The organism is Micromonospora sp. URMC 103 (assembly GCF_051386435.1).
Lineage (GTDB): Bacteria > Actinomycetota > Actinomycetes > Mycobacteriales > Micromonosporaceae > Micromonospora.
Genome location: NZ_JBPQTR010000006.1, coordinates 60,731 through 114,364 on the forward strand (window position 1 = coordinate 60,731; position 53,634 = coordinate 114,364).

Annotated in this window: 58 protein-coding genes, 1 tRNA gene and 3 pseudogenes (1 of these 62 running past the window's edge); 29 read left to right on the forward strand and 33 right to left on the reverse strand. The window is 73.6% G+C overall.

The window, feature by feature from the left end; translation table 11 throughout:
- Window positions 1-2: 2 nt before the first annotated feature.
- From ACSNOA_RS26510 to ACSNOA_RS26525, 4 genes and pseudogenes are all read right to left on the reverse strand, one after another.
- Window positions 3-1,586 (reverse strand): ATP-dependent DNA ligase, encoded by a 1,584-nt coding sequence (locus tag ACSNOA_RS26510; protein WP_436662515.1) that lies wholly within the window; start codon window positions 1,584-1,586, stop codon window positions 3-5.
- A gap of 155 nt (window positions 1,587-1,741) precedes the next feature.
- A complete protein-coding gene (locus tag ACSNOA_RS26515) occupies window positions 1,742-1,948 on the reverse strand; it encodes a hypothetical protein (protein WP_436662516.1) in 207 nt (68 codons plus the stop codon).
- Window positions 1,949-2,025: 77 nt separating this feature from the next.
- Complete coding sequence (locus ACSNOA_RS26520) at window positions 2,026-3,378, reverse strand: dipeptidase (protein WP_436663385.1); 1,353 nt, start codon at window positions 3,376-3,378, stop codon at window positions 2,026-2,028.
- Window positions 3,371-4,365 (reverse strand): annotated as a pseudogene (locus ACSNOA_RS26525) (uridine kinase family protein); the annotation flags it as partial. The pseudogene ACSNOA_RS26525 and the gene ACSNOA_RS26520, both read right to left, overlap by 8 nt.
- Between ACSNOA_RS26525 and ACSNOA_RS26530 the strand changes: the two are divergent.
- Window positions 4,300-4,701 (forward strand): rhodanese-like domain-containing protein, encoded by a 402-nt coding sequence (locus ACSNOA_RS26530; protein ID WP_436663386.1) that lies wholly within the window; start codon window positions 4,300-4,302, stop codon window positions 4,699-4,701. The pseudogene ACSNOA_RS26525 and the gene ACSNOA_RS26530 sit on opposite strands and share 66 nt — an antisense overlap.
- A gap of 11 nt (window positions 4,702-4,712) precedes the next feature.
- Here the strand turns inward: ACSNOA_RS26530 and ACSNOA_RS26535 are convergent, their stop codons facing one another.
- From ACSNOA_RS26535 to ACSNOA_RS26545, 3 genes are all read right to left on the reverse strand, one after another.
- Window positions 4,713-6,254 (reverse strand): cobyric acid synthase, encoded by a 1,542-nt coding sequence (locus ACSNOA_RS26535; RefSeq protein ID WP_436662517.1) that lies wholly within the window; start codon window positions 6,252-6,254, stop codon window positions 4,713-4,715.
- The gene (locus tag ACSNOA_RS26540; RefSeq protein ID WP_436662518.1) at window positions 6,251-7,258 is read right to left on the reverse strand and encodes a cobalamin biosynthesis protein; all 1,008 of its coding nucleotides are present in this window, start codon (window positions 7,256-7,258) and stop codon (window positions 6,251-6,253) included. Before ACSNOA_RS26540 ends, ACSNOA_RS26535 begins: the two co-directional genes overlap by 4 nt.
- Window positions 7,259-7,593: 335 nt before the next feature.
- Entirely contained in the window at window positions 7,594-8,451 is an 858-nt protein-coding gene (locus tag ACSNOA_RS26545) for a single-stranded DNA-binding protein (protein ID WP_436662519.1), read from the reverse strand.
- Window positions 8,452-8,748: 297 nt separating this feature from the next.
- On the opposite strand from ACSNOA_RS26545, the gene ACSNOA_RS26550 reads away from it, so the two are divergent.
- Window positions 8,749-9,162 (forward strand): HPF/RaiA family ribosome-associated protein, encoded by a 414-nt coding sequence (locus tag ACSNOA_RS26550; protein WP_436662520.1) that lies wholly within the window; start codon window positions 8,749-8,751, stop codon window positions 9,160-9,162.
- 104 nt (window positions 9,163-9,266) lie between these two features.
- Window positions 9,267-10,298, forward strand: a pseudogene (locus tag ACSNOA_RS26555) (alpha/beta hydrolase); the annotation flags it as partial.
- A gap of 88 nt (window positions 10,299-10,386) precedes the next feature.
- Here the strand turns inward: ACSNOA_RS26555 and ACSNOA_RS26560 are convergent.
- Window positions 10,387-11,079 carry a hypothetical protein gene (locus ACSNOA_RS26560; protein WP_436662521.1) on the reverse strand — a complete coding sequence of 231 codons (693 nt, stop codon included), beginning with the start codon at window positions 11,077-11,079 and terminating at the stop codon, window positions 10,387-10,389.
- Between the two features lie 197 nt (window positions 11,080-11,276).
- Here ACSNOA_RS26560 and ACSNOA_RS26565 point away from each other — a divergent pair.
- From ACSNOA_RS26565 to ACSNOA_RS26575, 3 genes are all read left to right on the forward strand, one after another.
- Window positions 11,277-11,349, forward strand: a tRNA-Arg gene (locus tag ACSNOA_RS26565).
- A 196-nt stretch (window positions 11,350-11,545) separates the two neighbouring features.
- Window positions 11,546-12,157, forward strand: a complete 612-nt coding sequence (locus ACSNOA_RS26570; protein ID WP_436662522.1) for a hypothetical protein — start codon at window positions 11,546-11,548, stop codon at window positions 12,155-12,157.
- A gap of 110 nt (window positions 12,158-12,267) precedes the next feature.
- Window positions 12,268-12,792 (forward strand): NUDIX hydrolase, encoded by a 525-nt coding sequence (locus tag ACSNOA_RS26575; protein ID WP_436662523.1) that lies wholly within the window; start codon window positions 12,268-12,270, stop codon window positions 12,790-12,792.
- A gap of 121 nt (window positions 12,793-12,913) precedes the next feature.
- Here the strand turns inward: ACSNOA_RS26575 and ACSNOA_RS26580 are convergent, their stop codons facing one another.
- The 3 genes from ACSNOA_RS26580 to ACSNOA_RS26590 form a co-directional block, all read right to left on the reverse strand.
- Window positions 12,914-13,642, reverse strand: a complete 729-nt coding sequence (locus ACSNOA_RS26580) for an LPXTG cell wall anchor domain-containing protein (protein ID WP_436662524.1) — start codon at window positions 13,640-13,642, stop codon at window positions 12,914-12,916.
- Between the two features lie 300 nt (window positions 13,643-13,942).
- Window positions 13,943-14,359, reverse strand: coding sequence for a GNAT family N-acetyltransferase (locus ACSNOA_RS26585; RefSeq protein WP_436662525.1), 417 nt, complete (start codon window positions 14,357-14,359; stop codon window positions 13,943-13,945).
- A gap of 52 nt (window positions 14,360-14,411) precedes the next feature.
- Window positions 14,412-15,155 carry a class I SAM-dependent methyltransferase gene (locus ACSNOA_RS26590; RefSeq protein ID WP_436662526.1) on the reverse strand — a complete coding sequence of 248 codons (744 nt, stop codon included), beginning with the start codon at window positions 15,153-15,155 and terminating at the stop codon, window positions 14,412-14,414.
- Window positions 15,156-15,340: 185 nt separating this feature from the next.
- On the opposite strand from ACSNOA_RS26590, the gene ACSNOA_RS26595 reads away from it, so the two are divergent.
- Entirely contained in the window at window positions 15,341-15,886 is a 546-nt protein-coding gene (locus ACSNOA_RS26595) for a carboxymuconolactone decarboxylase family protein (RefSeq protein WP_436662527.1), read from the forward strand.
- A gap of 63 nt (window positions 15,887-15,949) precedes the next feature.
- On the opposite strand, the gene ACSNOA_RS26600 is transcribed toward ACSNOA_RS26595, so the two are convergent.
- Window positions 15,950-16,951, reverse strand: a complete 1,002-nt coding sequence (locus tag ACSNOA_RS26600) for a hypothetical protein (RefSeq protein WP_436662528.1) — start codon at window positions 16,949-16,951, stop codon at window positions 15,950-15,952.
- Window positions 16,952-17,255: 304 nt separating this feature from the next.
- Here ACSNOA_RS26600 and ACSNOA_RS26605 point away from each other — a divergent pair, with 304 nt between their 5' ends.
- The 4 genes from ACSNOA_RS26605 (at window position 17,256) to ACSNOA_RS26620 (ending at window position 21,154) form a co-directional block, all read left to right on the forward strand.
- Window positions 17,256-18,434: a sensor histidine kinase gene (locus ACSNOA_RS26605; RefSeq protein ID WP_436662529.1), complete on the forward strand. Its 1,179-nt coding sequence runs from the start codon at window positions 17,256-17,258 to the stop codon at window positions 18,432-18,434.
- Window positions 18,435-18,543: 109 nt separating this feature from the next.
- Window positions 18,544-19,668 (forward strand): hypothetical protein, encoded by a 1,125-nt coding sequence (locus ACSNOA_RS26610; RefSeq protein ID WP_436663387.1) that lies wholly within the window; start codon window positions 18,544-18,546, stop codon window positions 19,666-19,668.
- Complete coding sequence (locus ACSNOA_RS26615) at window positions 19,641-20,354, forward strand: response regulator transcription factor (protein ID WP_436662530.1); 714 nt, start codon at window positions 19,641-19,643, stop codon at window positions 20,352-20,354. Before ACSNOA_RS26610 ends, ACSNOA_RS26615 begins: the two co-directional genes overlap by 28 nt.
- 74 nt (window positions 20,355-20,428) lie before the next feature.
- Window positions 20,429-21,154 carry a hypothetical protein gene (locus ACSNOA_RS26620; protein ID WP_436662531.1) on the forward strand — a complete coding sequence of 242 codons (726 nt, stop codon included), beginning with the start codon at window positions 20,429-20,431 and terminating at the stop codon, window positions 21,152-21,154.
- 31 nt (window positions 21,155-21,185) lie between these two features.
- Here ACSNOA_RS26620 and ACSNOA_RS26625 read toward each other — a convergent pair.
- The 3 genes and pseudogenes from ACSNOA_RS26625 to ACSNOA_RS26635 form a co-directional block, all read right to left on the reverse strand.
- Window positions 21,186-22,016: pseudogene (locus ACSNOA_RS26625) on the reverse strand (GlxA family transcriptional regulator); the annotation flags it as partial.
- Window positions 22,017-22,019: 3 nt separating this feature from the next.
- Window positions 22,020-22,628: a cysteine hydrolase family protein gene (locus ACSNOA_RS26630; protein WP_436662532.1), complete on the reverse strand. Its 609-nt coding sequence runs from the start codon at window positions 22,626-22,628 to the stop codon at window positions 22,020-22,022.
- A 179-nt stretch (window positions 22,629-22,807) separates the two neighbouring features.
- On the reverse strand, window positions 22,808-23,536 hold the full coding sequence (locus ACSNOA_RS26635; RefSeq protein WP_436662533.1) for a lysophospholipid acyltransferase family protein: 729 nt from the start codon (window positions 23,534-23,536) through the stop codon (window positions 22,808-22,810).
- 102 nt (window positions 23,537-23,638) lie between these two features.
- On the opposite strand from ACSNOA_RS26635, the gene ACSNOA_RS26640 reads away from it, so the two are divergent.
- Window positions 23,639-24,286 carry an alpha/beta hydrolase gene (locus tag ACSNOA_RS26640; RefSeq protein ID WP_436662534.1) on the forward strand — a complete coding sequence of 216 codons (648 nt, stop codon included), beginning with the start codon at window positions 23,639-23,641 and terminating at the stop codon, window positions 24,284-24,286.
- 106 nt (window positions 24,287-24,392) lie between these two features.
- Here ACSNOA_RS26640 and ACSNOA_RS26645 read toward each other — a convergent pair whose 3' ends face one another.
- The 4 genes from ACSNOA_RS26645 to ACSNOA_RS26660 all read right to left on the reverse strand — a co-directional run bounded on the left by ACSNOA_RS26645 (window position 24,393) and on the right by ACSNOA_RS26660 (window position 28,311).
- A complete protein-coding gene (locus ACSNOA_RS26645) occupies window positions 24,393-26,453 on the reverse strand; it encodes an amylo-alpha-1,6-glucosidase (RefSeq protein ID WP_436662535.1) in 2,061 nt (686 codons plus the stop codon).
- Complete coding sequence (locus ACSNOA_RS26650) at window positions 26,453-26,824, reverse strand: SCP2 sterol-binding domain-containing protein (RefSeq protein WP_436662536.1); 372 nt, start codon at window positions 26,822-26,824, stop codon at window positions 26,453-26,455. Before ACSNOA_RS26650 ends, ACSNOA_RS26645 begins: the two co-directional genes overlap by 1 nt.
- Window positions 26,825-27,058: 234 nt before the next feature.
- The gene (locus ACSNOA_RS26655) at window positions 27,059-27,475 is read right to left on the reverse strand and encodes a CBS domain-containing protein (protein WP_436662537.1); all 417 of its coding nucleotides are present in this window, start codon (window positions 27,473-27,475) and stop codon (window positions 27,059-27,061) included.
- A gap of 89 nt (window positions 27,476-27,564) precedes the next feature.
- The gene (locus tag ACSNOA_RS26660; protein WP_436662538.1) at window positions 27,565-28,311 is read right to left on the reverse strand and encodes a TMEM175 family protein; all 747 of its coding nucleotides are present in this window, start codon (window positions 28,309-28,311) and stop codon (window positions 27,565-27,567) included.
- Between the two features lie 79 nt (window positions 28,312-28,390).
- Here ACSNOA_RS26660 and ACSNOA_RS26665 point away from each other — a divergent pair, with 79 nt between their 5' ends.
- On the forward strand, window positions 28,391-28,972 hold the full coding sequence (locus ACSNOA_RS26665) for a nucleotidyltransferase family protein (protein ID WP_436662539.1): 582 nt from the start codon (window positions 28,391-28,393) through the stop codon (window positions 28,970-28,972).
- A gap of 88 nt (window positions 28,973-29,060) precedes the next feature.
- Here ACSNOA_RS26665 and ACSNOA_RS26670 read toward each other — a convergent pair whose 3' ends face one another.
- From ACSNOA_RS26670 to ACSNOA_RS26685, 4 genes are all read right to left on the reverse strand, one after another.
- Window positions 29,061-29,471, reverse strand: a complete 411-nt coding sequence (locus ACSNOA_RS26670) for a PPOX class F420-dependent oxidoreductase (protein WP_436663388.1) — start codon at window positions 29,469-29,471, stop codon at window positions 29,061-29,063.
- A 110-nt stretch (window positions 29,472-29,581) separates the two neighbouring features.
- Window positions 29,582-30,607, reverse strand: a complete 1,026-nt coding sequence (locus tag ACSNOA_RS26675; protein WP_436662540.1) for an aspartate-semialdehyde dehydrogenase — start codon at window positions 30,605-30,607, stop codon at window positions 29,582-29,584.
- A gap of 265 nt (window positions 30,608-30,872) precedes the next feature.
- On the reverse strand, window positions 30,873-32,219 hold the full coding sequence (locus tag ACSNOA_RS26680) for a M16 family metallopeptidase (protein WP_436662541.1): 1,347 nt from the start codon (window positions 32,217-32,219) through the stop codon (window positions 30,873-30,875).
- Window positions 32,216-33,508, reverse strand: a complete 1,293-nt coding sequence (locus tag ACSNOA_RS26685) for a M16 family metallopeptidase (protein ID WP_436662542.1) — start codon at window positions 33,506-33,508, stop codon at window positions 32,216-32,218. The genes ACSNOA_RS26680 and ACSNOA_RS26685 overlap by 4 nt, the downstream gene beginning before the upstream one ends.
- A gap of 115 nt (window positions 33,509-33,623) precedes the next feature.
- Between ACSNOA_RS26685 and ACSNOA_RS26690 the strand changes: the two genes are divergently transcribed.
- On the forward strand, window positions 33,624-34,379 hold the full coding sequence (locus tag ACSNOA_RS26690) for a phosphodiesterase (RefSeq protein ID WP_436662543.1): 756 nt from the start codon (window positions 33,624-33,626) through the stop codon (window positions 34,377-34,379).
- Here ACSNOA_RS26690 and ACSNOA_RS26695 read toward each other — a convergent pair.
- A complete protein-coding gene (locus ACSNOA_RS26695; protein WP_436662544.1) occupies window positions 34,346-34,558 on the reverse strand; it encodes a hypothetical protein in 213 nt (70 codons plus the stop codon). The genes ACSNOA_RS26690 and ACSNOA_RS26695 overlap by 34 nt on opposite strands.
- Window positions 34,559-34,846: 288 nt before the next feature.
- On the opposite strand from ACSNOA_RS26695, the gene ACSNOA_RS26700 reads away from it, so the two are divergent.
- The 3 genes from ACSNOA_RS26700 to ACSNOA_RS26710 all read left to right on the forward strand — a co-directional run bounded on the left by ACSNOA_RS26700 (window position 34,847) and on the right by ACSNOA_RS26710 (window position 36,489).
- The gene (locus ACSNOA_RS26700) at window positions 34,847-35,932 is read left to right on the forward strand and encodes a 3-deoxy-7-phosphoheptulonate synthase (RefSeq protein ID WP_436662545.1); all 1,086 of its coding nucleotides are present in this window, start codon (window positions 34,847-34,849) and stop codon (window positions 35,930-35,932) included.
- 76 nt (window positions 35,933-36,008) lie between these two features.
- Window positions 36,009-36,242: a hypothetical protein gene (locus ACSNOA_RS26705; protein WP_436663389.1), complete on the forward strand. Its 234-nt coding sequence runs from the start codon at window positions 36,009-36,011 to the stop codon at window positions 36,240-36,242.
- A gap of 37 nt (window positions 36,243-36,279) precedes the next feature.
- On the forward strand, window positions 36,280-36,489 hold the full coding sequence (locus ACSNOA_RS26710; protein ID WP_436662546.1) for a hypothetical protein: 210 nt from the start codon (window positions 36,280-36,282) through the stop codon (window positions 36,487-36,489).
- A 72-nt stretch (window positions 36,490-36,561) separates the two neighbouring features.
- Here ACSNOA_RS26710 and ACSNOA_RS26715 read toward each other — a convergent pair whose 3' ends face one another.
- The 3 genes from ACSNOA_RS26715 to ACSNOA_RS26725 all read right to left on the reverse strand — a co-directional run bounded on the left by ACSNOA_RS26715 (window position 36,562) and on the right by ACSNOA_RS26725 (window position 37,966).
- Window positions 36,562-37,104, reverse strand: coding sequence for a DUF1360 domain-containing protein (locus ACSNOA_RS26715; protein ID WP_436662547.1), 543 nt, complete (start codon window positions 37,102-37,104; stop codon window positions 36,562-36,564).
- 164 nt (window positions 37,105-37,268) lie between these two features.
- On the reverse strand, window positions 37,269-37,604 hold the full coding sequence (locus tag ACSNOA_RS26720; protein WP_436662548.1) for a hypothetical protein: 336 nt from the start codon (window positions 37,602-37,604) through the stop codon (window positions 37,269-37,271).
- The gene (locus ACSNOA_RS26725) at window positions 37,604-37,966 is read right to left on the reverse strand and encodes a DUF6158 family protein (protein ID WP_436662549.1); all 363 of its coding nucleotides are present in this window, start codon (window positions 37,964-37,966) and stop codon (window positions 37,604-37,606) included. Before ACSNOA_RS26725 ends, ACSNOA_RS26720 begins: the two co-directional genes overlap by 1 nt.
- Window positions 37,967-38,096: 130 nt before the next feature.
- Here ACSNOA_RS26725 and ACSNOA_RS26730 point away from each other — a divergent pair, with 130 nt between their 5' ends.
- Complete coding sequence (locus ACSNOA_RS26730; protein WP_436662550.1) at window positions 38,097-38,522, forward strand: hypothetical protein; 426 nt, start codon at window positions 38,097-38,099, stop codon at window positions 38,520-38,522.
- A gap of 24 nt (window positions 38,523-38,546) precedes the next feature.
- Entirely contained in the window at window positions 38,547-38,873 is a 327-nt protein-coding gene (locus tag ACSNOA_RS26735; protein WP_436662551.1) for a DUF3817 domain-containing protein, read from the forward strand.
- Between the two features lie 40 nt (window positions 38,874-38,913).
- On the opposite strand, the gene ACSNOA_RS26740 is transcribed toward ACSNOA_RS26735, so the two are convergent.
- Entirely contained in the window at window positions 38,914-39,396 is a 483-nt protein-coding gene (locus tag ACSNOA_RS26740) for a DUF6232 family protein (RefSeq protein WP_436662552.1), read from the reverse strand.
- A gap of 546 nt (window positions 39,397-39,942) precedes the next feature.
- Between ACSNOA_RS26740 and ACSNOA_RS26745 the strand changes: the two genes are divergently transcribed.
- Complete coding sequence (locus tag ACSNOA_RS26745) at window positions 39,943-40,917, forward strand: NlpC/P60 family protein (protein WP_436662553.1); 975 nt, start codon at window positions 39,943-39,945, stop codon at window positions 40,915-40,917.
- A gap of 67 nt (window positions 40,918-40,984) precedes the next feature.
- Here the strand turns inward: ACSNOA_RS26745 and ACSNOA_RS26750 are convergent, their stop codons facing one another.
- The 3 genes from ACSNOA_RS26750 to ACSNOA_RS26760 all read right to left on the reverse strand — a co-directional run bounded on the left by ACSNOA_RS26750 (window position 40,985) and on the right by ACSNOA_RS26760 (window position 44,350).
- Window positions 40,985-41,974, reverse strand: a complete 990-nt coding sequence (locus ACSNOA_RS26750; RefSeq protein ID WP_436662554.1) for a sigma-70 family RNA polymerase sigma factor — start codon at window positions 41,972-41,974, stop codon at window positions 40,985-40,987.
- A gap of 505 nt (window positions 41,975-42,479) precedes the next feature.
- On the reverse strand, window positions 42,480-43,439 hold the full coding sequence (locus ACSNOA_RS26755) for an N-acetylmuramic acid 6-phosphate etherase (protein WP_436662555.1): 960 nt from the start codon (window positions 43,437-43,439) through the stop codon (window positions 42,480-42,482).
- Window positions 43,436-44,350, reverse strand: coding sequence for a MurR/RpiR family transcriptional regulator (locus ACSNOA_RS26760; RefSeq protein ID WP_120780524.1), 915 nt, complete (start codon window positions 44,348-44,350; stop codon window positions 43,436-43,438). The genes ACSNOA_RS26755 and ACSNOA_RS26760 overlap by 4 nt, the downstream gene beginning before the upstream one ends.
- A 299-nt stretch (window positions 44,351-44,649) precedes the next feature.
- Here ACSNOA_RS26760 and ACSNOA_RS26765 point away from each other — a divergent pair, with 299 nt between their 5' ends.
- On the forward strand, window positions 44,650-45,342 hold the full coding sequence (locus tag ACSNOA_RS26765; protein WP_436662556.1) for an SDR family NAD(P)-dependent oxidoreductase: 693 nt from the start codon (window positions 44,650-44,652) through the stop codon (window positions 45,340-45,342).
- On the opposite strand, the gene ACSNOA_RS26770 is transcribed toward ACSNOA_RS26765, so the two are convergent.
- Window positions 45,327-46,046 carry a dTMP kinase gene (locus tag ACSNOA_RS26770; protein WP_436662557.1) on the reverse strand — a complete coding sequence of 240 codons (720 nt, stop codon included), beginning with the start codon at window positions 46,044-46,046 and terminating at the stop codon, window positions 45,327-45,329. The genes ACSNOA_RS26765 and ACSNOA_RS26770 overlap by 16 nt on opposite strands.
- A gap of 117 nt (window positions 46,047-46,163) precedes the next feature.
- Between ACSNOA_RS26770 and ACSNOA_RS26775 the strand changes: the two genes are divergently transcribed.
- Genes ACSNOA_RS26775 through ACSNOA_RS26790 form a run of 4 tightly spaced genes read left to right on the forward strand, consistent with a single transcriptional unit; the run spans window position 46,164 to window position 47,981 of the window.
- Window positions 46,164-46,787: a nucleotidyltransferase gene (locus ACSNOA_RS26775; protein ID WP_436662558.1), complete on the forward strand. Its 624-nt coding sequence runs from the start codon at window positions 46,164-46,166 to the stop codon at window positions 46,785-46,787.
- Window positions 46,784-47,059, forward strand: coding sequence for a hypothetical protein (locus ACSNOA_RS26780; RefSeq protein ID WP_436662559.1), 276 nt, complete (start codon window positions 46,784-46,786; stop codon window positions 47,057-47,059). The genes ACSNOA_RS26775 and ACSNOA_RS26780 overlap by 4 nt, the downstream gene beginning before the upstream one ends.
- 10 nt (window positions 47,060-47,069) lie before the next feature.
- Window positions 47,070-47,831: a metallophosphoesterase family protein gene (locus tag ACSNOA_RS26785; RefSeq protein WP_436662560.1), complete on the forward strand. Its 762-nt coding sequence runs from the start codon at window positions 47,070-47,072 to the stop codon at window positions 47,829-47,831.
- Between the two features lie 6 nt (window positions 47,832-47,837).
- Window positions 47,838-47,981: a GPGG-motif small membrane protein gene (locus tag ACSNOA_RS26790; protein WP_436662561.1), complete on the forward strand. Its 144-nt coding sequence runs from the start codon at window positions 47,838-47,840 to the stop codon at window positions 47,979-47,981.
- Window positions 47,982-48,191: 210 nt separating this feature from the next.
- On the opposite strand, the gene ACSNOA_RS26795 is transcribed toward ACSNOA_RS26790, so the two are convergent.
- On the reverse strand, window positions 48,192-48,965 hold the full coding sequence (locus tag ACSNOA_RS26795) for a peptidoglycan DD-metalloendopeptidase family protein (RefSeq protein ID WP_436662562.1): 774 nt from the start codon (window positions 48,963-48,965) through the stop codon (window positions 48,192-48,194).
- 243 nt (window positions 48,966-49,208) lie between these two features.
- On the opposite strand from ACSNOA_RS26795, the gene ACSNOA_RS26800 reads away from it, so the two are divergent.
- The 4 genes from ACSNOA_RS26800 to ACSNOA_RS26815 form a co-directional block, all read left to right on the forward strand.
- Window positions 49,209-50,549 (forward strand): ABC transporter substrate-binding protein, encoded by a 1,341-nt coding sequence (locus ACSNOA_RS26800; RefSeq protein ID WP_436662563.1) that lies wholly within the window; start codon window positions 49,209-49,211, stop codon window positions 50,547-50,549.
- A gap of 68 nt (window positions 50,550-50,617) precedes the next feature.
- On the forward strand, window positions 50,618-51,664 hold the full coding sequence (locus ACSNOA_RS26805; RefSeq protein WP_436662564.1) for a carbohydrate ABC transporter permease: 1,047 nt from the start codon (window positions 50,618-50,620) through the stop codon (window positions 51,662-51,664).
- Between the two features lies 1 nt (window position 51,665).
- Window positions 51,666-52,631, forward strand: coding sequence for a carbohydrate ABC transporter permease (locus ACSNOA_RS26810; RefSeq protein WP_436662565.1), 966 nt, complete (start codon window positions 51,666-51,668; stop codon window positions 52,629-52,631).
- A 62-nt stretch (window positions 52,632-52,693) separates the two neighbouring features.
- Window positions 52,694-53,634 carry the 5' portion of a LacI family DNA-binding transcriptional regulator gene (locus ACSNOA_RS26815; protein WP_436662566.1) on the forward strand. Its footprint extends 133 nt past the window's final position, so the window shows 941 of its 1,074 coding nt (coding positions 1-941); the start codon lies at window positions 52,694-52,696; its stop codon lies off the right edge, out of view.

Below are 53,634 nucleotides of genomic sequence, written 5' to 3' on the forward strand. Positions count from 1 at the left end.
GCTCAGCCGGTCGCGCGGCCGGCGTGGATCGCCCGCACGGCGTCGATCGTGTCGGCCTCGGCGGCGCTCTTGTCGGGCCGGTAGCGCAGCACCCGGGCGAACCGCAGCGCCATCCCGCCCGGGTAGCGCGAGCTGGTCTGCACCCCGTCGAACGCGATCTCCACGACCTGCTCCGGGCGCACCCGGACGACCCAGTCGCCCTTCTCGACGGCCAGCTTCAGGAAGCGCTCGGTCTGCCAGCGCAGCAGCTCGTCGGTGAGCCCCTTGAACGTCTTGCCGAGCATGACGAACCCGCCGGTGCGCGGGTCGCGGGCGCCGAGGTGGAGGTTGGACAACCAGCCCCTGCGCCGCCCGCTGCCCCACTCGACCGCGAGCACCACCAGATCGAGGGTGTGCCGCGGCTTGACCTTGACCCAGGCCGCGCCGCGGCGGCCGGCGTCGTAGGGGGCGTCCGGCGCCTTCACGACGACGCCCTCCTGCCCGGCCTCGACAGCCGCCGCGAACGCCGCGCCGGCCGGCTCCGGACCGTCGACCTCCACGCGGCCGACCAGCAACGACTCGTCGACCGCGCCGGCCAACGCCGCCCACCGGTCGCGACCGGGCAAGTCGATCAGATCCTCGCCGTCGAGGTGCAGCAGATCGAAGAAGTACGGCGTGAGCACTTTCTCCCCGGTGCTCTCGGCGGCGGCGAGCACGGCCGGCGCCACCGGCGAGCGCCCCCTCGTGCTGGGCGTCGTGCGCCGGGCGGCGCGGCTCGACGTCTCCTGGAACGGCAGCGGGCGGCCCGTCGCGTCGAGCCCGATCGCCTCGCCGTCGAGCACCAGCTCGCGGCCGGGCAGGGCGCGGACCGCGGCCACCACCTCGGGCACCCGGGAGGTGATCTCGTCGAGGCTGCGGGTGAAGACCGCGATGTCCGGCCCCGAGCGGTGCACCTGGATCCGGATGCCGTCGAGCTTCACGTCGACCACCGCGGGCGTGCCGGTGGCGGCGAGGGCCTCGTCGACCGAGGGCGCGCTCTGCGCCAGCATCGGGGCCAGCGGACGCCCCACCCGGAGGCCGAACCCGGCCAACGCGGCGGCTCCGCCGTCCAGGGCGGCCACCGCGACCGCGCGCAGGTCGCCCGCGAGCAGCAGCGCCCGGCGTACGGCCGCCACCGGCACCTCGGCGGCCCGGGCGATCGCGTCGGCGAGCAGCCCGGCCTGGGCGCCCTGGCGCAGCTCGCCGCTGAACAGACCGGTGAGCAGCCGCTGCTCCTCCGCCGTGGCGGCCGCGTAGAGCGCGCCGAGCAGCGCCCGGCGTCGGGCCTGCGAGCCGGCGCCGTGCACGGCGGCGATCTCGTCGATCGCCGCGTCGACGGCGGCCACCGTCAGCGTCGGCTCGACGGCCGGGGGCGGCAGGTCACGCAGGCTCGCGTAGCCGACACCCGTCTGGCGCTGGCGCAGCTCGCCCGCGAGCCACCCGGCGCCTGCCGGCACCTCGGCCGGGTCGAGCGCGCGCAGCGCACCGGCCAGCAGCTCCACCTTGGCGCGCCGGCCGCTGGTGGCGGCCACGGCGGCGGAGGTGGCTGCCAGATCGAGGAACCGCACGGAACCATCCTGCCAGCCGCCCCCGACACCACCCGGGCATTGCCGTGCCGGGGTGGCGGGGGCCGGTCGGCGATGTGGCGGGCGCCCGGCGTCACGGAACCCGCCACATCGCCGATCCGGTGTCGATCGCTGCCGGCCGGCGCGGCACGCGGCGGTCAGGCCGAGACCGGCTCCTCGATCCGCAGGCCGCGGCCACGGACCTCGTCGGCGACCCGGGTGAGCAGCGAATCGAGCGAGACCAGGGCGGCGGAAAGCTCACCGAGCTGTTCCTTGAGCGTGTCCTCGGGCCACGCGGAGACGTCGACGTCCCCCAGAGCGCTGACGGCGGCCCGCAGCCGGGCCATCACCTCGTTCGTACTCATGTTCGAAAGGCTATAACAGCCCGCCGGCCGACACACCGCAAACTCCCAGATGGACCGGGACGTTACGGTTTCGACATCTACCTCCGGGCCCGGGCCGCCTCGGCCACGTTGGCGAGCAGCAGCGCCTCCGCGACGCAGACCCGGGCGAACTCGCCGAGGTGCAGGCTCTCGTTCGGCCCGTGCGCCCGGGCGTGCGGGTCCTCCACCCCGGTCACCAGGATCGCGGCCTGCGGGAACATCTCCTGGAACGTGGCGATGAACGGGATGGACCCGCCGACGCCGATGTCCACGGGGTCGGTGCCGTCCCAGGCGCTGCGGAACGCCGACCGGGCCGCGTCGAACATGGGGCCCGACGCGTCGATCACGCAGGGGTCGCCGTCGTGTTCGAAGGTGACCGTCACCCGGGCGCCCCACGGGGCGTGCTTCTCCAGGTGGGTGCGGAGCGCCTCGTACGCCCGCTTCGGGTCGTCGCCGGGCGCGAGCCGGACGCTGAGCTTGGCCTTCGCGGCCGGGACCAGGGCGTTCGGCGCCTCGCCGGTGGCCGGCGCGTCGATGCCGAGCACGGACAGGGCCGGCTTCGTCCAGAGCCGGTCGGTGAGTCGCCCGGTGCCGATGAACTCGACGCCCTCGGCGAGCCCCGCCTCGACGCGGATCCGCTCCTCCGGGTAGTCGACGCTCGCGCCCTCCCGGCCCACGAGGCCCTCGACCGCGACGTCCCCGGCGTCGGTGTGCAGGGTGGCGAGCAGCCGGACGAGCGTGGTGAGCGCGTCCGGCACGGCGCCGCCGAACATGCCGCTGTGCACGGCGTGGTCCAGGGTGCGGACCTCCACGAAGCAGTTGACGATGCCGCGCAGCGACGTGGTCAGGGCCGGCACCCCGATGTCCCAGTTGCCGGAGTCGGCGATCACGATGACGTCCGAGGCGATCTCGTCGCGGTGCTCGGCGAGCAGCCGCTCCAGCGAGTCGGAGCCGTACTCCTCCTCACCCTCGATGAACAGGACCACGCCGACCGGGAGGCGGTCACCGTACGCCCGCAGCGCCGCCACGTGGGCCATGATGCCGGCCTTGTCGTCGGCCGCGCCCCGGCCGTAGAGCCGGCCGTCCCGCTCGACCGGCTCGAACGGGTCGGACTCCCACAGCGACCGGTCGCCGACCGGCTGCACGTCGTGGTGGGCGTACAGGAGCACCGTGGGCGCGCCGGGCGGGGCCGCCTTCCGTCCGATCACGGCCGGCTGGCCGCCGGAGCGCACGATGTCGACGTCCAGGCCGCAGCCGCGCAGAAGCTCGGCGACCGCCTCGGCGGAGCGCTCCACGTGCGAGTGGTCGAAGCCGTCGAACGCGATGCCGGGGATGCGGACGAGGCGTTCCAGGTCGGCACGGACTCCGGGCATCTCCCGCTCGACGGCGGCCCGTACCTCGGACTCGGACATGATCGGTGTGGTCATGACCGGCATCGTATGCCGGCCTTACCGATCCTGGTCGGCCGGTCAGCGGACGCGCACGTAGTACCGGCCGCGGTCGTGCGGCAGCCCCGGCGCGCCGTCGACCACGAGGTCGGCGTGCTCCGCCGTGTGGTCGGCCGCGAAGTGCGCCGACTCGCCCGCGTGCCAGCGGCGCAACTCGGGCAGGATTCCCGGGCCGTCCCGGGCGACCGCGCGGGCCAGCCGCAGCGGCGCCGGGGCGGTGACGAAGACGGCCAGGGTCAGCTCGGCGCGCACGGCGGCGCGGGCCGCGCTCACCCCCTCGACCAGGAGCACCGGGCCGACCGGCACCGGCACCGCGTCGGGCAGGAAACGCCGCCGCACCCAGCTGTACCGGCGGTATGCCCCGGGCCGGCCGCCGCGCAACGGGGCCAGCACCTGCTCCTCCAGCCGCGGCCAGAAGGTGAGCTGGTCGTCCCAGCCGTCGAGCAGGTCGTCGGTGTGCACGACGGGTGGCCGGGCCCCGCCGGGCAGCGCCGCGAGGGCGTCCGCGAGGTGCGCCGCGAACCGGCTCTTGCCCGCGCCGCTCGGGCCGTCGACGGCCACGATCCGCATACGCCCCAACCGCGCCGGCCCGGCCAGCACGCGCCGCGCCAGGTCGGCGTACGGCTCGACGACCGCTACCGGGGCGATGCTGAGCACCGCGCCAGTATGCCGGGGCAGGGTCGCGCTGCCGGCCCGGTGGTCCACTGTTCGTGGCTCGCTGTTCGTGGTCCACTGTTCGTGGTCGGCCGCCGTTCGCCGCCCCTGTCCGGGGCAGGCGGGCCGATCACGTCCGGGGGAATCCGTTCACCCGCCGGCGTCCGCGCCGCCGATCGGCTACCGGGACGCCGGACGGCTCGGCATGATCGGAACGTGCTCCGTGACGTGATGAGCCCCGGCGTCGAGGCCCTGCTGGAACAGGCCCGCGCCGGGCTGCAGCGGTTGACCCCGCAGGAAACCGTCGAGGCGGTACGCGGCGGCGCGCTGCTGATCGACACCCGTACCGACCGGCAACGCCAGGAACAGGGGAACCTGCCCGGCGCCATCGTCATCGACCGGACGGTGCTGGAGTGGCGGCTCGATCCCGCGAGTCCCTGGCGCATCCCGGAGGCCACCGGCTACGACCGGGAGATCGTGGTGGTGTGCCGGCACGGCTACAGCTCCAGCCTGGCGGCGGCGAGCCTCCAGGCGCTGGGGCTGCGTCGGGCCACCGACATGATCGGCGGTGTGCAGGCCTGGATCGAGGCCGACATGCCCCTCTCCGACCGCCCCGCCGACATCCGCCCCTGACCGTCGGCGGGCTACCGGGACGGCGCGCCGGGTGGGATGAACGGGAGGCCGGGTGGTGGGCCGGTCTCGACGAGCCGCCACAGCGCGTCCGTGTCCAGGTGTTCCTCGACCAGGTCGCCGAGCAGGTCGAGGGTGCGTTCCCGGACCGCGGCGAACGCGGTGTCCGGCGCGACCCGGAAACGGTGGCGTCCCGCGAGCCGGGCCGCCTCGGTGAGGTAGCGCCGCCGGAACTCGTCGGACTCGAAGGCGCCGTGCCAGTGCGTGGCGTGCACCGCGCCGAGCGCCGCGCCCTCGCCGGTGCCGTCGGCGGCGGTGATGAGCGGGGCGAGTGACGGTTCGGCCGACGAGACGTACCCGTGGTGGATCTCGTAGCCGCGGACCGGCGCGCCCCCGAGGGCGGTGCCCGCGGACTGCCGGACGGTCTTGCGCGGGTCGAAGGTCACCTCGACGGGGAGCAGGCCGAGACCGGGGACGCTGCCGCGCCGGCTCTCCACCGGGTCGTGGATCGCGCGGCCCAGCATCTGGAAGCCACCGCAGATGCCGAGCAGCGGCTTTCCGGCCGCGGCGTGGGCGAGGACCGCGTCGGCGAGGCCGGTCTCCCGCAGCCACGCGAGGTCGGCGACCGTCGACTTGGAGCCGGGCAGGACCACGAGGTCGGCCGCGGCGATCTCGGCCGGCTCGACGGTGAGGCGTACGCGGACGCCCGGCTCGGTGGCGAACGCCTCCGCGTCGGTGGCGTTGCTGATGCGCGGCAGCCGTACGACGGCCACGTCGAGCCAGTCGGCGCCGTGCGGAGCGGCCGGCCGGCCGAGCACCCGGCCGTAGGCGAGCGAGTCCTCGGCGTCGAGCCAGAGGTCCAGCGCCCAGGGCACCACCCCGTACGTCGGACGGCCGGTGACCTCACGCAGCATGTCGAGCCCGGGGCGGAGCAGGCCGAGGTCCCCCCGGAACTTGTTGATCACGAAACCGGCGACCAGCGCCTGGTCGGCCGGGTCGAGCAGCGCCACCGTGCCGAACATGGACGCGAACACGCCGCCCCGGTCGATGTCACCCACCACGACGACGGGCAGGCCCGCGTGCCGGGCCAGCCCCATGTTCACGTAGTCGCCGTCCCGCAGGTTGATCTCGGCCGGGCTGCCGGCGCCCTCGCAGATCACCACGTCGTACGCCGCCCGCAGCTCGGCGAGCGCCGCGTACGCCGTCTCCGCGAGACGGGGCCGCAGCTCCCGGAAGGTGCCCGCGGTGACCGTGTCGACGGCCTCACCGAGCAGCACCACCTGGCTGGCCAGGTCGCTGCCCGGCTTCAGCAGCACGGGATTGAAGCGCAGGTCCGGGGCGAGGCCGCAGGCGGCGGCCTGCATGGCCTGGGCCCGGCCGATCTCGCCGCCGCGCCCGTCCGGTCCCACCACGACGGCGGAGTTGTTCGACATGTTCTGTGCCTTGAACGGCGCCACCTTCACACCCTGCCGGTGCAACCACCGGCAGATGCCCGCGGTGAGCACGCTCTTGCCCGCGTCCGAGGTCGTACCCGCGACCAGCAGACCCCCGCTCACCGTCGCCACCCCCGGCTGCCGGCCGCCCTCCGCGCACGACGGCCCGCGGCGGAGACCAGCCGGCCGGCGGTCACCGGGTAGGCGGCCGCGACCGCGAGGGCCGCCAGACCGACGGCGCCCGAGATCCGGGCGGCACGACGCAGGTGCCGCGCCTCGGGGCGCGGGCCGTCGCCGAGGTACGGCCGCACCTCGGATCGACCGAAGTAGACGTTCCGCCCCCCGAGCCGGACGCCCAGCGCCCCGGCCATCGCCGCCTCGCACTGGCCGGCGTTGGGGCTCGGGTGGTCGTTGCGGTCGCGCCGCCAAACCCGCCACGCGCGTTCCCGGTCCCCGTGCGCGACCGGGGCCACCGCCACGGTGAGCAGCCCGGTCAACCGTGCGGGCGCCAGGTTGAGCAGGTCGTCCAGCCGCGCGGCGGGGGTGCCGAACCGGGCGTACCGCGGTGAGCGGTGCCCGACCATGGCGTCCAGGGTGTTCGCCGCGCGGTAGCCCAGCAGGCCGGGCAGGCCCGCCACCGCGCCCCAGAACAGCGGGGCCACCACGGCGTCGGAGGTGTTCTCGGCCACCGACTCGACGGTGGCGCGGGCCAGCTCCGGCTCGTCGAGGGTCGACGGGTCACGCCCGCAGAGGTGCCCGAGCCGCCCTCGGGCGGCCGGCAGGTCGCCGTCGCGCAGCGCCCGACCCATCACCTCGGCCTCGTGCCGCAGGGTGCGACCGCCGAGCACCGTCCACGTGGCGGCCGCCACGAGCGCGGCCCGGGCCAGCGGCCGGTGCCGGGTGGCCACCGTGGCGGCGGCACCGAGCGCCACCGGCGCTCCGACGGCCAGCGCGGTGAACACGGCGCCCGCGCGCCGGTCCGGCCGGTAGACCCGCCGCTCCAACGCGCCGGCGGCCCGACCGAACCCGGCCACCGGGTGCCACCGGCGCGGGTCACCGAGCAGCCTGTCGAGGGCGTACCCGGCGACCAGTCCCACCGCGTTCGCCACCGGCGCCGTCCGCCGCACGCGCACCACCTCCGGCCGGCCAGCCTAGACGAGCACGCCACCGCAGCCATCCGACCGCTCCCCCGCCCACGCCCCACCGACCCGGCCCGATCTCCCCCCGGCCAACGCCGCGCGGGGACCGGGGCGGGGGCGCGAGGGCCGCACACGCCGGACGCCGCGCGGGCTCGCGCGTCCGACCGGCGCGCGGGGTGGCGCGTATGCTGCCGCCACCCCGCCCCCGTCGCGTCGGACGCCCGATGGCGCCCTCGGCGCCTGGTCTCAACGAGCGTGATGCCTCAGAGGCATATTTATGACTCAGAGGCATCACGCCCACAGCGATATCGCCACTCGCACGGTCACGCCGGCTGCGGAACCCGCCCCCGGCGGCGGCGGGAACGACCGGCCGGCGGAGCCGGCGACGACGGCTCATCCGGTACCGGGTCGAGGTCCGCGTCGCCGTCCTCGGGTCCGCCGTCCTCAAGCTCGCCGTCCTCGAGCTCGCCGTCCTCGAGTCCGCCGTCTTCGGGCTCACCCGGGGCACGGCCCTCGGCGGGGTCGTCGTGGCTCGCCGTCGGGCCGAACGCCTCCTCGACACCCGCTCCTCCGGCGAACGGTTCCGCGTCGCCGATCCCGGCGAACCGGTCGACCGCGCCGGCGAGCGCCCGCGCGGGTCCGCCGCCGAGCGGCCCGTCGAGGCCCGCACCGCCGCGGCCGGGCAGCTCGAAGTCCTCATCGAGGGGCCGGTCGTCGGGCAGGACCGGGGCCTGCCCGGCCGGCACCGGCTCGGTGGGCTCGCCGTGCACGCGGCTCTCGGCCGCCGCGTGCTCGACGGTGCTGGTCGTCATGCTCGGGCGGTTACGCAGGAAGCGGGCGCGGCCCCGGGACAGGTCGTGGCCCACGGCCACCGCCTCCAACTCGTAGAGGGTGCGGTGGTTGCCGGCGTCGTCGGTCCAGTCCCGCGTGTAGAGCCGGCCGCACGCCACCACGGGGTCGCCGACCATCACCGACGCGGCCACGCCCTCGGCGAGCTTGCGCCAGCAGTTCACGCGGACGCGCAGGCTGTTGCCGTCGACCCAGCGACCGCTGTCCCGGTCGAGCCGCCGGGCCGTCGAGGCGACCTTGAAGTTGGCCACCAGGGTGTTGCTCTGGGTGGTACGCCGCCACTCCGGCGCCGTCAGCACGTTGCCGACGATCGTGACGTAGGTGTCGAACATCGTCCCTCCAGGGGATCCGGGGCTGCCATCGCGAGTCGACTCGTGCCGAGCCTGCGCCGTACGACGGCCCGCCGCGACCGCCCCCGGACGGCCTGTGGACGGCCGGGCCGCCTGTGGACAACCGCCTGATCAAGCTCACATCTGCTAGACGGCCGATTCCGGGCCGGCTGACCTGGGTAGGGACTGGATCAACCGCGACACCAGCGGTTGAGCAACCGGCAGCGTCCCCGACGGAAGGACAGCGACCATGAGGACGACCAGCACCCGCACCGCCTCCGACACCGCGGAGGTGCGGTGATGAGCGCTGTCACGAACCCCGCGACCGTGGCGGAGTGCCTGCGGGTCGGCGCCGGCTTCTCGCAGGGCGACCGGAACTGGATCGTGGAGCAGTTCGCGACCCTCGACGCCCGGTTGGCCGCGTTCCACGCCGACGCCACCGAACTGGAGGTCTCGGTCAAGGACCGGAACGCCCGCGGGCAGAAGGTGACGCTGGAGTGCTGGATCGCCGGCCGCCAGAAGATCGTCACCACCTCCACCGAGGAGGACCTTCGGGCCGCGCTCAACGACGCCCGCGACGACCTGCGCCGGCGGCTGAACGACGCGAAGACCCGGCAGGAGCCGCGCCACAACAAGCACGTACGCGAGATCGGCCAGCCGGACGCCGACGCCGCGCCGGCCGACCTGGAACGCGTCGACGCGGAGACCGTCTGAGGCGTACGCCGTGGCCCCCGCCGCCGGTGCGGACCGCGCGGGGGCCACGGCGCCGCGGCCGGTCGGGGCTACCGCCCGGTAGCCTGCCGGCGTACCGTCGGCTCGTGGAACCGGACGTGCTGGGGCCGCCCTACGAGCGGCAGACGATCGACCTGGGCGCCGACGACGAGGGACCGGTGGTCGCCACCCTGGTCCGCCGACGCGCCGACCGGCCCACCCGGCGGGCCGTGCTCTACGTGCACGGCTTCGTGGACTACTTCTTCCAGACCCACCTGGCCGACTTCTTCGCCGAGCGGGGCTGGGACTTCTACGCGCTCGACCTGCGCAAGTACGGCCGGAGCCTGCTCACCCACCAGACCCCGAACTTCTGCCGCGACCTCGCCGACTACCACCCGGAGCTGGACGCGGCCGCGCGGATCATCCGCTCCGACGACGGCCACGACACCCTGCTCGCCATGGGTCACTCCACGGGCGGTCTCATCCTCTCGCTGTGGGCGCACGACCGGCGCGACGCCGGGGTCGTCGACGGGCTCTTCCTCAACAGCCCGTTCTTCGACATCAACGCGCCCTGGGTGGTGCGCAGGCCCGTCGCGGCCGCCGTCACCCGCCTGGGCCGCCGGGCGCCACACCGCATCCTTCCCTTCGGCCTCGGCACGGTGTACGGCGAGAGCATCCACTCCGACCACCGCGGCGAGTGGAGCTACGACCTCACCTGGAAGCCGCTCGCGGGGTTCCCCGTCCGGGCCGGCTGGCTGGGCGCGATCCGCACGGCGCAGCGGCAGCTCCGCGCCGGGCTGGACATCCCCGTCCCGGTGCTCGTCGCCTGCTCGACCCGGACGTTCCGGGGCCGGCGGTGGCACGAGTCGGCCGGTCTGGCCGACGCGGTCCTCGACGTCGAGCACATCGTCCGGTACGCCCCCCGCCTCGGCCGGCACGTGACCCTGGCCCGGTTCGACGGAGGTCTGCACGACCTCACGCTCTCCGGCCCCGCCGTGCGGGACCGGGTCTTCACCGAGGTGGGCCGCTGGGCCGACGCGTTCCTCGGCGCTGGCCCGACCGCCCCCGCCGACACCGTCGACGCGACCGATCCCGCCGACGCGACCGCCCCCGCCGACGCCGTCGACGCGACCGCCCCGGCCGGCGTGGACCCCGCTCCCGCCCCCGCGCCCGCGAGCCGGCGTCCCGCCGATCCCGCGGCCGCGCCCGGCGGCTGAGCGACCGCCCTCAGTCCTCGCCCGTTCCGGGAAGCGCCGCGCGGATCCGGTCGAACGTCGCGACCGGATGCCCACCGGTGCCCGGCAGCACCAGGCCCAGGCAGTGCAGGGCCACGCCGCCCTCGGCGGCCGCCTCGACGCCGAAGACCGGCGCGCCGACGTACCCCGGCGGCAGCTCGGCGACGATCCGCAGTCCCTCGCCCGCGCGGACCACCCGCTCGACCGCCACCTCCAGGGGCCGCTCGCCCTCATCCCGTACGCCCAGCGCCAGCACGAATGCCGAGCCCGGCTCGGCGCCGATCCGGGCGACCACGGCGGCGTCGGCCGCCAGGACGTCCACCACCGGCTGGGCCCGCCACGCCCAGCCACCCTCACCCGCCTGTCGGTGCAGGCCGGCGACCGGCAGGACCGCGACGCCCAGCTCAGGGCGACGGACCCACCCGTCGACCGGCAGCGCGTCCGGGCCCGCGTCGGCCGGCTCGGTGACGCTCGCCCGGAGGCCCAGCTCACCCGCGCCGCCGGTCACCGCGTCGGCGGTGAGGAGATACTCGTCGCCACCCTCCCGGTAGAAGAAGGCGGTGCCGTAGCCGCCGGCGCCGTCGCGGTCGGCGTCGTCGGTGCGGTGGTACGGCAGGATCGCGCGGCCGAGGAGCTGGCACAGCTCGTAGGCGACGTCGTCCTCGGCGTCGGGGTCAAGGAGCACGTCGCCGAGGGTACGGGGTGCGGTCCCGGCCCCCGGTGAACGCCGGTGATCGTGTCGCGTCGGCCGTCCGGCCCCGCCCGACGGCCCGGAAAACCGGTGCCCGGCGCCGCCGCCCCGTGCGACCCTTGCGGCCCAGGACGGTTACGTCGATCGGCCCGCGGCCGGGCGGTACCCTCTTGGCGCGACACCACGATCACGCGCCCGTAGCTCAGCGGATAGAGCAGGGGACTTCTAATCCCAAGGCCGCAGGTTCGAATCCTGCCGGGCGCACCCTCCCCGCCGCTGGTCAACGGCTTCCCGCTCCCGGTCGACACGATCACCACGGCCTCCGTGCAGCCAGCCGTACAGCCAAGTCAGGCCGAAGACGTGCCTCGCCGCCGGCCGGGGCCGGCCGGCCACGCTGACGGACGAAGGTACGGGCAATCTCGATGGGATGGCCTGTCTGGTTTCGTGTTAGATGCGGGTCATGTCGCTGACCATCGGGCCCGAGTTCACGATTCCCGGCTACAAAGTCATGGCCCCGCCTGACTACACCACCGAGTGCGACGCGACCGTGTATGCGGCAGATGGCGTGGTGGGACACGCCGCCTTCTGGTGGCACTTCCTGTCGGGACCCCTGGGTGCCTACCCGGAGTCGGAAGCCGCCTTCGAGGTGCGGGCCGCTGATTACCACGCGATGGGCGCCGTCCTGGACGACCCCGAGCGCTGGCCGGTCATTTCGGTGCGGCTCGACGGAGAAGCGTGGCTACGGATCGTGTACCGCAACATCGAGGATGCGGCAGGACTCGACTTCGTGGAGCAGCGGCCGGGCCGTCCGGCAGAGGTGGTCACCTCGGTCGAGGGCCACGGGTTCACGTCCGCGATGACCTGGGCGGAGCTGCTTGCCACAGCGGCGCTACCGGATGAGCGGCTGGCCTGGGCGCAGCGGCTCATCCTGATGCTGCCCATGCTGGGCCCACAGGAACTGTCCGAGGACGCCGAGGAGATTTTGCACAGGGCTCTGGAGGGGATCGGTGCAAGAAACCGGTCGGCCCTGGCAGCGGCCTTGCTCGACGCCTTGGACTGGCGTACTCACTAGCTGGAACCTCAAGGACCTCGGGGCTCCGCCCGCGACGATGCCGTTGTGCGGGCGGTCGCCATGACAGGCGAGGAACCGTCGGTGTCACAGCCTCGCCGTAGGTTCGACTGATGAGCGAAGAGCTACTGCTGCGATCCTGCGCGGCTGCGGAAGTGGACGCGCGCCGGGCCGTTCGGGAGTTTGACAACGCATGCCAGTGGCTGGACCGGGCCAAAGACGCGCTCGTGTCCCCGTTCGGGGCCGAGGTGTGGGTCTTCGACGAGGATCTGGGTCAGGTGCTGCTCGTGAACCATCCCTGGCGCGCCTGGGTCCCACCCGGCGGAAAGGTGGAGCCCGGCGAGACGCCTCGGGAAGCAGCCACCCGTGAGCTGTTCGAAGAGACGGGACTCCGCGCGGAGTTGCTGTCCACGCCCGCAGCCGTTGCCGTGCGCTCTTACAGCCGAGACTGGTCCCCGACCCTCGGGTTGTCGTATGTCGCGATCGTTGACGCCTCCACGCCGCTCGTCGGAGAGAGCGGGCAGCCGGTGGCATGGACGTGCCTGGACCACGACTGGGACAGCTTCTTCCCTGATGATCCACGTCGCATCCGTTGGCATGCAGGACAGCTGGCGCATGGACGAATTTCCAGGGGGTGAGCTGCAGGGCTCGGCCGACGGCCGCGCTGGCACCACGCCTTGGGCCACGAGCGACCTCGCCAAAGCACTGCGCTCATCGCGCCCGGCCCGACGAAGTATCGAGCCGGGCGCGTCGGGGAAGCTACGCCACGAAGCGGGAGCGGCGTCGGCGTCCGATCAGGTAGCCCGCGCCCCCGAGGAGCAGAAGGGCACCGCCGATGCCGGCCACGGTCGCCGTGTCGGCACCGGTCACGGGCAGCCCACCGCCCTCACCGCCGGGGGCGCCCAGGCTGGTGGAGGAGGCAGGGGTCGGTGCAACGGTCGTCGTGGCGCTGGGCGTGGCGCTCGGTGTCGGTGTGGGCTGAGACGTCGGCGTCGGCGTGGGCTGAGACGCGCAGTCGAGCGCACGTGCGGCGTACAGGCCGTTGTTCAGGTAAGCCAGGAGGGCATCGATGGTCCCGTCGTCGAGCGCCTTCTGCGCGGCCGCCTCCACATTGGCGCCAGCGTCCGGCAACGTCCGGTTCACCGTGATCCGCAAAGCCGTTGACCAAGCGGTCTGCACGTCCTTCTTGAGGAATGCGCGGAGATCATCCGCGGTGCCGTCCAGTCGCTCCTGAATGGCGTCAGGCAGAACGGGCAACGAGTCGGCGTTGGCCGCGGCCAGGATCTGGTTGGTCAACACGCGCACCTCTACGTTGGTGGCGGTATCCAGGTCGATGGTGAAAAGCTCGCGGATATCCCTGTACACCTTGCGCTCGACCGTTTGGCAGGCCTCGTTCAGCCCGGGCGATTCGGTTTGAGCCACGGCCGGTGCCGCCGGAATCAGGAAGGCCAGCGCCATCAGGACGCCGGCCGGTATCTTCCATCGCATGTGGATCTTCCTCCTGCTGCAAGCCAAAACACGGAGGTTACCGTCAGTGGACGGAAAAGCAAGAAGGGATTGACGTCCGCCCCGCGCCTGTACGGCGCGGTCGCTGCTCAATTCGCTCCACAAGGGATAAAGACCACCATCGAGATCATTGAACCAAAAATATGTCGCCGAGTTACGCGGGAGACGCGCACACGCTGCCATCCAGGTCGATCACCGCATGCTCCCCGACACAGCCGTCAGGCTACGGTCCCGGCGCGCACCACCGCCCGTGCCGCCGGGGTGTCGCCGTCGCGGGCGTCGCTACCCGGCCGCGCTGGACATCGGCTTCGAGCACAGCACGTCCGGGAACGGCAGGTACCCGAGCGCCTGCCAGAACCGCAGCGCCGCCGTGTCCTCCGGCATGACCAGAAGGTTCACCCGCGGGCATCCGAGGGCCGCGAACCCCGCCTCGAGGTCGGCGACCAGGCGGGTGGCGATGCCCTGCCGGCGGTGCGTCGGGTCCACGGCGAGCCGGAGGATCCAGCCCCGCCGGCCGTCGTAGGTGCCGAGCACCACGCCCACCACCGTCTCGCCGGCCACGGCCACGAGGAAGAGCTGCGGGTCGCGCAGCAGCTTCGCCTCCAGCTCCGCCCGGGGTACGACCTCACGGCCGGCCGACGTCCACAGCCGTACGACGGCGTCGTAGTCCGGCCAGCGGAACTGCCGAGTGTGGATCATGACGCCTATTCTCCACCCGCCCAAGGGATCGACGTTGGCGACGGCTTCCGGATCAGTGGTCGGACGGGAGGCGGTAGACGGACACGTGCGACCGCGACTCGGCGGTGAACTCGGCCCCCGTCCAGTCGGCGTGCCGGCTCTCCAGTTCGAACCCGGCCAGCTGCGCCATGAGGTCGAGTTCGGCGGGCCAGATGTAGCGGTGCGGGCTGCGGGTCAACCGTGCCTGCTGGGTCTCGTCGAACCGGAAGTGGTGCGACACGACGTGTTGGCGCAGCGTGTCGTACGTGTCGAGGCCGATGTAGTCGGGCTCGCAGCCGAAGACGACGGCCTGCTGGCCGGGTGGCAGCTTCCGCAGCTCGGGCACCCAGAGTTCGATCACGAACCGGCCGCCGGGCACGAGGTGGCGGGCGGCGTTGCGGAAGCAGGCGACCTGTTCGGCCTGGGTGAGCAGGTTCGAGATCGTGTTGTAGACGAGGTACACGAGCGTGAACTCGCCGGGGACCACGGTGGTCGCCATGTCGCCGACGGCCACCGGGATCGCCGCCTCGTCGGCCTTCGTCCGAAGCCGGTCGATCATCGGCGTGAACAGCTCGATGCCGGTGACGGACACCCCGCGCTCGGCGAGCGGGACGGCCACGCGGCCCGTGCCGATCGCGAACTCGAGCGCCCTTCCACCGCCCGCGAGGTCGGCGAGGCGCTCGACGGTGGGTTCGAGGACCTCCGGCGCGAACATGCCGACGCCCGGAGTGTCGTAACGCTGGGCGGCGTCGGCGTCCCAACAGATGTGCTGCTCCATGCCGCCCACCATCCCGGCGGGCGTACGGCTTGTCGAACGCTTTTCGGATTCCGGCGGATCAGGCGCCGGCGCGGGGCCACTCTGCAAACGGTTCACCGCGAGGATTCGGCGGGGCGCACGCCCGGGGCGGCCCTGTGGCAGGGTGCGGGCAGACACCGGCGAAGACCTGATCGGAGCGTGACGTCATGGCGCACATCGCCCTCGGATTCGACGAGCGGCAGTTCCCCGGCATCACCGGCCTGCTGCGGTTCCGCCCCGAGACGGCCGAGCCGCTCAACGCGCTGGCCGAGGTCCTGCTGCGCTCCGAGCCGCATCCGCTGAGCCGGGGCGAGCGGGAGCTGATCGCGGCGTACGTCTCCGGGCTCAACGCGTGCACGTACTGCTCCTGCGCCCACTCGGCCTTCGCGGCGGCCCAACTCGACGACGGGATGCCGCTCGTGGACCAGGTGCGCGCCGATCTGGACAACGCCCCGATCTCGGGCAAGCTGCGCGCGTTGCTGCGCATCGCCGCCGCCGTGCAGCAGGACGGCCGGATGGTGACGGCCGACCTCGTCGACGCGGCCCGCGCCGAGGGCGCCAGCGACGTGGAGCTGCACGACACGGTGCTGATCGCGGCGGCCTTCTGCATGTTCAACCGGTACGTCGACGGCCTCGACACGTTCGCTCCCACCGATCCCGACCCGTACGCCATGGCTGCCCGCCGCATTGTCAAGCAGGGCTACCGGAGCTGACCGGTCGCGGCGGCGGGTCATGTCGCCGGAGGCATGGCGTGACGGGCGCGCCGCTGCCGCTGGTCACCGGAGCAGGGCGGCGAGCGCCGGGTCCGCCCGGCCCAGTGTCGGAGCGCCCGAGGGCGGCACGACGAGTACCCGGAGGCAGCCGTCGAGTTCCGCGTACACGTCGGTGCCGGTGCCACCCGTGGGGCGGAGCAGCGCGAACCGGCCGGCCGGGGTGGTGCAGCGCGTCGCCGGCCCGGTCGCCGCCAGCGTCCGGATCACGGCGTCGTTCTCCCCGTGCGACAGGACCCTGCCGTACGCGAACTCGCCGGCCGGTTTCGCGCTCCCCCGCTCACTCGACGGAACCCGGTAGACGCAGAGCCGCAGGGCCGCCCCGGGAGCGATCCGCGCGGGCCCGGGCGGCGCGGGCGACCCGGTGGCCGTGTGCACGGCGATCATGTCCGCCCACCGCTGGACACAGCCGGCGGCGGCCGCCTCCGCGGACTCGATCTCGGCGAGCCGGCGTGTGCCGACGATGGTCGGCCGCAGGCGATCGAGGGCCTCGCGCACCTCGGGGCGGGGTTTGCCGCACCCGTCCCGGGGGATGCCGGGCCGCAGCCACCGTCCGCGTTCGTCGAGCAGGGCCAGCCAGGGCGGGACGACCATGTCGGCGGTGCACGGGCCGGCGGCTCGTGCCTCGTCCGGTAGCCGGAGGGCCTCGGCCAGCTCGGTCACCTCGTCGGCTCGGCGCTCGATCGCCACGAGGTCCGTGCCGCCGCCGGGCCGCGGGGTCGGCTGCTGTCCGCAGAGGACGGCGGCGACCGGCGTGAACGTGTCGTCGAGCAGCGGCAGCGTGGACGCCCCGGTGTCGGTGAGCAGCGGCAGCACGGTCGCCCCGGTGCCGGTCGGCGGCGCTGCCCCCCGCGTCTCCGCGCCGGCGTCTGCGCACGACGTCCAGCGGTCCTCGACCCGCGGCGGGCCGTGCTCACGGAGGCCGGGCCCGGGCGGGTCGGCCGCCGTCGCGCATCCGGTGAGCACGAGGCAGAGCAGCGCCGATCCGGTGATCCGGCGCGTCGACACCCGTCGCAGCATGTCGGTCAGACGCACACGGAGGCCGTCCGGTTCCGGGGCCGCCGGGCGGCCGTCGGGGGGCGTGCCCACGCGGCGGACGACGGCGGTGGCGGGCACGGTCCGCGTCGGCGCCGGTAACCGCCCGTCACCGGTCGGCACGTCGGCGGCCGGCCTCGGCGTCGCGCAGCGTGCGCGACCGGACGCATGTCGCACACCGTGTGTGATCGCGGCCAACGGCCTCGTGCTATTCTCACTCGTCGATCTATGCCGCGCGGCCCCGGAACGGGTCTTTGTCGGAAGGACGCGTCTCCCGATGCCGGCCGTTCCCGTTCGGACCGTGCCGCCCGCCGTGCTGGACAGCCCGGCCGGCGGCGCGCTCAGCCTCATCTTCACCACGCTGCCGGCCCTGCTCCGGCTGTCCTGCGGGCTGGTCGGGGCGGTGGTGGCGGTCTCCGTGCGTACGCCGCCCGTGCGGGTCGGGCTCCTCCTCCCCGTCGTGGCGCTGCTGACGGCCTGGTCGCTCTGGTACGGCGCGCGCGCCCTGCGGGGCGGGGTCACGCCGGCCCTGGTCGCCGGTGACGTGCTGCTCACCACGGTGGCCTGCCTGCTCGTCCCGCACCTGGTGGCGCCCGAGGTGCTGCCCGGTGAGGGCAGCTGGATCGCCGTGCTCGCCAGCACCACGGTGATCAACGCACAGGTCACCGCCCCGGCGCGCTGGTCCGTCCCGGCCGCCCTGCTGGTGGCCGCCGGCTACGGGGTCGGCGCGCAGGCGGCCGGAAACGCGCGGGAGGCGACCGCACACACCGCGACCCTGCTGGTGCAGACGGCCCTCACGGCGATGATGAGCACGGTGATGCGCCGCCGGATCGGGCGCGCCGACCGGGCCTTCGCGGCGCACCAGCGGCTGGCGAGCGAGGCGCTCGTGGCGCGCACGGCACGGGAGTCGGAGCGCCGGCAGAACCGCGACCTGCACGACACCGTGCTCGGCACGCTCACCATGGTGGGCCTCGGCGCGGTGTCCGGCCCGTCGGAGGCGCTGCGCCGGCGGTGCGCGGCCGACCTGCGTACGCTCACCGCGCTCGCCGACGCCCGGGCCGTGCCCGGCGACGGTCCGGTGTCGCTGGACGACCGGCTTCGGTCGGTGCGCGACCGGCTGCCGGAGCTGCCGGTGGCGCTCGACCTGGCGGCGTGCGCGGTGCCGGCCGCGGTGGCCGACGCCGTCGCGGAGAGCGTCTTCGCGGCGCTGTCCAATGTGGTCCGGCATGCGCCCGGCGCGCACGCCGAGCTGCGCGTGCGCCGGGTCGGTGGCGGCGTCGCGGCCGAGGTGGTCGACGACGGTCCGGGGTTCGACCCGGCCGTCGTCTCGCCGCACCGGTACGGGCTGCGCGAGTCGGTCCGCGGCCGGATGGCGGCGATCGGGGGCAGTGCCCGGATCGACTCGGCGCCCGGCGCGGGCACCCGGATCCGCCTGGAGTGGCCCGGTGTCGGCTGAGCTGGACGCCGCCCCGGTGACCGGCGCACGTCCGGGCGTCGCCACCGGCCCCGGGGAGCCGGCCGCCGGATGGACGGCTCCTGGCTCCCGTACGCCGCAGGCGGCCGCGGTGGGGCGGGCGGCGGCCGCGGTGGCGCAGGCCTCCGACGGCAGCGCCCGGTTCGCCGCCGTCGTCATCGCCCTGGCCTGGCACAGCGCCATCGGCCTGCCGGCGGTGCTCGCCAACCGGGCCGAGCTGGCGGCGCCCGGCGTGGTGCTCGGCGCCTGGATCGGGGTGGCGGCGATCGGCGTGCTCGCCGGCGTCCGGCTCCTGCGGGGCACGCCGCTGCCGGCCTGGCCGCTGGCCGGCGTGCTGCTGGCGGTCGACGTCACGGTCTTCGCGGCGGCCGGCGAGCGGCAGCTGTTCACCGCGGCGAACTGGGTGTGGGGCACGCTCGGCTGGTTCTTCGTGGTGGCTCTCTGGGGCCGGCGCGTACGGGGGCTGGTCCTCCTGCTGGCCGCCCACTCGCTCATCGCGCTGGCGGCGGTCGTGGGCTACGGCCAGACCGCACCGGCCGACCTGGCGCGCTTCGCGATGTACGTCTACGGCACCTACTCGCTGCCGGTGGCCGCCTTCGTCGGCAGTGCCGTGATCGCGGCGCTGTCCCGGGAGCGGGCCGCCACGGCCGCGGCCACCCATGCCATGGCCGCCGAGCGGGACGCCGCCGAGCGGGCCCGACGGGAGCGCCGGGACCGGTTGGCACTGGTCAGCGGCACCGCCGGGGCGGTGCTCGCCGAACTGGCGGACGGGCGTGCCGACCCGACCGACCCGCGGGTGCAGCGGCGGGCCGTGCTGGCCGCCGCGCGGCTGCGGCGGCTGATCGCCGAGTCCGACGACGTGCCCGACCCGCTGCTGCACGAGCTGCGCGCGGCCGCCGACGTGGCGGAGCGCAACGGACTCCCGATCGACCTGATCATCATCGGTACGCCGCCGCCACTGCCGGTGCGCGTCCGCCGCCGGCTCGCCGACCCGCCCACCGCCACGCTGGCCGACGCGCAGGGGTGGGCCCGGTTGACGGTGGTGTCCGCCCCGGACGAGGTGGTGGTCAGCCTCGTGACCCCGGACCGGGACGGCCCGGACGCCACGGGTCCGCCGGTCGGCGACGAGGACGCCGGGGATGAGGACGGCCGGGTGGATCGGCTCTACGAGCGGGACGGGGAGATCAGATGGGCGCAGACCCGGTGGCGGAGATGAGTGACGGACGACCGGTCGGGGTGGCCATCGTGGACGACCACCCGGTGGTGGTCGAGGGGGTCCGCGCCTGGCTGGCCAGCGAGCCCCGGCTGACCGTCCTGGCCACCGGGGACGACCCGGACGAGGTGCTGCGGGCCGCGCCGGAGGCCGATGTCGTCCTGCTGGACCTGCGGTTGCACGGCCGGATGGCGCTGGACAAGTTGGCCGAGCTGAGCGCGGCCGGGCGCCGCGTGGTGGTCTACTCCGAGCACACCGACCCGGAGACGATGCTCGCCGCGCTGGACGCCGGCGCGGTGGCGTTCCTCGCCAAGCACGAGGGCCGCGAGCACTGCGTGGCCACCGTTCTCGCCGCGGCCAGCGACCGCCCGTACGTGCCGCCCGCGCTGGCCGGCGCGATGGTCGGTGACCCGCGGCCCGACCGCCCCGTCCTGTCCGACAAGGAGCGTGAGGCGCTGCTGCTGTGGTTCCAGTCGATGTCGAAGGCGTCGGTGGCCCGCCGGATGCGGATCAGCGAGCACACGGTCAAGCAGTACGTCGACCGAGCGCGGATCAAGTACACCCGAGCGGGCCGGCCGGCCGCCACGAAGGCGGCGTTGCTCGCCCGCGCGATCGAGGACGGCCTCATCCGGCCGGAAGAGATCGGCATCTACCGGTCGCAGGCGAGGTACGACCGGCCGACCCCCTAACGGGTGTCATGACACCTGGCCTGCGGATCCACCACCCTGGACGGCGATGGTCAGCTGTGTGGGAGGTCCTCACGATGCAGGGTGACGCGTCCCCCTTCTTCATCGGTCCGTACCGGTTCGACGCACCGGACGATGAGGTGGGGCCGGTGCTCGACCGCCGGTACGAGCTGGTGCCGGCCGGCGGCGAGCGGGTGCTCTGGCGGCACCGGCTGCCGGTGGCGGGTTACCTGCTGGGCCCGAGCGAGACACGCCGGGCCTGGACGCTGCCCGCGCCGGTGGCGGTGACCGTCACGGACCAGCGGATCGTCTGGGTGGGCGAGGGGCCGCAGCTCGCCGTGCTGGCCGACGGCGTGGCCCGGCACCGGCCACCGGTCCGCCTGCCGGGCCTCATGAGCGGTCAGGTCCGGTGGCAGTGGCCGTCCCGGTTGGAGCTGCTGCCGGCCGGGCCGGGCACGCCGGCGCAGCTGCTGATCGTCTGCGACGCCCTGCGGACCATCCGGCAGCCCGCGCTGGCGCTCGGCGGCACCACCGGGCAGGTGGCCGAGCTGGCCGGGCAGGTGTGCCACACGGTGGCCGGGTTCCGGCTCGCCCGCCCGCACATGGTCGACCTGTCCGGGCAGGAGCGGGAGGTGCTGGCGCGCCGCTCCGCCGCCGCGCCGTCGACCGGCGACGGCCGGATCACGCTGCCCGGGTCGCTGCCCGTGGAGTTCCGTTCGCGGGACGACTACTACCGGCGTGCGGAGGGATCGGCGCCCGAGCCGCCCGGGCGCGCAGGCGGCGCAGCATACGGGCATCGGTGAACCCCACGGCCCGGGCCGCGCTCTCGACCGTGGCCCCGTGCCCGATCAGGTGCTCGGCCCGCTCGACCCGGAGCACCTGCTGGTAACCGAGCGGGGTGAGGCCGGTCGCCTGGCGGAACAGCCGGGTCAGCGTCCGCTCGGCGACCCCGCCGGCGGCGGCCAGCTCCGCCAGCGGCAGCGGCTCGGCGAACCGGCTGTCGATGAGGTCCTGCACCCGGTGCACGGCGTCGGAGAGGTGCGAGCGGTGCCGCATCATGGCGCTGGTCTGCTGTTCGTGGCCGTTGCGGCGGGCGTACACGACGAGGGTCCGGGCGACGCGGGCCGCGGCGGCCGGGCCGTGCCGGGCGGCGACGAGGTGCAGCGCCACGTCGATGCCGCTGGCGATGCCGGCCGAGGTGACCACCCGGTCGTCGACGACGTAGAGCACGTCCCGGACGACCCGGGCGGCCGGATGCCGCCGGGCGAGGTCGTCCTGCACGTCGTGGTGGGTCGTGCAGCGGCGCCCGTCGAGGAGGCCGGCCCGGCCCAGGGCGTACGCGCCGGCGCAGACGCTGGCCACCGTGCCGCCGGCCGCGTGGTGGGCGGCCAGCCGGCGTAGGTCGTCCTCGCCGACCGGGCCGGCCGGGCCGTGCGCGGCCGGACGCCAGCCGGGCACCACCACGAGGTCGTCCGCGGTCAGCTCGGGCCACGTCGTGGTGGCGACCAGCGGAACACCCTGGACGGTGGGCACCTGTTCCCGCGCGGCCACGTAGTGCAGGCGGTAGTCGTGCCCGAGGTCGGCGGCCGTGGAGAAGACCTGGGCCGGGCCCGCGAGGTCCAGCAGGTGCAGCTGCGGGACGAGCAGGAAGACGACCCGGGCCACCGGTCAGCCCCGGGCGCCGGCGAGCGCCGCGCCGACGACCTCGTCCACCGTGCGTACGGCGGCGAACCGGCCGGCGAGCGCGTACTCGGTGCGGAGGACGATCTCCTCGTTGGCGAGGGTGCGGGGGTCGGCGAGGATCTCCGCCACGGTGGCGTCCTCCGGCAGGTCCCGGTGCGGAATGGGAAACGTCATGGTCGCGTCCGTCACGAACGTCATCCGGTAGCCGAGGTCGGACCCGACCCGGGCCGTGGTCTCGACGCACTGCTCGGTGCGGATGCCGCAGACCGTGACGTCCCGGATACCGGCGAGGGTGAGGAGCTGCTGGAGGTTCGTGGTGGTGAAGGCGTTGTGCGACGTCTTGACCAGCGTCGGCTCTCCCGGCTCGGGAACGAGACCGTCGATGAGGCGGACGTGCCCGGAGGCCGGGTCGAACACGCCACCCGTGCCGGGCTCGGCGTGCAGGACCCACACCACCAGGTCGCCGCGCCCCCGGGCGGCGTCCACCAGCCGGCCCACCTGCCGGACGATGTCGGGGCTGGAGCCGTACGCCCAAATGGGGCGCTGGCGGAAGGACTCCTGTACGTCGATCACGACGAGTGCGGCTTCGCTCATGAAAAGGATCCTGCCCCGACGAGAACGGAAAGAGCAGACACCATCCCGCCCCGATCCGGAACGATCCGGCCCGCGTCCCTCTCCCCCGCGATCTTGCACTTTGTGCCCCTCGTCCGCGTCTTTCGTCCCGTTCGCCGGGGCAGGAAGTGCAAGATCGGCGCTAACGATGCTCGGCGACGCTAGTGCTGCTCGGCGGCGGCGGCCTCCTCCGGGGTGGGCGCCGTCCCGCCCAGGTGCGCGGGCAGCCACCACCGGTCCTCCGGGCCGGTGGGCGGCTCGGGATACTCCCGCTGGGCCCGGTCGACGAGAGCGGACAGCCGCTCCTTCAACGCCACGGTCATCGTCGTGGCGTCGGGCCAGGCGGCCGGCTCCATCGGCTCGCCCACCAGGATCGTGATCGGGGTGTGCCGGCGGGTCAGGGTACGGGGGCGGCCCTTCGTCCATAGGCGCTGGGTGCCCCACAGAGCGACCGGCAGAACCGGCACCGCCGCCTCGCGGGCCATCCGGGTCGCGCCGCTCTTCAGCTCCTTCACGACGAACGATTGGCTGATCGTCGCCTCGGGGAAGACCCCGACCACCTCGCCGCGGCGCAGTGCGTCCACCGCGGCCGCGTACGAGCCGGCGCCGGCGGCCCGGTCGACCGGGATGTGCCGCATACCGCGCATGAGTGGCCCGGAGACCCGGTGCGAGAAGACCGACTGCTTGGCCATGAACCGGACCAGCCGGCGGGACTCGTGCGCGCCGAATCCGCAGAAGATGAAGTCCAGGTAGCTGACGTGGTTGCTGGCGAGCACGGCGCCGCCGGCGCGGGGCACGTGGTGGGCGCCCTCGACGGTGATCCTGAGGTCGAGGACCCGGAACATCGTCTTGGCGAAGGCGATCACGGGCGGGTACACGAGTTCCGGCATCCGCGGAATCTACCCGGGCCGCCTGGGATCCGCCTGGGAATGTTTTCTGCCGACAGCGGAGTGGCTTGGTCGCGCGGCGGTCCGGGCAGCAGCATGGCAATCATGACCGAACGAGGTGTGGTGCTCTGGATCCACGGCGGCGGCTGGCGCGGCCGGGCGAGCGAGGACGGCGCGGCGCTGGCTGCGCACGGGCTGCGGGTGGTGCCCGCCACCTACCGCTTCGCCGGCGAGGCGCGGTGGCCGGCCCAGCTCGACGACGTACGCGCCGCGGCCCGGCTTGCCCGGGCGGAGGCCGACGGCCTGCCGCTGCTGGTCGCCGGCGACTCCGCGGGCGCGATGCTCGCCCTGCACCTCGCGCTGCGCGGCGTCGACCGACCGGACGACGTGGCGGGCGCGCTCGCGTACTGGCCGCCCGTGGACCCGACCGCCGCCGACTGGAAGCGGCTGCGCGCCGGCGACGACCCGTGGGCCGACCTGCTCGGCCACCCACCTGCCGCGGGCGACCCGGCCACCGTCGACGCCACCGTCGCCACACACCTCGGCAACCGGGTGCCGGTGCTGCTGGTCCATGGGTTCGACGACCGCTCGGTGCCGGCCAGCCAGACCGTCGGGCTCACGGATGCGCTGCTGGCCGCCGGGCACCCCGTGCACACCTGGGTGACCCACGGCGGGCACGCGCTGGCCTTGGACCGTCGCGACCTGGGCGCGGTGACCGCCGCTTTCCTCGACACCGTGCTTCCGCCGGCCTGAGCCGGCGACGGGACCACCGCCGCATTGAGAGCGGGCCGCACCCGCGCAGCCGCACCGGCGGTGAGCCGCACCGCCGCCGGTGCGACCGGCGGCGGTGCGACGTCTCTCAGTCGGTCAGCTTGTGCAGGTCCATCCGGCCGCGGGCGAAGGCGTCCACCCGCCCCCACCGGCCCGGGATGTCCAGCACCTCGATCCGGCCCATGCCGACGGGCAGCCGCGGGTCGACCGCGAGGTGCCCCTCGTGCGGTTCGAGACCCAGCATGGTGCGCAGCAGGAGCAGCGGGGTGCCGGTCGACCACGCCTGCGGGCTGCACGCCGTCGGGTACTCCACCGGGAACTTCGTGAGGTCGCGGTGGTAGCCGCCAAACGCCTCCGGCAGCCGGCCGTCGAAGTACCGCGCCGCGTCCAGGATGCCGCTCGCGATGGTCGCCGCCTCCTCCGCGAACCCGTACCGGCGCAGACCCCAGGCCACGAAGGAGTTGTCGAACGGCCAGATCGTCCCGTTGTGGTAGCCGATCGGGTTGTAGCGGATCTCCCCCTCGGCGAGCGTACGCACACCCCAGCCGGAGAAGAGCCGCGGGCCGACCAGGTGCTGGGCGATCTTCTCGGCCCGCTCGTGGTCCACGATGCCGCTCCACAGCAGGTGGCCGTTGTTGGAGCTGAGCACGTCGCACTGGCGTCCGTCCGGGTCGAGCGCGAGGGCGAAGTACTCCCCGTCCTCCACCCAGAAGTCCCGGTTGAACCGTTGCTTCAGGTCCGCGGCCTCCCGCTCGAGCTGGTCGGCGTACGCCGGGTCGCCCCAGAACAGCCGTGCCATGCGCGCGGCACGGAGCTTCGCGTCGTACGCGTAACCCTGCACCTCGCAGGTGGCCCGGGGAAACGGCGGCAGCCGACCGTCCGAGTAGGAGATGGAGTCCCAGGAGTCCTTCCAGCACTGGTTCTCCAGGCCGGTGTCACTGTTGCGCCGCTCGTACCAGATGTAGCCGTTGCCCACGAGGTCGGCGTACTCGTCGATCCACCGCAGCGCGGCCCGCGACTCCTGCTCCAACTCCCTGACCAGCGCGACGTCCCCCGTCCACCGCTCGTACTCGTCGAGCAGGATCACGAAGAGCGGGGTGGCGTCCACCGAGCCGTAGTACGGCGAGTGCGGCTGCTCCTCGAAGGCGGCGGTCTCCCCGTACCGCATCTCGTGCAGGATGCGGCCCGGGTCCTCGTCCCGGAAGTCGTCGAACCGGGTGCCCTGCAGCGACGCCAGGATCCGCAGCGTCGTCTTCGACAGCGCCGGCGTGAACGGCAGCGTCTGGAGGCAGGTCAGGATGCTGTCGCGCCCGAACATCGTCATGAACCAGGGCAGGCCGGCCGCGGGCAGGGTGGCCCCGCCGAGCGAGAGCGGCGAGAAGCGCAGGGCCGCGAGGTCGACGAGGCTGCGCCGGTACGTCGCGGCGAGGTTCTCGTGCTGGCTGTTGAGCTTCGGGGCGTCGTCGATCCAGCGCTCGAGGTCGTGCTGGAGGGCGAGCCGCTCGGTGCCGTGCGCCCGTACGCCGATCCGCAGGTCCCGGCCCCCCGGCCCGACGGCCAGGGTCTGCACGTCGATCCGGGTCTCCCACTGCTCGTTCGGTTCGAGGTGGATCGTGTACGCGAAGCCCTCCCGGTCGTACCGGGCCGGTGCGGAGGAGGCGATGACCGTCTCGCGGACGAAGTTCCCGCGCCGGTAGCCCAGCCGCAGACAGTTCGCCTCGGCCTCGCTGTAGAGCTCGCCCTTCTTGTTGACGATCTCGTCCTTGACCTGGAACAGGTCGGCGAAGTCCGACCCGGCGTCCATCCGGATCTCCAGGTCGACGGGCTTCTCGTCGTGGTTCAGGATGGTGATCTGTTCGCGGAAGCTGCCGCCGACGGCCCGCTCACGAATGATCGACATTTTGGCGTCGATGTAGTGGGTGGCCATGCCGGGCACCAGGAAGAACCGCGCCTCGTAGTACTGGAGGTCGTCGTAGGAGAGCGCGTTGAGCCGCTCGCCGTTGACCGTGAGCACCCACCGGGACAGGAAGCGCGTGTCGAGGGAGAAGAGACCGGTCGGCTCACTGGGCGTCGCCTCGATGTCCCCGGTGTCCTCGGAGACCACGAAGGTGTTGCCGTCCAGGATCCGGATCGTGCCGCTCGAAGCCATCAGCGCACCCCCTGCTGGAACCGCCGGCGGGGCCCGCGGGACTCCGGGTCGCCGGGGAAGATCCGTTCCACCTGCAGAAGCAGCCGGGCGTCGCCGGTCACCGTCATGTCGCCACGCAGGATCGCGGCGATCCCGTGCTCGCGGCCGGTCGCGATGTCCTCGAACAGCGCCGGGCTCGTCGCGACCACCGTGTCGGCCTCGGTGTTCTCCCGGCTGACCTTCATCCGGCCGTGGTCGACGTGCAGCAGCCAGTGGGTGGTCTGCGGTCCCTCCTGCAGGTCGAGCCGGACCGTGCCGACGGTCTTCGCGAGCCGTGGCTCGTACCCCCGGCGGTCGATCTCCTCGAAGAGCCTGGTGGTGGCGTCCAGCATCGGATCCCCTCCTCCCGGTCGCGCGCCCGGTTCCGCCCGGCCCGGCGGGTAGGGGCCCCGACGGCCGGTCGGCGTCGGAGGACGGGTCCCCGCCGGGCGGGCCGTCAACCTCGCCCGGATCGGGTGAGCGCGACCGAGGACGCCGGCCCAGGCCCGGCGGTGGCACGTCGGGCGGGCAGGACGGCGCCGGCTCCCCGAGGATCCGGGAAGCCGGCGCGTCGCCCGCGGCGGACGTCAGTTGTTCGGGTCGTCGGCGCTGATGTCCGCGAGCACCGACTGCGGCTCGCGCTCGACGGCGAGGTCGCCCATCGAGACGAGACCGACGAGCCGCCCGTCGTCGACCACCGGCAGCCGGCGCACCGCGTACGTCCGCATCAGGTCGGCGGCGGACACCGCGTCGTCGTGCGGGCTCACGGTGACCACGTCCTTGGTCGTGATCTGGTTGAGCCGGGTGCTGGCCGGGTCCATGTTCTCGGCCACGGCCCGGACCGTGATGTCCCGGTCCGTCACGATGCCGACCACGTTGCCGCCGTCGGTCACCACCACGTCTCCGATCGCGCTGTCACGCATCTCCTGCGCCGCCGCGGTGAGCGTGTCGTTGCCGTTCATCGTCACCAAACGGGTCGTCATGAACTCACCGACCGTTGTCATGGTGCCCCCTCTCGGTGTCGGCACCGGCCGTCTACCCGCCGCCCGGGCGGGGTAACGCCGGCCGGAGAGCGCCCTCGGGCCCCGTGTTCTCAGCCGGCTCGCCGCCGCAGCCGCCGGCGAAGCTCGTACACGCCGCCGGAGGACAGGGCGTAGAACAGCGGAAGGAACAGGAAGATCCCGAGCGCGACGGGAGGGCTGGCCGTGAAGCCGACCAGGCCGGCCACGGCGAACGCGACGACGCCGAACACCCCGCGGGCGCGTTCCAGGGCGAAGAAGCGCGCCGGCACCCCGGGATGCAGCAACCGCCGGTCGCGGCTCAGATGGTGGTAGAGGCCGAGCCAGGCGATGCCGAGCAGTGTGCCGACCAGGCCGAAGAGCGCCGTGGAGACCCGCTGGTCGGCGCGGTCGCCCTGGCGCAGCGCCTGCGAGACGACCGCCGTGGCGAACGGCAGCAACGCCGTGGTGGACAGGACCGCCAGGTTCCAGACGTGCAGGAGCGGGTCACCGCGCACGACCCGGCGGAACGTGTCCTTGTGGTTGTACCAGCTCACGGCGATCAGGAGGTACGACGTGACGTACGCGAGGTACGCGGGCCACTGGTCGAGCAGCGCCCGCGCCAACCCGCCGGGTGGCACCTCGGGTGGCCGTAGGTCCAGCGCGAGCAGCGTGATGATTATGGCGAACACCGCGTCGCCGAACGCCAGCAGGCGACCCATGTCCGACCGCAGCTCGGCACCGACGAGACGCTCCGCCGCGTCACCCGACCGCCCGCCCCCGCGGGCGTCGTCGGCGCTCCGGGCGTCGTCGGCCTCCCCGGCGTCCGCGCTGTCCCCCATGCCACCCCTCCCCGGCGGTCGCGTATACCCGGCGACGCCACGGCGTACCGCCGGGGCGGTGGCGCGCTAGCGTGACCGGATGCGGGAGGACGAGCGCGAGCTGGGCGAGCTGATCGGGCGGGAGCCGTGGCTCCTGCGGGCGCTGACGGTGGTCCGCGAGTCCGGCCTGCCGGACGCCTGGATCGGCGCCGGGACGCTCCGCGACGTGGTGTGGGGGCGGCGGTACGGCGACGGGTTCGACCCGGCGGCGCTCCACGACGTCGACGTGGTGTTCTTCGACCCGACCGACCTCGGCGGTGAGTGTGACCGCCGCGCCACCGCCCGCCTGGCGGCCGCCTGGGCCGAGCCGCCCTGGGAGGCGAGCAACCAGGCCGCCGTGCACACCTGGTACGACAGCCACTTCGGCGGCGAGCCGATCGCGCCGTACCGCAGCGTCCCCGAGGCGGTGGCCACCTGGCCCGAGTACGCCACCGCCGTGGCCGTCCGGCTGGACGGCGCCGGCCACCTCGACGTCTGCGCCCCGTACGGCCTGGCCGACCTCCTCGGCGGGGTGTGGCGGCACAACCCGGCGCGGGTGCCTGTCGAGTTGTCCCGGCAACGCCTGGCCCGGCACCGGCCCGCGCGGCGCTGGCCCGGCGTCACCGTCGTCGAACCCGGCTGACAACCCGGCGGACCAACCCGCGCGGGCGGCCCCGAACGGCGGTCGGCGGCCCCGGACGGTGGTCGGTGGCCCGGACGGCGGTCGGCGGTCAGCCGCGGGGCGGCAGACCGTAGAGGCGCTCGATGTGCAGCCGCAGCACGAGGCGGCGGTCGTCGACCATGGCCCGGCGGTAGTCGTCCCAGTCGGGGTGCTCGCCCTGGACCGCACGGTAGAGCGCCACGAGTTCCTCGACGGTGGCGTCGTCCCGCTCGGCGGCGACCGGGGTCAGCTCGGCGCGCGCCTCGACCACGGCGTACGCCCAGCCGTCCTCGCTGCTCACGTGGAAGCTGGCGCGGGGATCGCGGCGCAGGTTGGCGGTCTTGGCCCGCCCGTCGGTCAACGAGACCCGGATGACACCCGCGTCCCGGTCGAGCGCGTAGTTCACGGTGGACAGCTGTGGCCGCCCGTCCCGTTTGATGGTCGCCAGCACGCCCAGCGGGCGGCCGGCCACCAGGTCCATCAGCGCCCGCTGCGTACGCTCGTCCGTCACGACATCCTTCACTTTCGTCCCTCCACGGCGCCGGTGCGCCCGACCCGCCACGACGGCGGGCCCGGGCGCGGACGGCAACCTCAGCCGCGCTCGGCCGCGACCAGCTCGGCGATCTGGACGGCGTTGAGCGCCGCGCCCTTGCGCAGGTTGTCGTTCGAGCAGAACAGGGCGAGCCCGTGCTCGACGGTCTCGTCGGCCCGGATCCGCCCGACGTAGACCGGGTCGCGGCCGGCCGCGAGCTGCGGCGTGGGCACGTCGGCCAGCGCCACGCCGGGCGCGCCGTCGAGCAGCTCCCGCGCCCGCTGGGGGCTGACCGGCCGCGCGAACCGTGCGTTGATCTGGAGCGAGTGGCCGGTGAAGACGGGGACCCGGACGCAGGTGCCGGAGACCCGGAGGCCCGGGATCTCGAGGATCTTGCGGCTCTCGTTGCGGAGCTTCTGCTCCTCCTCGGTCTCGAAGGAGCCGTCGTCGACGACCGAGCCGGCGAGGGGGAGGACGTTGAACGCGATCGGCTGGGCGAACGAGCGCGGCGCGGGGAACTCCACGGCCGTGCCGTCGAAGGTGAGCGCCGACGCGTGCTCGGCGACCTTGCGCACCTGCTCGTCCAGCTCGGCGACGCCCGCGAGGCCGGCGCCGGAGACCGCCTGGTAGGTCGCCACGACGAGGCTCACCAGCTCCGCCTCGGCGTGCAGCGGGCGCAGCACCGGCATGGCGGCCATCGTGGTGCAGTTCGGGTTGGCGATGATGCCCCGGGGGCGCGCGGCGACGGCGTGCGGGTTGACCTCGGCGACGACCAGCGGCACCTCCGGGTCCATCCGGAACGCCGAGGAGTTGTCGATCACCACGGCGCCCGCCTCGGCGACGCGAGGGGCGAGCTCCTTGGCGGTGCCCTTGCCGGCGGAGAACAGGACGATGTCCAGCCCGGAGTAGTCGGCGGTCGCCGCGTCCTCCACGGTGACCTCGCCGTTCCGCCAGGGCAGGGTGCGTCCCGCGGACCGCGCGGACGCGAACAGCCGCACCTGCTCCGCCGGGAACTCCCGTTCCGCCAGCACCTGCCGCATCACGCCACCGACCTGACCGGTGGCGCCCACAATGCCGATCCTCATGCCCGCGAGGCTACCCATGCCGGCACCGCGAGCGGGAACCCTTTCCCCCGCCCGCGCCCGGCATCACACCCCGCCACACCGCCCCGGGCGGCCGGCGCGGAACCGTCGGCCCGCAACGACGCCGCCGGTCGGCCCGGCCACCGGGAAGATCCACGGGCCGCACCGGCCGTGCGCCGCAACATCACCGGCGCCGGCACTGCGGCCCCTTGCCCCCGAGCGACCCACATCACACCTGAGGCCGGGGCGCGTCGGCAGCCCCGGACGGTCAGGGCGCGACGTCGACGATCTCGCCGAGGCCGGTGGCGGCCAGCTCGTCCCGGATCACGGCGGCGTCGCCCTCGACGACCATCGTGAGCGATTCGGCGCGCAGGTGGGTGGCGGCGGCGGCGCTCACCTGCTCGACGTCGGCGGCGAGCAGCGCCTCCCGCAACCGGGCGTGGTAGTCGTCCGGCAGGTCGTGCACCACGAGGGTGGTCAACGCCGAGGCGATCGCACGCGGGGTCTGCAGCTCCACCGAGAGCTGCCCGGCCCGCCAGGAGCGGGCCACCGCCAGCTCCTCCTCGGTGACCCCGCCGCTCTGCGTACGGGCGATCTCGCCGACCGACTCGACCAACGCGGGCGCCGTCACGGCCGTCTGCACCCCCGAGCTGACGGCGAACCGGCCGAACCGCCGGGACGAGGCGAAGTCGCCCCGGATGCCGTACGTGTAGCCCCGCACCTCACGGATCAGGTGGTTGAGCCGGGAGGTGAACGCCCCGCCGAGCACGGTGCCGGAGAGCGTCATGGGCACGTGGTCGGGGTGGGCGCGGTGCGGGGAGGGGTGCCCCAGCCGCAGCGTGGACTGCACCGAGCCGGGCCGGTCGACCAGGATGATCCGCCGCTCGGCGCGCGTCGACACCTCGATCGGGCCGCCCCGCTCGACGGGGCCGCCGCCGGTGCCGGCGAACGCCGCGGCGGCGAGCGCGTCCAGGTCGATCCGGTCCAGGTCGCCCGCCACGACGAGCGTCCCGGGGCGGATGAACCACTCGGAGTGGAACACCCGCACGTCCTCGACGTCGAGCCCGGCGACCGAGGCCGGGTCGCCGTACATCGGGCGGCCCCAGCGGTTCTCGGCGCCGAACAGGTCGGCGCGCAACGCGGCGTCGGCCCGCGGCCCCGGGTTAGCCCAGTCCATCCGCAGCGCCGTCGCCTCGTCGTCCCGGACGCGCGCCACGTCGGCGGGGTCCAGCCGGGGAGTGCGGACCGCCTCGGCGAGCAGTTCCACGGCGGCGGTCAGCCGGTCGACCGGGACCTGCACGCTGACCTGGAACGAGTCCCAGTCCAGCCCGGTCACCAGCTCGGTGCCGAGCCCCTCCACGGCGAGCGCGTACGCCGCCGCGTCCCGCTGCGCGGTCCCCTCCTCCAGGGCCTTGGCGAGCACCCCGCCGAGGCCCTCCTTGCCGACGGGCTCCCGCTCGGCGCCCGCGTCGAGCAGCAGCAGCGCCACGGCGAGGTTCTGCCCGGGCAGGTGCGCGGCGACGACCCGGCCGCCGGCCACCGTGCGGCGGACCACCGGCGGGAACCGGTACGGGCGGGCGGCGCCCGGCCCGGGGCGGGCGGTGATCAGCGTCATGGCTTCTCCTCGGCGAGGTAGGTCAGGGTCACCCGGTCGTCGGCGGCGAGCACCTCCGCGGCGGCCTCGGCGATCTGCTCGGCGGTCACCGCGAGCCACGCCGGAAGGCGCTCGGCGGCCTTGGCCGGGTCGCCGAACTGGGTGGCGTACCGGCCGAGCGTGTCCGCGCGGCCGTCCACGGTGGACATCTGCCGCCACCAGGCGGTGCTGAGCAGCGCCTTGGCGCGGTCGAGCTCGGTGGCCGTGACCGGCACGGTGGCCAGCTCGTCCATCACGGCGTGCAGGCCGGCCGCGAGCCGCTCGGCGCCCACCCCGGGGCGGGCCGTGGCCGTCGCGATCAGCGGCGCCGGCGCGTGCGCCAGGTCCACCCCGTACGCACCGACCAGATCCGGCTGCGCGAGCCGCTCACCGTCGGCGAGGCGCTGGTAGAGCCGACTGCCCCGGCCGCTGCCGAGCACGGCGGCCAGCACCGTGACGACGTCGTAGCCGGGCGTGCCGAAGGCGTGCGTGCGGTGCGCCACGTACACCCGGGGAGCCGGCACGTCGGCGGTGACCGTCTCCGCGGCCGGACGCCCGGTGGCCGCGACCGTCCGGCCGTCCGGCGCGGACGGGATGTCGGCGCGCGGCGGGATGCCGCCGAAGTACTTGTCGGCCAAGGCGAACACCTCGGCCGCGGAGGCATCCCCGACGACCGTGAGCACCGCGTTGTTGGGCGCGTAGTACGTCTGGTGGAACGCCTGGAACGTGGCGAGGTCGGCGGCGTTCAGGTCGGCCATCGAGCCGATGGTGGCGTGGTGGTACGGGTGGCGCGGGGGGTAGAGCAGGGGCAGCAGCCGCAGCCAGGCGTCCCCGTACGGCACGTTCTCGTAGCGCTGGCGGCGCTCGTTCTTCACCACCTCGCGCTGGTTGTCCAGCGTCTCCTGCGTCAACGCCGGGACCAGCCCGCCCATCCGGTCGGCCTCGAGCCAGAACGCCAGCTCCAGGTGCTCGGCGGGGACCGTCTCGAAGTAGTTGGTGCGGTCCGGGTTGGTGGTCGCGTTGAGCGAACCGCCCGAGCCCTGGATCAACCTCATGTGCTCGGTCTTCGCGACGTTCAGCGACCCCTCGAACATCAGGTGCTCGAAGAGGTGGGCGAAGCCGGTCTGCCCCTGCGGCTCGTGCCGGGAGCCGACGTCGTACCAGAGGTTCACGGCGACCGCCGGCGCGGTGCGGTCCTCGCTCACCACCACGCGCAGGCCGTTGTCCAGTCGGGTCGTCTCGATGGGCCAGGGGTAACCGCTGTCGGGCATGGCACGACGCTATCCGATCGTGCGGGCCGAAAGGGGACACGCGGGCGCCGGGCGAGCCGGCACGGCACCCGGGGAAGCCACGCATCGACGGCGCGTGCCCGGGTACCGGGGGTCCATGTCCGTGCCCACCGTCCGCCCGGCCGCGACCGGCGCCTCGGCGCCCGCCCTCGCCGTCCGCCGCGCCGCCGCCGTCCTGACCCGCCTGCGGCGGGCCCGGCTGTTCCACCCCGACGGGCGGTCGTTCGCCGGCGAGGTGACGATCTGGGGTACGCCCGGCCCGCCCACCGGGGTCGCCCTTCTCGACGAGCCGGGCCGGTACCCGGCCACGATCCGGCTCTCGAAGGGCGTGTCCACGCCGGGGAGCTGGCCGGACGTTCTCGGGCTGGCGGTCCGGGTGCACGCCGACCCGGGCGGCCCGTTCGACCTGCTCGTCAGCTCCAGCGGCACACCTCCGCTGCTGCGGGCGGTGCCCCTCCCCCGGCGGCGCTTCGCCGGGACGTACAGCACCATCAGCCCGCTGCGGGCTCCGCGGCGACGGCTCTGGCTCGGCGCGCTGGCCGACCCGGAGTCGCCGGACCTCGGTCGCAGCCTCACGGAGGTGGGCGCCGCGACCCGGGCGGCCGAGCCCCGCCTGGTGCTCGCGGTCGCCTCCGCGGTGGGGCCCTGGCGGCCGGTCGGCCAGGTCAGCATCGGCACCCAGCTCAGCGCCCGCCAGGACGCCGCGCTGGCCTTCGACCCGATCGGGAACCTGCCGGCCGGGCTGCGGGCGGCCGGGCCGCTGGCGTGGCTGCGCGACCAGACCTACCGCGGCTCCCGCCGGGCCCGCGGCGTCACGGTTCAGTCCGGCGGCTCGCTCGGGGCCACCGTCTGATCCGAGGTCCGCTGCTCCAGCAGCGTGTCCGGCGCCACGTTCCGGTCCTCCCGGGCGTCGGACTCGGTGAGGATGGCCTCGGCCTGCGCCTCCGGGTCGTCGCTGCCCACCGCCGTCTCCTCCGGCAGCAGGTGGGCCCGGGACTCGACCCGGTCGGGCTCGCTCCGCTCGTCGCTCATGGCACCCTCCATACCCCGCCCCCGCCGGCGCCACGCGCGCCCGCCGTGACGACGCCTGCCACGTCGGGGTGAGGCGAGGCCGTCCCGTCGGGTACGCTGGCTCTCGTGACGTGGTCGTATCGATGGTTTAGGCAGCCGGCTGAAGGAGCCGGTGACTTCACCATGATCTGACGTCACCTCTCTTCGAGCCGGCACGGGCAGGGCCTTGGGTCCCTGCCCTTTCGCGTACGAGCAGCCGGCTCGACCCGGGCACCGGCCCCGGGTGCGGTCGGCGGAAGGAAGCCCACCGTGACGACCCCGGAGACCGATCGGGTCAGCGACCAGCGGATCGACCGCGTCGTACCGCTGACCACCCCGGCTCTGCTGCACCACGAGCTGCCCCTGGACGACACGCTCGCCTCGGCCGTACTGGCCGGCCGGCGCGCCGTCGGCCGGGTGCTGGACCGCGCCGACGACCGCCTCCTGGTGGTCGTCGGGCCGTGCTCGGTGCACGACCCGGCCGCCGCCCTGGACTACGCCCAGCGGCTGCGCGAGGCGGCCGACCGGCACGCTGACGACCTGCTCGTCGTCATGCGGGTCTACTTCGAGAAGCCGCGTTCCACGGTCGGCTGGAAGGGCCTCATCAACGATCCGGGCCTGGACGGCTCCGGCGACGTCAACACCGGCCTGCGGCTGGCCCGGGCGCTCCTGCTCGACGTCCTGCGCCTCGGCCTGCCGGTGGGCTGCGAGTTCCTCGACCCGATCACCCCGCAGTACATCGCGGACACGGTGGTCTGGGGGGCCATCGGCGCGCGGACCGTGGAGAGCCAGGTGCACCGGCAGCTCGCCTCCGGGCTGTCGATGCCCATCGGCATGAAGAACCGCCCCGACGGCAGCATCGGCACCGCGGTGGACGCCATCCGCGCGGCCGGCGTCCCGCACGTCTTCCCCGGTATCGACGTCTCCGGTACCCCCGCGATCATGCACACCCGCGGCAACGCCGACGGCCACCTGGTGCTGCGCGGGGGTGGCGGCCGGCCCAACTACGACGCCGACTCGGTGGCCGGGGCACTCGACCTGCTGCGGGCGGCCGACCTGCCGGAGCGGGTGGTGGTCGACGCCAGCCACGCCAACAGCGGCAAGGACCACCGCAACCAGCCGCTGGTGGCCGCCGACGTCGCCGCCCAGCTCGCCGCCGGGCAGCGGGGCATCGTCGGCATCATGCTGGAGTCGTTCCTGCTGCCGGGCCGCCAGGACCTGGACCCCACCCGGGAGCTGGAGTACGGCCGCTCGATCACCGACGCCTGCATGGGCTGGGACACCACGGGCGAGGTCCTCGACCAGCTCGCCGCCGCCGTCCGTGCCCGCCGCGCCACCCTCCCCACCCCGGCCTGATCCCGCCGGCCCCCGCCCGGCCCGCTCGCGGGCCGGGCGGGGGCCGGGGTGGTTTGACCGATTCCGGCACGGGTAGCTGACCGGCGTGACCGATGACGCACCCGTTACCGACGAGCCCGACACCCGCCGCCTCGACGACCTGCTCGAAGACCTGTACCACGGGCAGGAGCGGGTCACCCAGGCGACCATCTACCGCCGGGCGGTCGCCGCGGAACTCCCCGCGGAGTGGCTAACCCGCATCGCCGCGCTGCCCGAGGGCGAGTACTCGGTCGACGAGGCGGCGGATCTGCTCGGCGGGTCGGTCACCTGAGACGAGCCCCCGCAGCCCCCGGTGAGAGGAGAACGTGATGTCCCACCACGAGGAGCACCACGAGAAGGTCCCGGCGTTGGGTCAGCCGCCGGAGGGCGTGGACACCCTGCCCGACCCGGACTTCGCCAACGAGCACGACCGCACGGCCGTGGACCGCGACGTCGTGACGGGCGCCGACGAGGGCGAGCGGGAGCCGGAGGCGGCCCGCGGCTGGGCCGGTGAGGACCACGGCACCACCCCGACCTGAGCGGGGCGGGACGTACGAGACGCACCAGGAGGGGCCGGCGCGACGCGCCGGCCCCTCTCCCGTGGTCGGGATCTAGTCCTCCTCGTGCCCGCCGCCCTCGGCGGCCTGCTGCGCCACCGCGTACCCCATCTGGAGGAAGTCGGACGCGGCCACGGCGGTCAGGGCCGTGGCCACGAGCCGGGTCAACCTCGGGGCCAGCACGAGGCCGCCGGTGAGGCCGGTGGCGACCCAGACGGCGAGGCAGAACGGGCAGCTGAGCAGCTCGCCGATGGCGTGCCGGGTGGAGCTGCCGGAGTCGCGTACCTGCTCCATCACCTCGCCGCTGCCGATGGGCCGGTCGTACCGGGTGAACGGGGCGCGCAGCGGGCTCGTCACGGCGTCCTTCGACAGCAGCCGGCTGAGCTTGTGCGTGGCGACGGAGAGCAGCACCACGTCGGAGGTCGCCGGGCGCTCGGGCACCGGCCGCCCGGTCAGCCGGACCAGGCCGGCGATGGCCCCCGTCACCCCGGCGTACGTGCCCATCGCCGCCAGGTAGCCGCCCAGGGGGCGGTGCTCGTGCGGCGCGTACGCCTGGCGCAGCCGCGTCACCTTCTGCTTCAAGCCGTTATGGGTCACCCGGTCTCCTCGCTCCTCACGTCTCTTCGCCCCGGCACGACGTCTCTTCTCGCCGGCGCACCGCCGGCCCGGTGCGACGCCCCGCCGGCACACACCGCCGGCCGGGTGCGACGCCCCGCGGCCCCGCCGACCCACCGGAACCGGCGGTCCCGCGGGTCACCGGCTCAGCTCGCCTGGAGGTTGTCGGCCACCTCGCGGGCCAGGCTGTCCAGCGCCTCGGCGGCCAACCGGTCGGCGTCCTGGCTCCCGGTCTCGCCGGCCAGGTCGAACCGGATCCGGGCGCCGCCCGCGTTCTCCGGGTCGACCCGGATCTCGGCGGTGAGTTCGGCCGGCGACGGGGCGCGCCACCGCGCGCACAGCTCCTCGCCCCTGATCTCGGGCGTCGGAGCGCCGTCGCTGCGCAGCGGCGCGGGCAGCCAGGCGGACGCCCGGTCGGGGTCGGTCGCGGTGTTGAAGACGACCTCCGGTGGCGCGGACATGCCGCGCTCGGCGTGCGCCATCACTCGTCCCGCAGCCGGCTGGGGTCGACCTCCCGGCCCGGGTGGCGGGCCAGGTACTCCGTCTCAAGCTCCGCCGTACGGCGCAGGTGGTGGGCCAACGCGGAGTCGGCGGCGTGCCGCAACGTGTCGAGCCGGGTGCGGTGCAGGCTGTGCATCTCGCGGATCAGGTCCTCGTCGGTCAGCTCGGCGGGGTCGATCCCCAGCTCGCCGTCCGGGTCGGCGCCGACGCCATCCGGGTCGGGGCCGGCGGCGGCCGGGTCGGCGAGGTGGTCGCCGCTCCACTCGGTCACCCGCTGCTCCGGGCTGGCGCTCGCCCCGCCACCCGACGGGTAGCCGTCCTGTCGTACGGATCCGGTCATCATCGCCCCCCTGGTCTCGTTTGGGCTGGCGTCTAGACGGATGCCCACACCGGGTGGCACCAAACCATGTCGTCCCCGCGACAACTACGACACCGCGTCGGAGACTGCCGCCGTTGCCGGTACCCTCGATGCCATGAAGCGGCTCTGGACCCCGGCGTGGATCGTGCGCCACGTGGCCATGGTCGTGCTGGTCATCGCGTTCCTCGCGTTGGGCTGGTGGCAGATCAGCCGGGCCGCCGCGGGCAACACGCTCAGCTGGGCGTACGCCTTCGAGTGGCCGATCTTCGCGGGGTTCGTGGTCTTCGTCTGGTGGCGTGAGGTGCGGCACACGCTGCGCGGCTACGTCCCGCCGGTCGAGCAGGTCCACGGCGAGCCGGTGACCGTGGCGCCGCGGGCGGGATCTCCGACGCGGCCGGTGGTACGCCGGCCGGTCCGGGTGGCCCGGATGCCGGCGGTGACGCCGGACGGGGTCGAGGACGCCGACCTGGCCGCCTACAACCGCTACCTGTCATGGTTGAACGCCAATCCGGGCGCCCGGCCCGGTGACTATCCCGGCTGAGCCGGGCTCGGAAGGACGGCAGAGGTGGGCGGAGCCCTTACCCGGTACCGCGCGATCGCCTGGATCGTGGGTGTGGTGCTGATCGTGCTCGTCGTGATCGGCATGCCGCTGAAGTACGCGTTCGACAACCCGACCGTCGTGGAGACCGTCGGCCCGGCGCACGGCTTCCTCTACATGGTCTACCTGGTGGCCGCGTTCGACCTGGGCCGCCGCGCGGACTGGCCGCTGAAGCGGATGCTCGCCGTGATGCTGGCCGGCACGGTGCCGTTCGTCTCGTTCTACGCCGAGCGCCGCGTGTCGGCCTGGGCGCACCGCCCCACCGAGCGCGCACCGGAGCCGGTCGCCGGCTGAGCCGGCGCCGGCCGGGGTCGGCCTGGCCGGCGCCGACCGGTCAGCGGCTCGGCCGCCAGGGGTCGACCGAGGCGAGCGGCTCGTTCCAGCCGCCGTAGCGGTTCATCTCCCGCGCCCGCACGAGCGCCCGGGTCACCTGCCCGAACTGCCGCTCGTCGTCGGTGCTGAACAGCAGCACCTCGTCGCCCCGGTAGATGCCCCGCAGCTCGTACGCGGGCGGTCGCCACCGGTCACCGGCGATCGCCAGCAGGGCGGGCACGACGAGGACCGCCCCGAAGATCAGGTACGCGCTGGCCGTGAGCCGTTGCAGACCACCGCTGAAGCCGAGCAGCAGGCCCACCCCGCCGATCATCGCGCCGCTCGTCGCCACGGCCCGAACCGCGATCCGGTCGTGCGGACCGCGGGTGCTGCGGAGGTGGGTCAGCTCCGCGACCCGGAAGGTGTTCCGGCCCACGGTGAACCGGTCGACCGTCACGACGATGCCGGGTCGCGCGTAGAGCAGCGTGGTGTTCCCGCCGGTCACCCTCGGTGATCCCGGCGCTCGTGTGGTGGCGCCTTCAGGATTCACGGTTTCCCTCCCGCGGCGGTCCCCGGGTCGGCCCGTCGAGGTCGGAGGCCTCAATGCCGGTCGACGGGAATCCCGGCTCCGCGGTTAATTGTGTTGCGGCCCTGCCAGCGAAGACCGCCGTTTTACCGACCTCGCGGACGCTCGGGGAGCGGGACAAGGCCAGGAATGGGAATCCATTTCCGTCTTTGTCGGTTATCGCGTGTTGCTATCCGGCGGCATACGTCCACAACGACGAATGGCATTGTCAGAGCAAATCCGACAAGCCAGGCGCATCTCCCGCACGGGCGCCTCGTTGGTGATCACGGTGGGTCACCCGTCGCAGGCGGTATTTCCCGCCACTTTGCCAACATTCGTCCCGGCTTCCACTGCGGGCCACTCCCGTCCCGGGTTAGGTTGGGCGGGCCGGCCCGGCCAAGCGCCCGCCATCCGGGGGGCCCCGGTCCGGTGCCGCCGGGGGCGGTCAGCACCCACCGGCGGCCGTGGGAGAGGAGCCTTCCGCTCTTGTCATCCCTGAGCAAACTGCTGCGCACCCTGGCGGTCGCCGGCCTGTCGGCGGCTCTGCTCGCCCCGGCGGGCGCGGCCCACGCGGAGCCGTCCCCCGCCGACCTCACCCGGCAGATCGAGCGGTCCTCGGCCGAGCTGGAGCGCGTCGTCGAGTCGTACAACAAGATCCGCGAGGACATCAAGGCCAACGAGGCCGCCGTGGCCCGATTACAGGAACGGATCGGCCCGCTGGAACGCGAGGCCGCGCAGAGCCGGGCCGACGTGGGTGAGTTCGCGGCGACCGCGTACAAGACCGGTGGGCTGCGGACCGCGGACGCGTTGCTGCGCCCCGGCGGGTCGGCCGCCCTGATCGACCGGCTCGGCACCATCGACCGCCTGACCAAGCAACGGCAGGAACGGATCGACGGGTTCACGGCGAGCCAGCGCCGGCTGATCAACGAGAAGAGCCGGCTGAACACCGTCCTGTCCCGGCAGGCCGTCCAGGCCCGCACGCTCGCCAGCACGAAGACACGCATCGAGCGGGACCTGGCGCGGCTCTACGAGCTGCGCCGCGAGGCGTACGGCCGGGCCACCGAGGCGCCGGCGGCACCGCGGGAGACCGCCGCCACACAGGCGCCGGCCGTCTCCGGCCAGGCCGGCGTGGCCGTGCGCTACGCGTACGGGGCCATCGGTAAGCCGTACGTCTGGGGCGGATCCGGCCCGGGCGGCTACGACTGCTCGGGGCTCACCTCGGCGGCCTGGCGGGCCGCCGGGAGGTCCCTGCCGCACAACGCCCGGATGCAGTGGGGAGCCGTGGCCCACATCGGCCGCGACGAGCTACGCCCCGGTGACCTGGTGTTCTACAGCGGCCTCGGGCACGTCGCCCTGTACGTCGGCGACGGCCAGGTGATCGACGCTCCGAGCGCCGGTCGGAACGTGCTCAAGCGGGGCATGAACATGATGTCCATCCACGGCTACGGCCGGGTGCGCTGATCCGACACACGGAAACGGCCGGCGTCCCCCTATCGGACGCCGGCCGTTCCTCGTCATTGGTACCAGCTCAGGCCGCCTGGAGCCCCTCCGCCCGGGCCAGCTCCCGGAGCCGGCCGAGGGCCTGGATCTCCAGCTGCCGGATCCGCTCACGGGAGAGCGAGAACCGCGACGCAACCTCGGTGAGCGAGTGCTCACGGCCGTCCTCCAGCCCGTAGCGGGCCCGCATGATGCCGGCCGACCGGTCGTCCAGGTGGTTGAGCAGGCCCTCGATGCGCTGCCGCTCGAGCCCGGTCAGGACGATGTCCTCCGGCGACGGGGCGTCGCTGTCCGCGACCAGGTCGCCGAGGTTCGTGTCGCCGTCGTCGCCGACCGGCGTGTCCAGCGACACGGTGTCCTGCGACCAGCGGACGAGCTCGTTGACCCGCTCCACGGTCACGCCGAGAGCCGCCGCGATCTGCTCCGGCTCCGGGTCGGTGCCCAGCTCACGGGTGAGCTGGCGCGCCACGTTGCGCATCCGGTTGACGTCCTCCACCAGGTGCACCGGCAGCCGCACGGTGCGCTCCTGCTGTGCGATGGCCCGGCTGATCGCCTGGCGGATCCACCAGGTGGCGTAGGTGGAGAACTTGTAGCCGCGCTCGTAGTCGAACTTCTCGACCGCCCGGACGAGGCCGGTGTTGCCCTCCTGGATCAGGTCCAGCATGGGCATGCCCGAACGCACGTACCGGCGGGCGATCGACACGACCAGTCGCAGGTTGGCGCGGATGAAGAGGTCCTTCGCCCGCTCCCCCTCGACGACCAGCCGCTCCAGGTCGTCCCGGTCGACACCCGCGGGGACGCGGTCCTCGTCGAGCAGGTGCTCAGCGTAGAGGCCGGCCTCGATCGCCTTGGAGAGGTCGACCTCCTTGGCGGCGTCCAGCAGTGGCGTCCGGGAGATCTCGTGCAGGTAGACGCCGACCAGGTCACGCTCCTCGGCGACCTCGTCGGTTCGCATGCCGATGTTCTTGTCCACGTTGCCCACGGTCCCCTCGCTCGCGCCGGTTGCCCGGTTCCTTGCCATCCCCACGTCCACCAGCTCCCCCCGTAACTTCCGCTGTGCCCGCCGGTGCTGACACCTACACAACAGATGAGACGTGTCAGGGATTCCATGTCGTGAGTCGAAAGTGTCACGAATGCCTGAGTAGTAGCTGAAAGCCCGGTCCACGTTTGCTGTCAGCTCCCCGTCGGGTTGCTCGCCGATGGGCACCACGCACGGGTCGGTGGATCGACGGATCACCGTCGCCCCCTCCATGGCAACACCGCACGTCGGGAGGCACAGCGACCCGGGTCACGAGCCTGGTGCGATCCTGGTCACTGCCGAATACGCACCGAGGGACCGGTCGGTTCATCCACGGAGTTGGTATTACCCCGCGCCAGAATGAACAATCCGGAGCCCGGTTCCATGCCCGGCCGCCGGCACGATGACGGGGACGGTCCGGAGAGTGACGGAGAGCGACCCGGACGGGCCGGATGGCGACGGGCGGACGGGACGGACGTCGCGCCCGGTGCGACGTCGCGCCGGGTCTTCAGGAGGCGAGCAGGGCGAGGGCGCCGCGGACCTGGTCGGCCGACCGCGCGAGGGCGGCGCGGGCGGCGGGGATCCCGGCGCCGGAGACCAGCGACACCAGCGCGGTCTTGAGGTCGCCGTCGGCCTCGCCGAGCGCCCGCCGGGAGATCTCCTCCGAGCAACCGGTGGCTTCGACCAGTATCGAGATCATCCGGCCCCGGAGTTTCGCGTTGGTCGCCACCATGTCGATCATGAGGTTCGAGTAGACCCGGCCCAGGCGGACCATCACGGCCGTGGAGAACGCGTTGAGCACCAGCTTCTGCGCGGTGCCCGCCTTCATCCGGGTCGACCCGGTGACCACCTCCGGTCCCGTGTCCACCCCGATGAAGACGTCCACGGACCCGGCGGCCTCCGCCTCCGGATTGGCGCAGAGCAGCACCGTCGAGGCGCCCTTGGCGTGCGACGCGGCGAGCGCCCCCAGGACGTACGGGGTGCGCCCGCTGGCGGCCAGCCCGACCACGAGGTCGCCGGCCCGTACGCAGCCCGCCGCGTCGGCGGCCCCGCCCCGGTCGTCGTCCTCGGCGTCCTCGACGGCCCGCCACATCGCGTCCGGCCCGCCGGCCAGGTGGGCGCAGAACCAGTCCCGCGGCGAGTTGAACGTGGGTGCGAGTTCGGCGGCGTCGAGCACGCCGAGCCGGCCGGAGGTGCCGGCGCCGAAGTAGTGCACGCGGTGGCCGCCGCGCAGCGCCGCGACGGCCAGGTCGACCGCGGCGGCGATCTCGTCGAGCACGTCGGCGACGGCGGCGGGCACCAGACGGTCCGCCTCGTTGATCACCGTGAGCACGTCCCGGGTCGACATCAGGTCCAGGTCGAGGCTGAGCGGGTTGCGGCGCTCCGTGGGCGCACCCACCCGGACGGCCGGGCGGCCATCCGGGGCGGGCGACGACACCTCATCCGGCTCCACGGCGCCGGCGGTCACGCCCGCCTCCGTCCGCCGCCCACCCGGTGGGACTGCACGGCCTCGGCGGTCACCTCGAGGGCCTTCTTCGCCCGGGCGCGGTTGCGTGCGGCCACGCCGACGAAGAGGCAGTCGACGACGGTGAGCTGGGCGAGCCGGCTCGCCATCGCCCCGGACCGGTAGGTGGTCTCCCGGGCCGCCGTGGTGAGCACGAAGTCGGCCACCTCGGTGATCGGCGAGCGCGGGAAGTTGGTGAGGGCCACCGTGGCGGCGCCTCGGGCCCGGGCCTGCTCGAGCACCTCGATCACGTCGGAGGTGGTGCCGGTGTGCGAGATGCCCACCGCCACGTCGCCCCGGCCGAGCAGCGCCGCCGAGGTCAGCGCGGTGTGCACGTCGGGAAAGTAGAAGGCGGTGCGGCCGATGCGGTGCAGCTTCTGCTGGAAGTCGGAGGCCACGAAGCCGCTCGCGCCGGCGCCGTAGACGTCGATCCGGCCGGCGCCCGCTATGGCGTCGACCACCTGCTCGCAGACGGCCGGGTCGAGCTGCTCGGCCGTCTCCTCCACCGCCCGGGCGTCGTTGAAGGCGATCGTCGCGATGATCTGGGCCAGGTCGGCGCCGGGCGGGATGTCGCCGCCGACCACCCGGGCGTCGGGCGGCTCGACGCGGCGCGCGGCCTCGGCGGCGAGCCGGATGCGCAGCTGGGGGTAGCCGTCCATGCCGACCGAGCGGCAGAACCGGATGACGGTCGCCTCGGACGTCTCGGCGGCGGTGGCGAGATCCGTGATCGTCCGGCGGGCGGCGTCGGCCGGGTCGGCCACGACCAGGCGGGCGACGCGCTGTTCGGCCGGCGACAACGACGGGAGCAAGCCACTGATGTGGACGATCAGTCCACCGGGCTCGTGACTCGCAGAAATCTTCGGACTCTTCGCCACGGATGAAACTTACTTTCACGAAGCGTGAGCGTCAACCATGACTCCGCGTGTTGGAGAAAGTACCGCCGACCGGCGTCCACCTTCCGGGACAGCGTGCCATCCGCACGGTGGCGCCGCCTCAGCCGCCGGGCCCGCTCCATGGTGCGGGACGGTGGCCGGCGGCGCGGGCGTCCGGGCCGGATCCAACCGTACGGCGTCGATGCGCGGCCGGTCCGGCAGGCCGGGATCGGACGACCCGGCGTCCACACCGCGGGGGCACCCGTGCCACGCCGACGGCGCGGGCCGCTAGCGTGTGCCGCATGGCGCGACGCAGTGTGCTGGTCACCGGTGGAACGGGCGGGCTGGGCGGGGCGGTCACCGCCGCGTTCCGCGAGGCGGGCTGGCGGGTGGTCGTGCCGCGGCGACCGGGCCCGACCGGGGCGGCGCCGGCGGCCGACGACGTGGTGCGACCCGTCGCGGACCTCACCGACCCGGAGGCCGTGGCCCGGGCGGTGGCGGCCGCGGCCGGCGACCCGGCGGCCCCGCTGGGCGCGGTCGTCAACCTCGTCGGGGGGTACGCCAGCGGCGGGCTGGTGCACGAGACCCCGGTCGAGGAGTTCGAGGCGATGTTCACGGCGAACCTCCGCCCCACCCACCTCGTGACCCGGGCGGCCCTGCCGCACCTCGTGGACGCCGGCGGGGGCGCCGTCGTCTGCGTGTCCGCCCGTGCCGCGATCAGCCCCTTCCCCGGCGCGGCCGGCTACGCCACCGCCAAGGCGGCCGTGCTGGCCTTCGCCAACGCGGTGGCCGTCGAGTACCGCCGCTTCGGGGTGCGCTGCAACACCGTGCTGCCCAGCGTCATCGACACCCCCGCCAACCGGGCCGCGCAGCCGGACGCCGACCACTCCCGCTGGGTCGCCCCGGCCGAGATCGCCGCGGTGATCCGGTTCCTGGCCTCCGACGAGTCGTCGCCGACCAGTGGTGCGGCGGTGCCGGTCTACGGCCGGGCCTGAGCCGGCGTCACGGCCCGGTCCGGGGTCGCGTCGGCGCCGCCGGCGGGCGCGGCGTCCCGCGACCCCTCCTCCGGCGGGAACCAGCCGTCGAGGTGGTCGCGGATCTGCCGGGACACCTCCTCCGGCGAGCGGCCCGCGTCGACCAGCACGAACGTCGGGTACTCGGGCAGTGCCCGGTAGGCGGTGTCCGCGGCGGTGAGCCAGCCCATCGTCTCGTGGTCGGTGCCCCGCCGCTCGATCCGCTGGTACGCCTCGGCGGGGTCAACGGCGAGCAGGAAGGTCACCTGCGGCCGCGGGAACACCCGGTAGCCGACCCGGGCCAGCCGTTCCCAGCGCTGCCCGCCGTGCGCCCGGATGCTCGCGTACTGGCAGGCGGCGTAGCGGTCCATGACGGCGGTGCGGCCGGTGACGAGGCAACTGAGCAGGGCTGCCGCGATGGCGAGCCAGCGCAGCACCGACTCCAGGGCGAGCAAACCGTCGCGCCCGACGAGCCGCTGGGCGTCCGGCCGGCCGAGGCGGTGGGCGACCCGGCTCAGCCAGCGTCGCCCGCCGGCGTTGCGGTGGTAGGTGGCGGGGCGGCCGGCCGCGGTGAGCGCGTCGGCGAGCTGGTGCGCCTGGGTGGTCTTGCCCGAGCCGTCGATGCCGATCAGGGCGACGGTGCGCAGCCGGGCCCGGCGACGGCGCCTCCGCAGTGAGCTGACCACCCTCACCAGGCTAACGGACCCACGCTCTCCCCTCGGGGGGTATATCCCTGTTCCACCCGTTTCGCACCTGACCGCCACCCGCGCAGGTGTGGGCGACCGGAATGCCGGGTACCGGAGTTGGAATCAACCGCCTGTTCACGACGACGGGAGACCCAGATGGCCGAGCGCGGGGACGAGAGTCTTCTGCACACCCTCAAGAAGGTCGCCGCCGTGCTCAAGCAGTCCGAGATCCCGTTCGCGCTCGGCGGCAGCTTCGCCGTCTACGCCCACGGCGGTCACTCCAGCGAGCACGACGTCGACTTCCTCATCCGGGAGTCGGACGTCGACCGCGCGCTGGAGGCCCTCGTCGAGGCCGGCTTCACGGCCGAACGCCCGCCGGAGGACTGGCTCGTGAAGGTCTACGACGACGGGCGGATGGTCGACCTCATCCACCGGCCGATCGAGACGCCGGTGACCGAGGAGACGTTCGCCGACACGGTCGTACGCCCGGTCGACGCGATCCACATGCCGGTCCTCTCCGCGACCCAGCTCATGGTGCACAAGCTGCTCAGCTTCTCCCAGCACTACTGCGACTTCGCCCGCGGCCTGCCGCTGGCGCGCTCCCTGCGGGAGCAGATCGACTGGGAACGGGTACGGAAGGAGACCCAGCACTCGCCGTACGCCGAGGCGTTCCTGGTGCTGCTGGACCGGCTGGAGGTGGTGTCGAACTCCGGCACCCCGGCAGAGAAGGGGACATCGTGAGCCAACACCGTGAGACCGGCCTCGGGCCGCCCGACGAGTACGTCGAGGCGGAGATCCACCGGCTGCTCGCCGAGGATCCCGCCGTCGCCGAGCAGGGGATCACCGTGGTGCGCCGGGAGACCGGTCTCGTGCTGTACGGCGAGGTGGAGAGCGCGCACCGGCGCGAGGAGATCATCCGCCGGGTCGCGGACCGCTTCCCCGACGTGCCGATCACCAGCGAGATCGGCGTCATCCGCACTGCGGCGCCGACGCAGATCGAGCAACTGCCCTGAGGGAGGTTCCATGGCGATCCGGATCGCCGCCGTCGGCGACGTGCATATGGACGAGGACGTGATCGGCCGGTTCCGGCCGGCCCTGGAGGAACTGCCCGACTGCGCCGACGTCCTGCTGCTCGCCGGCGACCTGACCCGGTACGGCACCGAGGCCGAGGCGCGCTGCGTGGCGCAGGAGTTCGGCGGGATCGGCGTGCCGGTGGTCACCGTGCTCGGCAACCACGACCACCAGTGCGACCAGGTGCCGCAGGTCGTCAAGGTGCTGGAGGACGCCGGCATCACCGTGCTGGAAGGGACCGGCGTGGTGCTGGAGTGCGCCGGCGGCCGGCTCGGCGTGGCCGGGGTGAAGGGCTTCGGCGGCGGCTTCGCGGGCCGCTGCGCCAGCGACTTCGGCGAGCCCGAGATGAAGGCGTTCGTCCGGACGACCACCGACAGCGCCGACCGGCTGGCCGAGGCCCTGCACAGCCTCGACTGCGACGTGCTCGTGGCGCTCACCCACTACGCGCCGGTGCCGGACACGCTCGCCGGCGAGCCGCTGGAGATCTACCCGTTCCTCGGGGCGTACCAGCTCGGGCAGGCGATCGACTCGGCCCCGACCGCCCTGGCCCTGCACGGGCACGCGCACGCCGGCAGCGAGCGGGGCACCACCCCGGGCGGCGTACGCGTCCGCAACGTCGCCCACCCGGTCATCAAGCAGGCCTACAGCGTCTTCCACCTCGGCGACCAGCTTGATCATGGCGAGGTTTCCCGCGTGAGCGCCTCGGGTATCTGATCAACCATGGAGCTGATTCTCTGGATTCTCGCGGTCGTACTGGTGGTTGCCGGCATCCTGGCGCTGTTCCGCCGGCAGCTCTTGTGGGGCGTCGTCCTCATCATCGTGGGGCTGCTGGTCGGCCCGCTCGGTGTCAACATCTTCAATTGACGCGGCACCACTGCCCACCGACCCGCCGGGGTCGCCGCCACCGGTCTCCGTCCTCCCGACAGGAGCATCGGAAGCGGCGACTCCGGCGCCCTTCTGTCCGGGGCCCCGCCCGCACGGGCTGGTGGGCCCGCCCGCACTGGTCAGTGGGCCCGCCCGCCCGGGGCCGGCGGGCCCGGTCTTTCCGGTCCGGGCCCGCCCGCCGAGACCGGGTCAGCAGCGCGGGACGTTCGGGATGTAGCCGTCGTAGCCGGTGTAGACGTACGCGTCGGAGATGAAGCGCCCGGAGCCGATCCGGTCCCAGATGGAACTCGTGCCGTAGGTGCCGGTGACGGTGGTGCCGCTGGTCTGGCACTGGATGGTCACCCGCGTCCCGTCGGCGACGGTGCCCACGGCGCTGTAGCCGGTGCCGGGGCCCGAGCGGACCGTGAGCGGGGTGCCGCTGGTGTCGACGGTGCCGGAGCCCGCCCCCGAGGAGCAGGCGTTGTCGCTGGTGTAGGTCTTCGTGCCCCAGTAGAGGGCGAGCGAGCCGTTGAAGCGGACCTGGATGTCGTTGCCGTTGAGGCGCTGCTCGTAGTGCAGGTGCGGGCCGGTCGAGCCACCGGTGCTGCCCACCCAGCCCAGCACCTTGCCGTAGCCCACGGTCTGGCCGACGGAGACGTTGAAGCCGCTGAGGTGGGCGTAGTACGTGGTGTAGCCGCCGCCGTGGTCGATCCGGACGTATTTGCCGTAGCTCGTGCCGCCGAGGTCGGTGACCCGGTCGACGGTGCCGGGCGCGCTGGCCACCACCGGGTCGCCGGAGTCGTCGGTGCGGTTGAAGTCGATGGCGTTCGCGGGGCTGTGGTCGCTGCGCGTCTGGCCTGACCAGGCCTGGCCGCACGGGAAGGGCACCTTGAAGGTCGGGGCGGCCAGGGCCGGGGCCGCGGGGACCAGCGTGCTCCCCAGCAGCAGCCCGGCCGCCACCAGGCTGAACCAACGCTTACGCATCCAGCGCCTCCTATGTTGAAATCCTTCGATGGGGTGCACCTAGCCTGACAGATATCGCCAGCGATCGAAAGAGGCGGGGATCTGGCCCGGGAGCGTGCCCACGGACGGCCGCCAGGTTGCCGGATTGTTACTCGGTCGTGTCTGACAGGGGGTGGACCGCGCCACATGCAAGCGCTTACATGTGGGGACGCCCATCGGACCGGCGCCGCGTCCACGACCGCGCCGGCAAGAAAGGAGGACGGCATGGCGGTCTTTGCCAGACCACGCCAGGCCTTCGTGATCGCCGGCGTACTGGGGCTGGCGCTCAGCGCCACCGCCTGCGGCACCGGCAACGACAAGGGAAGCAACGCGGACTCCGCGGAGTGCGCCGCATACGAGAAGTACGAGGGCCACGACGGCAAGAAGGTCTCCATCTACGCGTCCATCCGCGACGCCGAGGCCGACCTGCTCGAGCGCTCGTGGGAGCAGTTCACCGACTGCACGGGCATCGAGATCGACTACGAGGGCAACGCCGAGTTCGAGGCGCAGCTCCCCGTCCGGGTCGACGGCGGCAACGCGCCCGACCTGGCGTTCGTGCCCCAGCCCGGCCTCGTCAAGCGGTTCGCCGACGCCGGCAAGCTGAAGTCCCTCGGCGCCGACACGAAGGCGCTGGCCGAGCAGAACCTGCCGGCCGACTGGCTGAAGTACGGCACCGTGAACGGCACCCTCTACGGCGTGCCGCTCGGCGCCAACGTGAAGTCCTTCGTCTGGTACTCGCCGAAGCTCTTCAAGGAGAAGGGCTGGACCGTCCCGACCTCCTGGGACGACATGATCAAGCTCAGCGACACGATCGCGGCCAGCGGCATCAAGCCGTGGTGCGCCGGCATCGAGTCCGGCGACGCCACCGGCTGGCCGGCCACCGACTGGATCGAGGACGTCCTCCTGCGTACGCAGGGCCCCGAGGTCTACGACCAGTGGACCACCCACGCCATCCCGTTCAACGACCCGCGGATCGTCGACGCGGTCGACCGGGCCGGCACCATCCTCAAGAGCGAGAAGTACATGAACGGCGGCTTCGGTGGCGTGAAGAGCATCGGCACCACCGCCTTCGGTGAGGCCGGCCTTCCCATCACCACCGGCAAGTGCGCCATGCACCGGCAGGCGTCGTTCTACGCCAACCAGTTCCCCGACGGCACCAAGGTGGCCGAGGACGGCGACGCGTTCGCCTTCTACTTCCCGGCCATCGACCCGGCCAAGGGCAAGCCGGTGCTGGGCGCCGGCGAGTTCGTCGTCGGCTTCGCCGACCGTCCCGAGGTCCAGGCGGTCCAGACCTACCTGGCCTCCGCCGAGTACGTGAACAGCCGCGCGAAGCTCGGCAACTGGGTCACGGCGAACAACAAGCTGGACATCGCCAACGTCGCCAGCCCCATCGACAAGCTCTCCGTCGAGATCCTCCAGGACAAGAGCGGCGTCTTCCGCTTCGACGGCTCGGACCTGATGCCGGCCGCGGTCGGCGCGGGCACGTTCTGGAAGGGCATGGTCGAGTGGATCAACGGCAAGGACACCGCGTCGGTGCTCCAGGGCATCGAGAGCAGCTGGAAGTGATCTGAGCGGGTGGGCCGGTCCGCGCACGTGGACCGGCCCACCCCGCGGATCCGGACCTGGGAGGGTCGATGGAGTTCGACTTCGCGGAGGAACAGCCGAAGTTCCTCATGCTGATGTACGGGCTGATCGCTTTCGTCGCGGTGGTGGGTGGTCTGCTCCTGCTCCTCGACGTGGTGCCGGCCTGGTTCGCCCGCCGTCGGGAGGCGCAGCTCGTCGCCGCGTCCGCCAGCGGCGCCCCGCTCCCCCGGCGGACGAAGCAACGGGAGGGCCTCTTCGCGCTCTTCTTCCTGCTGCCGACGCTGCTGTTGCTCACGGTCGGGCTGGTGGTCCCGGCCATCCGCACCACGCTGCTCTCCTTCATGAACGCGAGCAGCAACGACTGGGTGGGGCTGCGCAACTACGGCTGGCTGTTCTCCGACGGCTCGATCGTCCGGGTGCTGATCAACACGCTGATCTGGGTGCTCCTGGTCCCGCTCGTGGCCACCACCATCGGCCTGGTCTACGCCGTACTGGTGGACCGTGCCCGGTTCGAGGCGGTGGCCAAGTCGCTCATCTTCCTGCCGATGGCGATCTCCTTCGTCGGCGCCAGCATCATCTGGAAGTTCGTCTACGCGTACCGGGGCGAAGGCGACCAGATCGGCCTGCTCAACCAGATCGTCGTGAGCCTCGGCGGTGAGCCCAAGCAGTGGCTGCTGGAGTCACCGCTCAACACGCTCCTGCTGATCGTCATCATGGTCTGGATCCAGGCCGGTTTCGCCATGGTGGTGCTCTCCGCCGCGATCAAGGCCATCCCCGCGGACATCGTGGAGGCCGCCCGCCTCGACGGCGTCAGCTCCTGGCAGATGTTCTGGCGGATCACGCTGCCGAGCATCCGCCCGGCGCTGATCGTCGTGGTGGTGACCATCACCATCGCCACGCTCAAGGTCTTCGACATCGTCCGCACAGCGACCAACGGCAACTACGACACCAGCGTGATCGCCAACGAGATGTACAACCAGGCGTTCCGGTACGGCCAGAACGGGCAGGGCTCCGCGCTCGCGGTCTTCCTCTTCATCCTGGTGATCCCGATCGTGATCTACCAGATCCGCAACCTCCGTCAGCAGCGGGAGGGCTGAGATGACCACGACCACGCCCCCGATCGCCGTGGGCACCCAGGACACCGACGCCCCGAGGACCGTCGCCGGCCGGGTCCGCAAGCGGTTGAACAGCCGCACGGCGACGCTCGTCTCGATCGTCATCGCGGTGGTCTGGACCATCCCGACCTTCGGCCTGTTCATCTCCTCGCTCCGGCCCGAGGACGCGATCAAGACCACCGGCTGGTGGACCGCGTTCACCAACCCGCAGTTCACGCTGGAGAACTACCAGGAGGTGCTGTTCGGCCGGTCCGCCTCGTCCGGGCAGCTCGCCACGTACTTCATCAACTCGCTGGCGATCACCATCCCGTCGGTGCTCTTCCCGCTCGCCTTCGCGGCGCTGGCCGCGTACGCGCTGGCCTGGATCAACTTCCGGGGGCGGGACTGGATCTACATCGCGATCTTCGCGTTGCAGATCGTGCCGCTGCAGATGGCCCTCGTGCCGCTGCTGAAGTTCTTCTCCACGGGCGTCACCGTCGCCGGCGTCACCCTCATGCCGGGCTGGGACCTGGTGGACGAGCAGAAGTTCGCCCAGGTGTGGTTCGCGCACACCTGCTTCGCGCTGCCGCTGGCGGTGTTCCTGCTGCACAACTTCATCTCGCAGCTGCCCGGCGACCTCATGGAGGCGGCCCGGGTCGACGGGGCCAGCCACCCGAGGATCTTCCGCACGGTCGTGCTGCCGCTCATCACCCCGGCGCTGGCCGCGTTCGGCATCTTCCAGTTCCTCTGGGTCTGGAACGACCTGCTCGTCGCGCTGATCTTCGCGGGGGGCCAGGACGAGACCGCACCGCTCACCGTCCGGCTCGCCGAGATGGCCGGCACGCGGGGCAACGAGTGGCAACGGCTCACGGCGGGCGCGTTCGTCTCGATCGTCGTACCGCTCATCGTGTTCCTGTCCCTGCAGCGCTACTTCGTCCGGGGCCTGCTCGCGGGCAGCGTCAAGGGCTGAGCCGCATCCGCCGCCGCCGGCACTCCGGCGGCGGCGGGCGCGGACGCGGACCGGGGGGAACCGTGACGACGATTGATGATGTCGCCCGGCTGGCGGGGGTCTCCACGGCCACCGTCTCCCGGGCGCTGCGCGGCCTCCCCACGGTGTCGCCCGCGACGCGCCACCGGGTGCTCGCGGCGGCCGAGCAGCTCGAGTACGCCGTCTCGCCGAGCGCGTCACGGCTGGCCGGCGGCCGGACCGGCACGGTGGCCGTCGTGGTCCCGCGGATCACGCGGTGGTTCTTCGGGACGGTCGTCGAGGCCGTCGAGGAGTTCCTCCACGAGTGCGGCTACGACCTGCTGCTCTACAACCTCGGCGGCCGGGAGCAGATCCGGCAGCGAGTGCTGCGTACGGCCAACCTGCACAAGCGGGTGGACGGCATCATGCTGGTGGCCACCCCGCTGCGCGCCGCCGACCTGACCGCGCTCACCGCGCTGGAGGTGCCGGGAGTGACGATCAGCTCGGGCACCCCCGTGCCGGGCTGGCCGTGCGTCCGGATCGACGACGTGGCCGCCGCGCGGCTGGCCACCCGGCACCTGCTCGACCTGGGTCACCGCCGGATCGCGCACATCTCCGGCGATCCCGACGACGAACTGGCCTTCACCACCCATGTGGACCGGCGACGCGGCTACCAGGCGGCCCTGCGGGTCGCCGGGCTGCGCCCCGACCCGAGCCTGGACGTGGAGTCCCAGTTCACGATGGACGGCGGCACGCGGGCCACCGCCGAGTTGCTGGCGCGGGGCGAGCCGCCGACCGCCATCGTGGCGGCCTGCGACGAGATGGCGATGGGCGCCATGGCCGCGCTGCGCGACGCCGGCCTCCGGGTGCCGCAGGACGTCAGTGTGATCGGCATCGACGACCACGACCTGGCCGGCGTGCTCGGTCTCAGCACCGTGGCACAACCGGCCGCCGAGCAGGGCCGCCTGGCCGCCCGGATCCTGCTCGACCCGCTCGGCGGCCACGC

Coding starts and splice junctions, on each gene's coding strand:
- ACSNOA_RS26515 (WP_436662516.1), bottom strand. CDS start 1,948: ATGAGTACGAACGAGGTGATGGCCCGGCTGCGGGCCGCCGTCAGCGCT.
- ACSNOA_RS26520 (WP_436663385.1), bottom strand. CDS start 3,378: ATGTCCGAGTCCGAGGTACGGGCCGCCGTCGAGCGGGAGATGCCCGGA.
- ACSNOA_RS26530 (WP_436663386.1), top strand. CDS start 4,300: ATGAGCCCCGGCGTCGAGGCCCTGCTGGAACAGGCCCGCGCCGGGCTG.
- ACSNOA_RS26545 (WP_436662519.1), bottom strand. CDS start 8,451: ATGTTCGACACCTACGTCACGATCGTCGGCAACGTGCTGACGGCGCCG.
- ACSNOA_RS26550 (WP_436662520.1), top strand. CDS start 8,749: ATGAGCGCTGTCACGAACCCCGCGACCGTGGCGGAGTGCCTGCGGGTC.
- ACSNOA_RS26570 (WP_436662522.1), top strand. CDS start 11,546: ATGTCGCTGACCATCGGGCCCGAGTTCACGATTCCCGGCTACAAAGTC.
- ACSNOA_RS26575 (WP_436662523.1), top strand. CDS start 12,268: ATGAGCGAAGAGCTACTGCTGCGATCCTGCGCGGCTGCGGAAGTGGAC.
- ACSNOA_RS26580 (WP_436662524.1), bottom strand. CDS start 13,642: ATGCGATGGAAGATACCGGCCGGCGTCCTGATGGCGCTGGCCTTCCTG.
- ACSNOA_RS26585 (WP_436662525.1), bottom strand. CDS start 14,359: ATGATCCACACTCGGCAGTTCCGCTGGCCGGACTACGACGCCGTCGTA.
- ACSNOA_RS26590 (WP_436662526.1), bottom strand. CDS start 15,155: ATGGAGCAGCACATCTGTTGGGACGCCGACGCCGCCCAGCGTTACGAC.
- ACSNOA_RS26595 (WP_436662527.1), top strand. CDS start 15,341: ATGGCGCACATCGCCCTCGGATTCGACGAGCGGCAGTTCCCCGGCATC.
- ACSNOA_RS26605 (WP_436662529.1), top strand. CDS start 17,256: ATGCCGGCCGTTCCCGTTCGGACCGTGCCGCCCGCCGTGCTGGACAGC.
- ACSNOA_RS26615 (WP_436662530.1), top strand. CDS start 19,641: ATGGGCGCAGACCCGGTGGCGGAGATGAGTGACGGACGACCGGTCGGG.
- ACSNOA_RS26620 (WP_436662531.1), top strand. CDS start 20,429: ATGCAGGGTGACGCGTCCCCCTTCTTCATCGGTCCGTACCGGTTCGAC.
- ACSNOA_RS26630 (WP_436662532.1), bottom strand. CDS start 22,628: ATGAGCGAAGCCGCACTCGTCGTGATCGACGTACAGGAGTCCTTCCGC.
- ACSNOA_RS26635 (WP_436662533.1), bottom strand. CDS start 23,536: ATGCCGGAACTCGTGTACCCGCCCGTGATCGCCTTCGCCAAGACGATG.
- ACSNOA_RS26640 (WP_436662534.1), top strand. CDS start 23,639: ATGACCGAACGAGGTGTGGTGCTCTGGATCCACGGCGGCGGCTGGCGC.
- ACSNOA_RS26645 (WP_436662535.1), bottom strand. CDS start 26,453: ATGGCTTCGAGCGGCACGATCCGGATCCTGGACGGCAACACCTTCGTG.
- ACSNOA_RS26650 (WP_436662536.1), bottom strand. CDS start 26,824: ATGCTGGACGCCACCACCAGGCTCTTCGAGGAGATCGACCGCCGGGGG.
- ACSNOA_RS26655 (WP_436662537.1), bottom strand. CDS start 27,475: ATGACAACGGTCGGTGAGTTCATGACGACCCGTTTGGTGACGATGAAC.
- ACSNOA_RS26660 (WP_436662538.1), bottom strand. CDS start 28,311: ATGGGGGACAGCGCGGACGCCGGGGAGGCCGACGACGCCCGGAGCGCC.
- ACSNOA_RS26665 (WP_436662539.1), top strand. CDS start 28,391: ATGCGGGAGGACGAGCGCGAGCTGGGCGAGCTGATCGGGCGGGAGCCG.
- ACSNOA_RS26670 (WP_436663388.1), bottom strand. CDS start 29,471: ATGGACCTGGTGGCCGGCCGCCCGCTGGGCGTGCTGGCGACCATCAAA.
- ACSNOA_RS26675 (WP_436662540.1), bottom strand. CDS start 30,607: ATGAGGATCGGCATTGTGGGCGCCACCGGTCAGGTCGGTGGCGTGATG.
- ACSNOA_RS26680 (WP_436662541.1), bottom strand. CDS start 32,219: ATGACGCTGATCACCGCCCGCCCCGGGCCGGGCGCCGCCCGCCCGTAC.
- ACSNOA_RS26685 (WP_436662542.1), bottom strand. CDS start 33,508: ATGCCCGACAGCGGTTACCCCTGGCCCATCGAGACGACCCGACTGGAC.
- ACSNOA_RS26690 (WP_436662543.1), top strand. CDS start 33,624: ATGTCCGTGCCCACCGTCCGCCCGGCCGCGACCGGCGCCTCGGCGCCC.
- ACSNOA_RS26695 (WP_436662544.1), bottom strand. CDS start 34,558: ATGAGCGACGAGCGGAGCGAGCCCGACCGGGTCGAGTCCCGGGCCCAC.
- ACSNOA_RS26710 (WP_436662546.1), top strand. CDS start 36,280: ATGTCCCACCACGAGGAGCACCACGAGAAGGTCCCGGCGTTGGGTCAG.
- ACSNOA_RS26720 (WP_436662548.1), bottom strand. CDS start 37,604: ATGGCGCACGCCGAGCGCGGCATGTCCGCGCCACCGGAGGTCGTCTTC.
- ACSNOA_RS26725 (WP_436662549.1), bottom strand. CDS start 37,966: ATGATGACCGGATCCGTACGACAGGACGGCTACCCGTCGGGTGGCGGG.
- ACSNOA_RS26730 (WP_436662550.1), top strand. CDS start 38,097: ATGAAGCGGCTCTGGACCCCGGCGTGGATCGTGCGCCACGTGGCCATG.
- ACSNOA_RS26750 (WP_436662554.1), bottom strand. CDS start 41,974: ATGGCAAGGAACCGGGCAACCGGCGCGAGCGAGGGGACCGTGGGCAAC.
- ACSNOA_RS26765 (WP_436662556.1), top strand. CDS start 44,650: ATGGCGCGACGCAGTGTGCTGGTCACCGGTGGAACGGGCGGGCTGGGC.
- ACSNOA_RS26785 (WP_436662560.1), top strand. CDS start 47,070: ATGGCGATCCGGATCGCCGCCGTCGGCGACGTGCATATGGACGAGGAC.
- ACSNOA_RS26790 (WP_436662561.1), top strand. CDS start 47,838: ATGGAGCTGATTCTCTGGATTCTCGCGGTCGTACTGGTGGTTGCCGGC.
- ACSNOA_RS26795 (WP_436662562.1), bottom strand. CDS start 48,965: ATGCGTAAGCGTTGGTTCAGCCTGGTGGCGGCCGGGCTGCTGCTGGGG.
- ACSNOA_RS26800 (WP_436662563.1), top strand. CDS start 49,209: ATGGCGGTCTTTGCCAGACCACGCCAGGCCTTCGTGATCGCCGGCGTA.
- ACSNOA_RS26805 (WP_436662564.1), top strand. CDS start 50,618: ATGGAGTTCGACTTCGCGGAGGAACAGCCGAAGTTCCTCATGCTGATG.
- ACSNOA_RS26810 (WP_436662565.1), top strand. CDS start 51,666: ATGACCACGACCACGCCCCCGATCGCCGTGGGCACCCAGGACACCGAC.